This window comes from Ensifer sp. ENS02 (genome assembly GCF_014851885.1).
GTDB classification, from domain to species: Bacteria; Pseudomonadota; Alphaproteobacteria; order Rhizobiales; family Rhizobiaceae; genus Ensifer; species Ensifer adhaerens.
In genome coordinates, this window is record NZ_JACVAO010000024.1 from 1 (window position 1) to 55,092 (window position 55,092).

Annotated in this window: 60 protein-coding genes and 7 pseudogenes (1 of these 67 only partly in view); 45 read left to right on the top strand and 22 right to left on the bottom strand. The window is 60.1% G+C overall.

Features of this window, described 5'->3' with window-relative positions:
- Window positions 1–8: 8 nt before the first annotated feature.
- Window positions 9–1,354, top strand: a pseudogene (locus tag IB262_RS31945) (IS66 family transposase); the annotation flags it as partial.
- 8 nt (window positions 1,355–1,362) lie between these two features.
- Here the strand turns inward: IB262_RS31945 and IB262_RS31950 are convergent.
- Window positions 1,363–2,550 (bottom strand): IS110 family transposase, encoded by a 1,188-nt coding sequence (locus IB262_RS31950; RefSeq protein WP_192494331.1) that lies wholly within the window; start codon window positions 2,548–2,550, stop codon window positions 1,363–1,365.
- A 249-nt stretch (window positions 2,551–2,799) separates the two neighbouring features.
- Here IB262_RS31950 and IB262_RS31955 point away from each other — a divergent pair.
- From IB262_RS31955 to IB262_RS36155, 6 genes and pseudogenes are all read left to right on the top strand, one after another.
- Window positions 2,800–3,054, top strand: a pseudogene (locus IB262_RS31955) (transposase domain-containing protein); the annotation flags it as partial.
- Between the two features lie 8 nt (window positions 3,055–3,062).
- A complete protein-coding gene (locus tag IB262_RS31960; RefSeq protein ID WP_234798775.1) occupies window positions 3,063–3,344 on the top strand; it encodes a hypothetical protein in 282 nt (93 codons plus the stop codon).
- A gap of 546 nt (window positions 3,345–3,890) precedes the next feature.
- A complete protein-coding gene (locus tag IB262_RS31965) occupies window positions 3,891–4,199 on the top strand; it encodes a DUF1236 domain-containing protein (RefSeq protein WP_060608662.1) in 309 nt (102 codons plus the stop codon).
- Between the two features lie 777 nt (window positions 4,200–4,976).
- A complete protein-coding gene (locus IB262_RS31970; protein WP_110819549.1) occupies window positions 4,977–6,083 on the top strand; it encodes a serine kinase in 1,107 nt (368 codons plus the stop codon).
- Window positions 6,070–7,152: a nucleotidyltransferase family protein gene (locus IB262_RS31975; RefSeq protein WP_110819548.1), complete on the top strand. Its 1,083-nt coding sequence runs from the start codon at window positions 6,070–6,072 to the stop codon at window positions 7,150–7,152. Before IB262_RS31970 ends, IB262_RS31975 begins: the two co-directional genes overlap by 14 nt.
- Window positions 7,153–7,315: 163 nt before the next feature.
- Window positions 7,316–7,612, top strand: coding sequence for a hypothetical protein (locus IB262_RS36155; RefSeq protein WP_110819547.1), 297 nt, complete (start codon window positions 7,316–7,318; stop codon window positions 7,610–7,612).
- Between the two features lie 1,075 nt (window positions 7,613–8,687).
- Here the strand turns inward: IB262_RS36155 and IB262_RS36160 are convergent.
- From IB262_RS36160 to IB262_RS31995, 5 genes and pseudogenes are all read right to left on the bottom strand, one after another.
- On the bottom strand, window positions 8,688–9,128 hold the full coding sequence (locus IB262_RS36160; protein WP_348646946.1) for a methyl-accepting chemotaxis protein: 441 nt from the start codon (window positions 9,126–9,128) through the stop codon (window positions 8,688–8,690).
- A gap of 10 nt (window positions 9,129–9,138) precedes the next feature.
- Window positions 9,139–10,176, bottom strand: a pseudogene (locus IB262_RS31980) (protoglobin domain-containing protein); the annotation flags it as partial.
- A 303-nt stretch (window positions 10,177–10,479) separates the two neighbouring features.
- Window positions 10,480–10,824 (bottom strand): hypothetical protein, encoded by a 345-nt coding sequence (locus tag IB262_RS31985; protein WP_110819546.1) that lies wholly within the window; start codon window positions 10,822–10,824, stop codon window positions 10,480–10,482.
- A 764-nt stretch (window positions 10,825–11,588) separates the two neighbouring features.
- Window positions 11,589–11,858 carry a hypothetical protein gene (locus tag IB262_RS31990; RefSeq protein ID WP_192494323.1) on the bottom strand — a complete coding sequence of 90 codons (270 nt, stop codon included), beginning with the start codon at window positions 11,856–11,858 and terminating at the stop codon, window positions 11,589–11,591.
- A gap of 20 nt (window positions 11,859–11,878) precedes the next feature.
- Window positions 11,879–12,178 carry a DUF982 domain-containing protein gene (locus IB262_RS31995; protein ID WP_110819544.1) on the bottom strand — a complete coding sequence of 100 codons (300 nt, stop codon included), beginning with the start codon at window positions 12,176–12,178 and terminating at the stop codon, window positions 11,879–11,881.
- A 308-nt stretch (window positions 12,179–12,486) separates the two neighbouring features.
- Between IB262_RS31995 and IB262_RS32000 the strand changes: the two genes are divergently transcribed.
- On the top strand, window positions 12,487–12,735 hold the full coding sequence (locus IB262_RS32000) for a CopG family ribbon-helix-helix protein (RefSeq protein WP_110819543.1): 249 nt from the start codon (window positions 12,487–12,489) through the stop codon (window positions 12,733–12,735).
- Window positions 12,736–12,806: 71 nt separating this feature from the next.
- Here the strand turns inward: IB262_RS32000 and IB262_RS32005 are convergent.
- Window positions 12,807–13,097 (bottom strand): annotated as a pseudogene (locus tag IB262_RS32005) (aminoglycoside phosphotransferase family protein); the annotation flags it as partial.
- 90 nt (window positions 13,098–13,187) lie between these two features.
- Here IB262_RS32005 and IB262_RS32010 point away from each other — a divergent pair.
- A complete protein-coding gene (locus IB262_RS32010) occupies window positions 13,188–13,814 on the top strand; it encodes a TetR/AcrR family transcriptional regulator (RefSeq protein ID WP_110819542.1) in 627 nt (208 codons plus the stop codon).
- A gap of 108 nt (window positions 13,815–13,922) precedes the next feature.
- On the opposite strand, the gene IB262_RS32015 is transcribed toward IB262_RS32010, so the two are convergent.
- Entirely contained in the window at window positions 13,923–14,246 is a 324-nt protein-coding gene (locus IB262_RS32015; protein ID WP_110819541.1) for a DNA-binding transcriptional regulator, read from the bottom strand.
- Window positions 14,236–14,532, bottom strand: a pseudogene (locus tag IB262_RS32020) (type II toxin-antitoxin system RelE/ParE family toxin). Before IB262_RS32020 ends, IB262_RS32015 begins: the two are co-directional and overlap by 11 nt.
- Window positions 14,533–15,060: 528 nt before the next feature.
- On the opposite strand from IB262_RS32020, the gene IB262_RS32025 reads away from it, so the two are divergent.
- From IB262_RS32025 to IB262_RS32035, 3 genes are read left to right on the top strand one after another with little or no spacing between them, the layout of a single operon-like run.
- On the top strand, window positions 15,061–15,495 hold the full coding sequence (locus IB262_RS32025; protein ID WP_110819540.1) for an Hsp20/alpha crystallin family protein: 435 nt from the start codon (window positions 15,061–15,063) through the stop codon (window positions 15,493–15,495).
- 9 nt (window positions 15,496–15,504) lie between these two features.
- The gene (locus IB262_RS32030) at window positions 15,505–15,909 is read left to right on the top strand and encodes an Hsp20/alpha crystallin family protein (protein WP_110819539.1); all 405 of its coding nucleotides are present in this window, start codon (window positions 15,505–15,507) and stop codon (window positions 15,907–15,909) included.
- Window positions 15,910–15,934: 25 nt separating this feature from the next.
- Window positions 15,935–16,435, top strand: a complete 501-nt coding sequence (locus tag IB262_RS32035) for an Hsp20/alpha crystallin family protein (RefSeq protein WP_110819538.1) — start codon at window positions 15,935–15,937, stop codon at window positions 16,433–16,435.
- A gap of 55 nt (window positions 16,436–16,490) precedes the next feature.
- On the opposite strand, the gene IB262_RS32040 is transcribed toward IB262_RS32035, so the two are convergent.
- Window positions 16,491–16,754 carry a hypothetical protein gene (locus tag IB262_RS32040; RefSeq protein WP_034803523.1) on the bottom strand — a complete coding sequence of 88 codons (264 nt, stop codon included), beginning with the start codon at window positions 16,752–16,754 and terminating at the stop codon, window positions 16,491–16,493.
- Between the two features lie 512 nt (window positions 16,755–17,266).
- Here IB262_RS32040 and IB262_RS32045 point away from each other — a divergent pair.
- Entirely contained in the window at window positions 17,267–18,709 is a 1,443-nt protein-coding gene (locus tag IB262_RS32045) for a DUF1254 domain-containing protein (protein ID WP_112976259.1), read from the top strand.
- A 629-nt stretch (window positions 18,710–19,338) separates the two neighbouring features.
- On the opposite strand, the gene IB262_RS32050 is transcribed toward IB262_RS32045, so the two are convergent.
- Complete coding sequence (locus IB262_RS32050) at window positions 19,339–19,509, bottom strand: hypothetical protein (RefSeq protein WP_192439266.1); 171 nt, start codon at window positions 19,507–19,509, stop codon at window positions 19,339–19,341.
- Between the two features lie 325 nt (window positions 19,510–19,834).
- Here IB262_RS32050 and IB262_RS32055 point away from each other — a divergent pair, with 325 nt between their 5' ends.
- Window positions 19,835–20,572, top strand: coding sequence for a DUF4143 domain-containing protein (locus IB262_RS32055; protein WP_246802781.1), 738 nt, complete (start codon window positions 19,835–19,837; stop codon window positions 20,570–20,572).
- Between the two features lie 153 nt (window positions 20,573–20,725).
- Here IB262_RS32055 and IB262_RS32060 read toward each other — a convergent pair whose 3' ends face one another.
- A complete protein-coding gene (locus IB262_RS32060; protein ID WP_244496912.1) occupies window positions 20,726–21,124 on the bottom strand; it encodes a helix-turn-helix domain-containing protein in 399 nt (132 codons plus the stop codon).
- Between the two features lie 27 nt (window positions 21,125–21,151).
- Between IB262_RS32060 and IB262_RS32065 the strand changes: the two are divergent.
- Together IB262_RS32065 and IB262_RS32070 are read left to right on the top strand one after the other, a co-directional pair.
- Window positions 21,152–21,364 (top strand): annotated as a pseudogene (locus IB262_RS32065) (aldehyde-activating protein); the annotation flags it as partial.
- Between the two features lie 387 nt (window positions 21,365–21,751).
- Window positions 21,752–22,063 (top strand): hypothetical protein, encoded by a 312-nt coding sequence (locus IB262_RS32070; RefSeq protein WP_244496913.1) that lies wholly within the window; start codon window positions 21,752–21,754, stop codon window positions 22,061–22,063.
- A gap of 137 nt (window positions 22,064–22,200) precedes the next feature.
- Here the strand turns inward: IB262_RS32070 and IB262_RS32075 are convergent.
- Window positions 22,201–22,314: pseudogene (locus IB262_RS32075) on the bottom strand (SMP-30/gluconolactonase/LRE family protein); the annotation flags it as partial.
- Window positions 22,315–22,441: 127 nt separating this feature from the next.
- Between IB262_RS32075 and IB262_RS32080 the strand changes: the two are divergent.
- From IB262_RS32080 to IB262_RS32115, 9 genes are all read left to right on the top strand, one after another.
- Window positions 22,442–22,795: a metalloregulator ArsR/SmtB family transcription factor gene (locus tag IB262_RS32080; protein ID WP_192494324.1), complete on the top strand. Its 354-nt coding sequence runs from the start codon at window positions 22,442–22,444 to the stop codon at window positions 22,793–22,795.
- The gene (arsN2, locus tag IB262_RS32085; RefSeq protein ID WP_113188635.1) at window positions 22,792–23,232 is read left to right on the top strand and encodes an arsenic resistance N-acetyltransferase ArsN2; all 441 of its coding nucleotides are present in this window, start codon (window positions 22,792–22,794) and stop codon (window positions 23,230–23,232) included. The genes IB262_RS32080 and arsN2 overlap by 4 nt, the downstream gene beginning before the upstream one ends.
- A gap of 15 nt (window positions 23,233–23,247) precedes the next feature.
- A complete protein-coding gene (locus tag IB262_RS32090) occupies window positions 23,248–23,775 on the top strand; it encodes an arsenate reductase ArsC (protein WP_060520386.1) in 528 nt (175 codons plus the stop codon).
- Window position 23,776: 1 nt separating this feature from the next.
- Window positions 23,777–24,835: an ACR3 family arsenite efflux transporter gene (arsB, locus tag IB262_RS32095; protein WP_192494325.1), complete on the top strand. Its 1,059-nt coding sequence runs from the start codon at window positions 23,777–23,779 to the stop codon at window positions 24,833–24,835.
- A gap of 2 nt (window positions 24,836–24,837) precedes the next feature.
- Complete coding sequence (arsC, locus tag IB262_RS32100; RefSeq protein WP_192358601.1) at window positions 24,838–25,260, top strand: arsenate reductase (glutaredoxin); 423 nt, start codon at window positions 24,838–24,840, stop codon at window positions 25,258–25,260.
- Window positions 25,235–25,963: an arsenical resistance protein ArsH gene (gene arsH / locus IB262_RS32105; RefSeq protein WP_309142301.1), complete on the top strand. Its 729-nt coding sequence runs from the start codon at window positions 25,235–25,237 to the stop codon at window positions 25,961–25,963. Before arsC ends, arsH begins: the two co-directional genes overlap by 26 nt.
- Before the next feature lie 236 nt (window positions 25,964–26,199).
- Window positions 26,200–26,427, top strand: coding sequence for a GDCCVxC domain-containing (seleno)protein (locus tag IB262_RS36165; RefSeq protein ID WP_113188648.1), 228 nt, complete (start codon window positions 26,200–26,202; stop codon window positions 26,425–26,427).
- A gap of 106 nt (window positions 26,428–26,533) precedes the next feature.
- A complete protein-coding gene (locus IB262_RS32110; RefSeq protein WP_090297658.1) occupies window positions 26,534–26,725 on the top strand; it encodes a DUF6494 family protein in 192 nt (63 codons plus the stop codon).
- 260 nt (window positions 26,726–26,985) lie between these two features.
- Entirely contained in the window at window positions 26,986–27,756 is a 771-nt protein-coding gene (locus IB262_RS32115) for a glucose 1-dehydrogenase (RefSeq protein ID WP_034801598.1), read from the top strand.
- A 55-nt stretch (window positions 27,757–27,811) separates the two neighbouring features.
- Here IB262_RS32115 and IB262_RS32120 read toward each other — a convergent pair whose 3' ends face one another.
- The 3 genes from IB262_RS32120 to IB262_RS32130 are packed head-to-tail and all read right to left on the bottom strand — an operon-like array spanning window position 27,812 to window position 30,235.
- Window positions 27,812–28,618, bottom strand: coding sequence for a sulfite exporter TauE/SafE family protein (locus tag IB262_RS32120; RefSeq protein WP_348646947.1), 807 nt, complete (start codon window positions 28,616–28,618; stop codon window positions 27,812–27,814).
- 56 nt (window positions 28,619–28,674) lie between these two features.
- On the bottom strand, window positions 28,675–29,865 hold the full coding sequence (gene arsK, locus IB262_RS32125; RefSeq protein ID WP_192439338.1) for an arsenite efflux MFS transporter ArsK: 1,191 nt from the start codon (window positions 29,863–29,865) through the stop codon (window positions 28,675–28,677).
- Between the two features lie 28 nt (window positions 29,866–29,893).
- Window positions 29,894–30,235, bottom strand: a complete 342-nt coding sequence (locus IB262_RS32130; protein WP_060520391.1) for a metalloregulator ArsR/SmtB family transcription factor — start codon at window positions 30,233–30,235, stop codon at window positions 29,894–29,896.
- Window positions 30,236–30,278: 43 nt separating this feature from the next.
- Here IB262_RS32130 and IB262_RS32135 point away from each other — a divergent pair, with 43 nt between their 5' ends.
- The 3 genes from IB262_RS32135 to IB262_RS32145 all read left to right on the top strand — a co-directional run bounded on the left by IB262_RS32135 (window position 30,279) and on the right by IB262_RS32145 (window position 31,454).
- Window positions 30,279–30,797: a DUF6428 family protein gene (locus IB262_RS32135; protein WP_192439274.1), complete on the top strand. Its 519-nt coding sequence runs from the start codon at window positions 30,279–30,281 to the stop codon at window positions 30,795–30,797.
- A 90-nt stretch (window positions 30,798–30,887) separates the two neighbouring features.
- A complete protein-coding gene (locus IB262_RS32140; protein WP_192439275.1) occupies window positions 30,888–31,238 on the top strand; it encodes a hypothetical protein in 351 nt (116 codons plus the stop codon).
- Between the two features lie 30 nt (window positions 31,239–31,268).
- Complete coding sequence (locus IB262_RS32145; RefSeq protein WP_192439276.1) at window positions 31,269–31,454, top strand: hypothetical protein; 186 nt, start codon at window positions 31,269–31,271, stop codon at window positions 31,452–31,454.
- Window positions 31,455–31,889: 435 nt separating this feature from the next.
- Here IB262_RS32145 and IB262_RS32150 read toward each other — a convergent pair whose 3' ends face one another.
- Window positions 31,890–32,093 carry a hypothetical protein gene (locus tag IB262_RS32150; protein ID WP_176960320.1) on the bottom strand — a complete coding sequence of 68 codons (204 nt, stop codon included), beginning with the start codon at window positions 32,091–32,093 and terminating at the stop codon, window positions 31,890–31,892.
- A gap of 583 nt (window positions 32,094–32,676) precedes the next feature.
- Here IB262_RS32150 and IB262_RS32155 point away from each other — a divergent pair.
- A complete protein-coding gene (locus IB262_RS32155; protein WP_034798540.1) occupies window positions 32,677–33,141 on the top strand; it encodes a mobile mystery protein A in 465 nt (154 codons plus the stop codon).
- 5 nt (window positions 33,142–33,146) lie between these two features.
- Window positions 33,147–33,740 (top strand): mobile mystery protein B, encoded by a 594-nt coding sequence (locus tag IB262_RS32160; protein ID WP_090297719.1) that lies wholly within the window; start codon window positions 33,147–33,149, stop codon window positions 33,738–33,740.
- A 1,089-nt stretch (window positions 33,741–34,829) separates the two neighbouring features.
- Here the strand turns inward: IB262_RS32160 and IB262_RS32165 are convergent.
- Window positions 34,830–35,759 carry a LysR family transcriptional regulator gene (locus IB262_RS32165; RefSeq protein WP_192494326.1) on the bottom strand — a complete coding sequence of 310 codons (930 nt, stop codon included), beginning with the start codon at window positions 35,757–35,759 and terminating at the stop codon, window positions 34,830–34,832.
- A 92-nt stretch (window positions 35,760–35,851) separates the two neighbouring features.
- Between IB262_RS32165 and speB the strand changes: the two genes are divergently transcribed.
- From speB to betA, 7 genes are all read left to right on the top strand, one after another.
- Complete coding sequence (gene speB, locus IB262_RS32170; RefSeq protein ID WP_113188112.1) at window positions 35,852–36,823, top strand: agmatinase; 972 nt, start codon at window positions 35,852–35,854, stop codon at window positions 36,821–36,823.
- Between the two features lie 4 nt (window positions 36,824–36,827).
- Window positions 36,828–37,610, top strand: coding sequence for an SDR family NAD(P)-dependent oxidoreductase (locus IB262_RS32175; protein ID WP_192439277.1), 783 nt, complete (start codon window positions 36,828–36,830; stop codon window positions 37,608–37,610).
- Window positions 37,607–38,344: an SDR family oxidoreductase gene (locus IB262_RS32180; protein WP_112772678.1), complete on the top strand. Its 738-nt coding sequence runs from the start codon at window positions 37,607–37,609 to the stop codon at window positions 38,342–38,344. The genes IB262_RS32175 and IB262_RS32180 overlap by 4 nt, the downstream gene beginning before the upstream one ends.
- On the top strand, window positions 38,341–39,231 hold the full coding sequence (locus IB262_RS32185) for a polysaccharide deacetylase (protein ID WP_060520835.1): 891 nt from the start codon (window positions 38,341–38,343) through the stop codon (window positions 39,229–39,231). The genes IB262_RS32180 and IB262_RS32185 overlap by 4 nt, the downstream gene beginning before the upstream one ends.
- Window positions 39,232–39,333: 102 nt before the next feature.
- Window positions 39,334–39,504: a hypothetical protein gene (locus tag IB262_RS32190; RefSeq protein WP_089046047.1), complete on the top strand. Its 171-nt coding sequence runs from the start codon at window positions 39,334–39,336 to the stop codon at window positions 39,502–39,504.
- 1 nt (window position 39,505) lies between these two features.
- Window positions 39,506–40,969: a cytosine permease gene (locus IB262_RS32195; protein WP_060605019.1), complete on the top strand. Its 1,464-nt coding sequence runs from the start codon at window positions 39,506–39,508 to the stop codon at window positions 40,967–40,969.
- A gap of 18 nt (window positions 40,970–40,987) precedes the next feature.
- Window positions 40,988–42,673, top strand: coding sequence for a choline dehydrogenase (gene betA / locus IB262_RS32200; RefSeq protein WP_192494327.1), 1,686 nt, complete (start codon window positions 40,988–40,990; stop codon window positions 42,671–42,673).
- A 116-nt stretch (window positions 42,674–42,789) separates the two neighbouring features.
- Here the strand turns inward: betA and IB262_RS32205 are convergent, their stop codons facing one another.
- A complete protein-coding gene (locus IB262_RS32205; RefSeq protein ID WP_060520832.1) occupies window positions 42,790–44,301 on the bottom strand; it encodes a PLP-dependent aminotransferase family protein in 1,512 nt (503 codons plus the stop codon).
- 227 nt (window positions 44,302–44,528) lie between these two features.
- On the opposite strand from IB262_RS32205, the gene IB262_RS32210 reads away from it, so the two are divergent.
- The 6 genes from IB262_RS32210 to IB262_RS32235 all read left to right on the top strand — a co-directional run bounded on the left by IB262_RS32210 (window position 44,529) and on the right by IB262_RS32235 (window position 50,320).
- Window positions 44,529–45,647, top strand: coding sequence for an ABC transporter substrate-binding protein (locus IB262_RS32210; protein ID WP_060520831.1), 1,119 nt, complete (start codon window positions 44,529–44,531; stop codon window positions 45,645–45,647).
- A gap of 80 nt (window positions 45,648–45,727) precedes the next feature.
- A complete protein-coding gene (locus IB262_RS32215) occupies window positions 45,728–46,612 on the top strand; it encodes an ABC transporter permease subunit (RefSeq protein WP_060520830.1) in 885 nt (294 codons plus the stop codon).
- A complete protein-coding gene (locus tag IB262_RS32220) occupies window positions 46,609–47,397 on the top strand; it encodes an ABC transporter permease (protein ID WP_060520829.1) in 789 nt (262 codons plus the stop codon). The genes IB262_RS32215 and IB262_RS32220 overlap by 4 nt, the downstream gene beginning before the upstream one ends.
- 2 nt (window positions 47,398–47,399) lie before the next feature.
- Entirely contained in the window at window positions 47,400–48,458 is a 1,059-nt protein-coding gene (locus IB262_RS32225) for an ABC transporter ATP-binding protein (protein WP_192494328.1), read from the top strand.
- Between the two features lie 42 nt (window positions 48,459–48,500).
- On the top strand, window positions 48,501–49,532 hold the full coding sequence (locus IB262_RS32230; protein WP_060520827.1) for a TIM barrel protein: 1,032 nt from the start codon (window positions 48,501–48,503) through the stop codon (window positions 49,530–49,532).
- Complete coding sequence (locus IB262_RS32235; RefSeq protein WP_060520826.1) at window positions 49,529–50,320, top strand: inositol monophosphatase family protein; 792 nt, start codon at window positions 49,529–49,531, stop codon at window positions 50,318–50,320. Before IB262_RS32230 ends, IB262_RS32235 begins: the two co-directional genes overlap by 4 nt.
- 326 nt (window positions 50,321–50,646) lie before the next feature.
- Here the strand turns inward: IB262_RS32235 and IB262_RS32240 are convergent, their stop codons facing one another.
- Genes IB262_RS32240 through IB262_RS32250 form a run of 3 tightly spaced genes read right to left on the bottom strand, consistent with a single transcriptional unit; the run spans window position 50,647 to window position 52,850 of the window.
- The gene (locus IB262_RS32240; RefSeq protein ID WP_244496935.1) at window positions 50,647–51,702 is read right to left on the bottom strand and encodes a LacI family DNA-binding transcriptional regulator; all 1,056 of its coding nucleotides are present in this window, start codon (window positions 51,700–51,702) and stop codon (window positions 50,647–50,649) included.
- Complete coding sequence (locus IB262_RS32245) at window positions 51,699–51,923, bottom strand: tautomerase family protein (protein WP_060520825.1); 225 nt, start codon at window positions 51,921–51,923, stop codon at window positions 51,699–51,701. The genes IB262_RS32240 and IB262_RS32245 overlap by 4 nt, the downstream gene beginning before the upstream one ends.
- Before the next feature lie 15 nt (window positions 51,924–51,938).
- Window positions 51,939–52,850: an SMP-30/gluconolactonase/LRE family protein gene (locus tag IB262_RS32250; protein ID WP_060520824.1), complete on the bottom strand. Its 912-nt coding sequence runs from the start codon at window positions 52,848–52,850 to the stop codon at window positions 51,939–51,941.
- A 348-nt stretch (window positions 52,851–53,198) separates the two neighbouring features.
- Here IB262_RS32250 and IB262_RS32255 point away from each other — a divergent pair, with 348 nt between their 5' ends.
- Together IB262_RS32255 and IB262_RS32260 are read left to right on the top strand one after the other, a co-directional pair.
- Window positions 53,199–54,323 (top strand): sugar ABC transporter substrate-binding protein, encoded by a 1,125-nt coding sequence (locus IB262_RS32255; RefSeq protein ID WP_034798635.1) that lies wholly within the window; start codon window positions 53,199–53,201, stop codon window positions 54,321–54,323.
- Between the two features lie 71 nt (window positions 54,324–54,394).
- Window positions 54,395–55,092 carry the start of a sugar ABC transporter ATP-binding protein gene (locus tag IB262_RS32260; RefSeq protein ID WP_192494329.1) on the top strand. It continues 844 nt past the right edge of the window, so the window shows 698 of its 1,542 coding nt (coding positions 1–698); its start codon is at window positions 54,395–54,397; its stop codon lies off the right edge, out of view.

Sequence of the window (55,092 nt, forward strand, 5' to 3'; positions counted from 1 at the left end):
CGCATGCGATGATCCTCGCCGAGCGTGCGGCCCGCCGTGAAGCCGAGGCGCTCGCTGCTCGCGCCCAGGCCGTGAACTCGCATTCGGATGCACTGATCGCCCGGCTCAGGCTGGAGATTGAGAAGCTCAAGCGCGACATCCATGGCAGCCGCTCGGAGCGTAAAGCCCGGCTTCTCGAACAGATGGAGCTGCAGCTCGAGGAACTGGAAGCGGACGCCGGCGAAGACGAACTGGCGGCGGAGATGGCGGCACGCTCCTCGGCGGTCAGGGCCTTCGAGCGCAAGCGTCCATCTCGCAAGCCTTTTCCAGAGCATCTGCCGCGCGAGCGCGTCGTCATTGCCGCACCCGCGAACTGCCCGTGCTGCGGCTCGGCCAAACTGGCGAAGCTGGGTGAGGATATCACCGAGACGCTGGAGGTAATCCCGCGTCAGTGGAAGGTGATCCAGACCGTGCGGGAGAAGTTTACCTGCCGCGCATGCGAGAAGATCACCCAGCCGCCGGCACCCTTCCATGTGACGCCGCGCGGCTTTGCCGGGCCGAACCTCTTGGCAATGATCCTGTTTGAGAAGTTCGGTCAACATCAGCCGCTGAACCGGCAGAGTGAGCGCTATGCCCGCGAGGGCATCGACCTCAGCCTCTCGACGCTCGCCGACCAGGTCGGGGCCTGCGCCGCGGCGCTGAAGCCGCTGCATGGGCTGATCGAGGCGCATGTACTGACCGCCGAGCGTCTGCATGGCGATGACACCACCGTGCCGATCCTCGCCAAAGGCAAGACCGACACGGGACGCATCTGGACCTATGTCAGGGATGACCGGCCGTTCGGTGGGCAGTCGCCGCCGGCGGCGCTCTACTATGCCTCGCGCGATCGGCGACAGGAGCACCCCGAGCGTCATCTCAAGAGCTTCACCGGCATTCTGCAGGCCGACGCCTATGGCGGCTACAATCCGCTGTTTAAGGTGGATCGTGATCCTGGTCCGTTGACCCAGGCACTGTGTTGGGCGCATTCGCGGCGCAAGTTCTTCGTGCTTGCCGACATCGCCACCAACGCCAAACGCGGAAAGCATGCTGCCGCGATCTCGCCGGTTGCCCTCGAGGCGGTCAAGCGCATCGACGCGCTGTTCGACATCGAGCGCGACATCAACGGACTTTTGGCCAACGACCGGCTGCAACGACGTCAGCAGGACAGCCGTCGCTCGTTGATGAGCTTGAGGTCTGGCTTCGATCTGAGCGAACAAAGCTGTCGCGCAGTTCACCGGTCGCCGAGCCGATCGATTACATGCTGAAGCGCTGGGACGGCTTCACATCCTTCCTCGGCGATGGCCGGATCTGCCTCACCACGGATGGTGTTGAGAAGAGGGAAACTCACTCTCTTGCCACTCGTTGCGGATTTTGCTTCCAAACCCCGACCATCCGCTCGTAGGCCCTTTCCGCGCGTTCGACATATTCGGCCTCGCGATCACGGACCTCCTTGATCCAGTAGTCGTGGCCACGACCTGCTTTTCCATATGCTTTGGCAGCGCCAGCCTTCAGTTCAACCCTTCTTAGCTTCATCGCCGTGAACGACGGTCTCGCATAAGCGTAGTCCTGTCCGCTCGAGAGAATGTGCCAGATCATCACCGTCAGCTTTCTCGCAGTGGCTACCGCTGCAGCCGGTGCACCACGCTTCTTGTGGACGCGAGCAAAGAAGGCGCGCAACGGTCCTGGCGCCAGCTTTGCCGACCACGCAGCCTCAACGAGCATGCGGCGCGCATCGCTATTCCCCTGCTTGGTGATACGTCCGTGGCGGGCCGGATGGTCTCCTGATTGGCGGATCCGGGGCGTGAGGCCGAAGTAGCTGCTGAGCTTTTCCGGGGTCGGAAACCGCTGGATGTCCCCGATTGAGGCCAGGATGGTCGATGCAACGACGGAGCTCACGCCGGGAATTGTCATCAATCGGAGGGCGCGCGGATCGTCGAGCGATTGTTGGGCGAGCGTTTTGTCGAGTTCAGCGAGCTGAGCCGTCACGCGCTCCAGCTCGGCAACGTATCTGCCGATCATCGCGCGCTCTTCGGATGCCAAGGGCAATTGGGCTAGCCATTTCCGGCCTGCGGAGCCGAACAAATGACCGTCGTATTTGGGGATAAGATTGGCGTGCAGAATGGCCTGAATCCGTCCCTTCGTTCGGACAAGCTGCGCCAACACACCCATGCGCTCGGCAATTTGTCGCCGCCGCACCGTCGTACTATCGTCGGCCACCCATACCTCCGGCAGCAGGCCACCGGCATGGAGCCTGGCTAAGGTGGCGGCATCAACTTTGTCCGACTTGACCCGGGCCCAGGCGATGGCCTTCACGAGACGGGAGTTCGCCACAATGACGCGTTTCACATACGGCCGTAAAAGCCGTTCGACCGCCGTGCTGTTGCCGGTTGCCTCGATCACGACCTCGTCGTCCCTTCGCAGTGAAGCCGCAAATCGAAGAAATCGATCTCGGACGAGTTCGACGCGCCGCTCGCTGACGATGCTGCCATCGTCCAGAATCGCGACTTGGGCGAACGAACGATGAATGTCCATTCCAACCACACGCATGTTTCATCTCCTTCCGGTAATGGGAGCCGGTGGAGATACACGACATCTACGGATTCGCGCTCGCAGCGCAGCCGGGCAAGTCGTAGGGGCGGCCAAGTAACAACTCGAGTTCGCAACTCATGGTCAGGACGGCCTGCCACCGTTTCATGCTCCCAGCGCCCCTATCCCGGTACCCGATCGTACCTCATTTACTTCTTCGGATCACGGAGGGGCGCCGCAAACACCATACCCTTTAACAACGCCGCCGAACGGGCGTTGCGCGGCTTCGCTCTGGGGAGGAAGGCATGGCTCTTTGCCGGCTCCGACCGTGGTGCTGATCGCGCCGCCTTCATGGCAACGCTGATCATGAGCGCCAAGCTCAATGACATCGATCCACAAGCGTGGCTCGCCGATGTGCTCGCTCGCATCGCCGACACCTCGATCACCAGGCTCGAGCAATTGCTCCCGTGGAATTGGACGGCATTGTCAGCAAAAGCCGCTGCTGCGTAGGAGTACCGATGACTTACGATATCGACAAAATCCGCGCTCTTGTTCGCGATGTGTTGCTCCGCGACTGGGATCCGATCGGCATATCTGACATTCCCGAAGTGAAGGACGAATACGACGCCTACGCCGACGTCGTGCTCGGTATGCTCATCAACGAGAACGCAACGGCAGAAGACATCGCCAACTACCTCTTCAAGATAGCCACAGAGCACATGGCGCTGCCCAATCGCGAGATGGCGAAGCTGTCCGAGACAGCCGCAGCAGCAATCGTGGCCCTACGATCAAACCGCTAGGCGGAAGTCACCTTCGAGCTACCTGTGGTGCTCACCGGACGGATACGCATCATCCCGAGATAGATGCGGAACAACGAAGGCAAAGAAGATGATTTCGGCGGCATCGTGCAGGCTCGGATGCCTGCCAACCGCTGCGCTGAAGCAGGCCGAAGTCGGACCCTGGTCGTCGAGAACAACCGCCTCGCCACATGGCCGTACTCGCGAGGCTCGGCGACCCGAACTTCTCGTCGTCGTGACCGCCACGGGGGATTGCCCTCACGTTGCCCGCTTCAGCATGGTGAGGCGATAGCCGTGCCACCTCGAAGGCCATTCAGGACCTCGCGGCGGCCGGTTGCACCGCGGCGTTGCAGGGTCAAAGGAGGCGGAGGAGGGAACTGCCTGGACCTCGTTTAGCCGATCCGAGCCAGACTATGGTCTGGGCGGCCGGCAAGACCTAAGTCGAAGTACGTGCGACTGAAGTCTGACCCTGGAACGGTAATTCCTCAAGAGCGTTTGCAAAGTGTTCCCGCTTTGAGAGCAGGGAATCCAAAACAGATGGAGACGTACATGAAGAAGGTTTTTGTCAGTTCTGCCCTTGCAGGTTTGTTTCTGCTCGGGGCTTCCGGCTTTGGTTTTGCTCAAACGGTCCTAGTCACGCCAGAGCAGGAAACGGTCGTTCGCGAATACGTGAAGAAGAAACCCCTCGCTTCCATCAATCTTCCGGGCGTTGAGCTGAATGTGGGCTCCGCACTCCCCGAGACGGTGGAATTGCACACCATTGATGCGCCGGACATCAAATACCGCTATGTGGTCATCGATAATCGCACCGTGCTGGTAGATCCAGGCACTCGCAAGATCGTTCGCGTTATCGAATGACTGAAGACACGTCCCTTCCTTTCGGGGAAGGGACGTCTTCGCGAGCTACGCGAGGAAGAACGGCGATTGGACTTTAGTCCCATAATCTGGCCGCAAAGGTCCTAATCCGTAGCGGTCCCATATCGTCGCGTTATTTTAGCTTTAGCCTGTGGACAATCCATCCAGTGCTCCATAGTCCGACAACGACGCCGGGGCAGCCTACCCGCCCTTCGGTTCCTTCTGGTGTCGTTGCCGACAGGAGGATCGAATGTACGAACCATACTGCTACGGCGAGCCACCGCGCAAATTGTCTAGAGGGTTACCCATCGGCATCACGCTCTTGGCGATAGTTGTCATCGGAGCCTATCTCTTCGTGGGCAGCGCGCTCTCGAACGATCCTCACCAAACCAGTGCCATTGTCCTTCCCCCACCCGCCCCAACGTCAAAATAGCCTTGAGCTTTAGCGAGGGAGCAACCATGAGATTGATGCATTTAGGTCGAGCCCGTCCGGTATCGCCCTCAGCTGCGCCAAGCCAGAGAACCTTGCCTCCTAGATCTTTTCGAGGCGTACGCGCTCGCCGCGACGACTCTCGACGACCTGATGCAGGAGTACCCGGCGCGCGTAGAGCTGATCAGCGAATACAGACAGGTGTGCTCGGACTTGCAGGCAGAGGTCGTCGTCCTCCTCACGCTCACAGATGAGCGACTATTTTCATGAAATCGAGGGCGCTCGGCTCTTGCAACCCTATTGTCGACTAGAATGTGGATTCAATTGTCTTTAGCGAACGAGAAGCGCCGATGAAGTTCCGCCTCTCCGCCGGTGCAAGTTTCTTCTTGCTTGGGGAACGGAAGACTATCTTTGACGAAGCGTCCCAGCAGATTTTCCAACTGGATGAGTTGAGCGCCTTTCTTACCTGCCTCCTCGCCGAGGCCGCGCCGGCGCATCAGTTGGAAGGCGTCCTGGTGGCCCGGGGCGTAAGCCGAGCGCGTGCGCACGCGTCGGTGCAAGACTATCTGGCCCATTTGTCACGATGGAATCTGCTGGAGATCATGTTTGATGAGAACGAGGGCACTGCGTTAGACACCCAGACATTTGATTTCGAAGGTACCGCCGTATCGCTCGCCTTTTATGATCGAGAGCTTCGCGACCTCGTTGTCCCGATTTTCGCCCACAATGGGGCTGCTGCCGCTACGTCACACACGGCTGCGTACGACGTGGCGCGTTTTGGCGAGCGCGTATGCATCAGCCGACATCGTTCCGCGGGTATGATTGTCGCTGACTTGGAGGTTGCCCCAGCGATCAAGGCGCTTGTGACAGACGACATTCTTGCCAACCTTGGCCTGAATGTCGCACTTCACGCGGCATTGCTCGTCAAGAACGGAAAAGGCCTCCTGATCTGTGGCGCGGCGGGGGCCGGCAAGACGACACTCGCCGTGGCATTGCTCGGGGCAGGCTTCACCTACGGCGGAGATGATATCGCGCTGATGGATGAGGATGGACTGCTTGTGGGAGTGCCCTTCTCGCCCGCATTGAAGCAGGGGTCTTGGGGGCTGCTCGGCCACATGTCAGATGCAATTCTGGCAGCGCCAATCCATAGGCGGCTCGACAATAAGCGTGTGCGCTATCCGACAGGGCTGCCCTATGCTGCACGCGTGCGGGTTCAGCCTGCAGCTGTCGTGCTGATCCGCCGTCGTCGCACCGGGCCAGTCGAGGTTTGCGACGTTGAGCCCATGCGTGCCCTTTCGGAACTACTGGCCGGTGCGCACACGCCAGAGCGTCGCCTCGCCTTGCCGCAGTTTCAGCGGCTCCTCGATATGGTTTCACAGGCGCGCACCGTCGAGCTGACCTACTCTTCCCTCGACAGAGCCGTAGAGACATTGAGGCGACTTTATGACAGGCAATAGTTGGCGCGATCTGGTTACGCTCGCCTCCTGCCTCAACGGGCACATACCGAAAGAGGCGAACTGGGACGGGATCGTAGCCCTTGCGAACAGAAGCCTGACGATCACCTCACTTGCAGGCGCGGTGAAGGAAGCCAACCCGCACTTGCCGGAGGATCTCTCCAACTATCTGTCGATGATATATCGGCGGAACACTGACCGAAATTGCAGACTGAAAGCTCAGCTGGGGGAGGCGGCCGCATCTCTGAACGAGATCGGTATAGAGCCCGTCGTGCTGAAGGGAACAGCCATCCTTGCGAGTGCGGCCCCTGAAGCGCTTGGTGCACGGCTCCTGACCGATTTGGACATTCTTGTCTGCCCCCAGGATATGCGAGAGGCATCAAAAGCACTATGCCGTCAGGGATATGAGGTTGCGCTATCTTCCGGTGAAGGTTCCTGGCCAGGGAATGCGGAATATCATCTCCCAGTCGTCCTGATCCGTCCAACGGATGTCGGAAGCATTGATCTTCAGTGTCGAGCGAAAGGGCCGGCCTCCTTCGGCGACGCGGAGTGGCTTTATGGCGATAGTTGCGTGGTCGATATTGGCGGAGGCCGTGTACGCGTTCCAACGGCGTTTGCGCAGATCATTCTTTTCATTCTTCACGATCAGTTTCAAGATGGTGACTATTGGCGCGGGCTACTCGACCTGCGCCATCTGCTGGACATAGCAACGCTCGCCCGCGCGTCATCGGTCGACTGGAACGGACTCAGAGCGCTTTTCGCGAACGGCTATGAGAGGAACGCAGTCGAGACCCAAATCGTAACAGCCGCCGCGCTTCTCGGCCTAGACCGAACGGCGATTAGGGGAGTGGGATCGACGGCCAGGATCCAGTTTGCCCGGCGGCGACTTCAGCTCGGCTGTGACTACCTGCGGACTCCGCTCACGCTCCTGACTCTCATCTCGGAAGTTGCCCACTATCGCTCCTGGGATCGTTTCGGGGGCGAGCCTTATCCTTCTAAGCGCCGGGAGCTTGTGCGAAAGGCTCGCGAATTGCGGCGTAATTTCCGCGCCAAGCCTCCCGGAAAACTGTAGCCGATTGGGGAAGCCTGTGGAGTTTGCAACCGAGCATTGACAGTGGGTGGATGTGCGGAGGGCACCCAGCTACATCTAAAGATATATGGATAACTCGTAGCTTTTAATGTAAAAGTAGTTGGTCCTAATATATCTGGCATCCGTTGGACGGGTGGGAGGGTAGATGGCCGAAGAACTCAACCAATCTCGAAGTGACCACGATCGGCGCGAGTTTCTGAAAAGCTGCGGTCGATTTGCGGCCGTAACCCCACCAGTCGTCACAATGCTTCTGTCAACCAGCCTGACGTCGCAAGCGATTGCCTCTTCGGGTGGTGGCGGTGGCGGCAGCAAAGGAAACAATGGGTGGGGTAACGGGCCGAGTTCGACAAATAGAGGAAGCAGCCACGGGCGTGGTGTTTCGCGAGGGGGCCCGGGTGCGGGTCAATCGCAGAACAGCAGCAAAATGAACGGACGCCCTTAGACCACATTTGGCTCGTCGCCCAGTGGCTCACCACATGAGAAGCAGCCGAAACTCAATGGAAGCTCCGGGAGCTCACCTTGAACGGATCTATGTCCAAGTCTTGTTTGTAGATAGCCGCACGGCGGCCTTGCGATTGTCGCGCCGCTGACGAGAATCAAGCTGCTGCCCCCCGACAGTCGCGTTCACCCTTGGCCTCCGCGCGCGAAACGGTCCGCTTCGCGTTAGGTCTTGACGGAGGAGCGACAGCGGAGCGCCCTAAGCGTCAGCCGGTACGGGAATAGGTCCTCGACGACCCGACCTCGCCTGCGGCATGGATTCCAGCGCGACCTCGGGCTCTTGCATTTCGCAGACTCAGCGAGCTGTCAAACGAAGTGAGGATCTGACCCCGCCTATTGCCTCACCCAGGAATGTTACTGACGTTGAGGGCAATGAGACGGCCCGTATCTCCTCCCGCCGTTAGCGTGAGGAGATACGGGCGCGCGCTTCATCCAGTACAGAGCCACCAGTCCTTCCCGAATCTAGGGACCATACCGGACAGCATATTGCCGAGTGCAAGGCGGCGTCAGAGCCTGTCACAGCCTTAAGCGTGGACGTCGCCTTAGGGGGCGGACAGACCGGGCTCCCACGAGCCGGCTACGGCTTGTTGCTGTAAATTTACGTTTTGGGTTTCCAAATTGCATGATGTATCGACTGGAAGCGGATCTTCTCACTGCTGGAGAGTCGAAACCCGATCGACGCAACTTGTGAGCCGGCGGCGACGGATGGGGGGCAAACGAACGCTCAGTTCGCCGCTGAGCAGTCGCCGTCTTCTGGAACAGGATTCCGGCGACCTCAAACGCCAGCCTGATCTGTTTCGAATTGCTTTCTTTTCTCGCATCTCGCCCCTTGTAGAACGCACGAATCGAGACTGCGGTGGTTCGCACTCAGCCGGGTGCACCGCTTGACCGCGTGAACCCGCAAGAAAGGTGGCGGCAAGCCACCACCTTTCCGTTTCAGAGCGGACGAACTTGCAGGGACGGTCGCTCAGAAAACCATCGTTGGACTGGAGGGAGATCAACGGCCGTCGGGCAAGCCGCTAAGCAGCCGGTAGATGCCTTGCTCTTTCCTCTTGGCCGTGCTCAGCACCGTTCGTTCGGAAACGGCCGACCAAAACCGCTAGCCGGTCGCTGATCTGTGAAAGCGTTTGGGCAGATGCGTTTGTCTCCTCCATCATTGTGGCGTTTTGTTGCGTGATCTGATCCATACTCCGGACCGCAGAATTAATCTCCTCAATCCCGGACGCCTGTTCCTGGGCCGACCGAGCCATCGAGCTGATGCTGCTGTTGATCGAAGCCACACGATCTCCAATGTGTGATAACGAATGACCCGTCTCGTTGACCAGCTGGACGCCGCGAAGCACGTCTGACGACGAGCGGTTGATCAACTCTTTGATCTCTTTTGCGGCCCCAGCCGAACGTTGCGCGAGTTCCCGCACCTCCTGCGCGACAACAGCGAACCCCTTGCCTTGCTTCCACACCAGCGTTTAATGCCAGTAGATTTGTCTGAAACGCAATTTCATCGATGACTCCGATGATCTGGGTCATTTTCTGCGAAGAGCTTTCGATATCTCCCATGGCCGCGACGGCTTGTTTCACCACCTCTCCGGACCGATTCGTCTCGACCGTTGATTCCCGAACCACAGTCTGGACTTCCTGGGCTCTCTGAGTTGACTGTCCGGCAATGGTCGTGATTTGTTCGAGCGCCGCCGCGCTCTCCTCGAGCGCTGAGGCCTGGTGCTCGGTCCGCTTGGCAATCTCATTTGCGGCAGAAGCGATTCCGGCAGCTTCACAGCGAACCTGGTCAACTGACGAAGCGATCTCCTGCATAGCGCGATCGAGCGCGGCGACCGATGAGTTGAAATTGTCTTTTAGTCCCCTGAAGCTCGGCGCAAGCGCCTCATTGAGCTCGGATGTCAGATCGCCACCCGCCAGTCTTGCCAGAACGGTTTCCAGTGCGGAAAGCGCTTGATCCTGCTCCTCTTTTTCTCTCGCTCGTTGCTCCTCCAGACGGGCGCGTTCATCGGCAAGTGCATCGAGATAGACCGAAATGGCATAGTCCATGTCGACCAGGGCCGCTTTCACTACTGCCGTTAGGTCATCTCCGACCTTTTGAGCTTTGCGGCCATGCAGGATACCTTTAAGCTCTTGATTAACAACGGCGCGAATGATGCCGTCCAGGATCATGGCGTATCCGCCGATGTACCAGCGGGGTTCGAGCCCGATACGGGCGTGAACGCGTCCGACTGTTGTCACCCCCTCGACGTAATCAGACTGGTATGTGCCGGAGGCGATAATCTCTCAATGCTTGACTTGGCGATCTTTGGCGTGAGCAATATGAGCATCGTTCGAGAAGAATCTTGCCGTTTTCGGATGTTTCGACACTTTCGTGTAAAACGCGTCGAGCGCATGACCGATAGCCGTGCCTATGACGGGCTGCACGTTTGCCAAGCTGCGGCGTTGGCGTTCATCAAGACCCACAAAATCGAGGCGGTCTTGCAGGTCAGAATTTCTTGCCTGAATAGTCATCGTAAACTCCGCTTTGCGCTCGAAGCGATTGAGTATGAGAATATTCGGCCATGCTTAATTTCTGGTTAGCAGCACAACGTGGGCGCGACGAATTGCCTCTGGCATCGGTTCAGGTTGCAAGCCTCCTCGAAGGCGCGCGCTACTGCACGCGCAGTCTCTACCCATTCCGCTCTCTCCGCCCGCCACTGGATATTCCCCCGGACAACACCGACGCAAAGACGTCGGGAGCGTGTGCGTATCGAGCGGCTGTAAGGCGTTTCGCTTTCCGGCGACCACGTTTCGAAGTTCATTGCCCGGTAGCCTTCAGGCGGATTGTTTTGTTCTCACCGACGCCGCCTTGAAAGCCTTCCTAATTTCTCTCATCCGACGGTCAAGGGTATTATGACCGGCTTGCATAACGTCGATATCCAAGAGGTGGCCAATGACTGCCAGTTCTTTCATCAAGTCGCCAATAATAAGGTCTGGAGATCGAGTGGTGTTTCCGCCAACGGGCAGGTTCTTGCCACCAAGAGCCGGGGCTTCTAATGCCTGAGTAAGCTCGAGTGCGGCTCCCAAGAATCTTTTCCGACGTTCCACGATATCGCCGGCGGCAGCCGTGCCATCGCAAGCTGCCGTCAAACGAACGGCTTTGTTTTGAAATTCGCTCATGTGTCGCCCCGATTCACATTCGTGTCTCTTAGCTAATATAGCTGAACGCCATCTTAAATCTTCGGAGGTCACGAGACTCTCGAACCGCCACCGAGATCGGGTGCTGTGCGTCACTAACGCCTTCGCTCAGCGAAGGCATAGCTGAATGGCACTGAGAAGCGCGGATGAATCCGCCGGCACGTGGGTCGTGGAATAAAGACAATATCGCCTGCTGCTTCCCTTTCACGCAACATGAACACGAATGGGAGGTCGGCCTGCACCCGTTCTTCCAGCACCTTGGCCCGGAAGGATGTTTACGCGAAGAACAGGGACGGTCGGCACAAGTTGTTGAAGAAGACCTTGCTGCTCCTTCCTTACGGCGCAGATGGTATCGGGGTCGTCAGCATCCGACCGCCGGACGATGCCGCACGGCTCCCGGAAATCAACGAAGTCACGGTCAGCCCCTGACGCGCGGTTTCAGGTGTGCAGAACGTCCGGGATTGACGCTAGGAGGCTTGGCGCGCTGGTTTCGGTTATCGCTTTCAGCCGTATCGTTGACAGCTCTCCCATCTCCGCCAAGCTTGCGCACCTCACCATGGGGGTGAGCTTGGAAAATCTCGGAGTAAAACGAGCCGCGTAAATGTCGGCCGCACGCTAGCGCGGGGATCGGAAATGATTGTCACGGCAGTGTATCGCCGGCGATCGCGCCCCATCGTCAACTGGAGCATCATCGACGGCGAATGGTTCAGACGATAGGCGCTCCATGAGCACGGCGCGCCAAATGTCTAGTTGATTGTTGTGTCGTCGAGCCCTTTGTCATGCTCATGCATGAGGCCGGACTTTGAACGGCGCGCCTCGCGCCACATTGCTGCTTCGAAAAGAGCTGTCTCGTCGCGAATACCAGCCCGATATTCATGCAACAGGTAAGTCGCGAGGTGGTCGGCACGCTTGCTGGGCCGATCAATCTGGCACCACATGCAAACCCGGTCGAAGATCCTTTGCAGGAAGTTCAACTCGGTCGGGCTTATCCAGGCCCTTTCAACGGGGTCAAACATCGGAGCATTCCCATCCTGACCTATGCGGCGGAGCGCCTGTCATCGCGTCTCGAGCTGGTGCGGTGGGCTACCGGCTTCGCTGGGAGACCGGCCTCCATACACGCAGCGACGAAAGCTTCACGCGCGATCGCAACCGGCATCTTTCGGTTAAGGGTGCGCCGACAGACTTCGACGGCTTGCTCGTAGCGTCGTCCGCGACGTCGCGGCCACTCGTTCTCCAGAAAAACGAGCGCGTCGAAGACCGATGAAAAGGTGCGATTGCTGCCGTTCTGGAACGTTACCTGCAACGGTACAGACCATGGCATCTCCGGAAGATACATGTTTCCCTCCTTCCTATCTAACCGGATGAAAGAAGATGGAAAATCATCTGGGAATGCTGAGATTGGTTTTCAAGACCTCCGACACCAGGCGTTTGGCGATCAGGATGTGGTGGGCGCGGCAGGACGCGATCCTGCAACCACTCGGACAAGCGCCAACGGCACTGACCATTGAGCTACAGCCCCCACCAGGGCTAAGCACAGGTTAACCGAGGATCAGTCGCGTATGGGATGCTTTGAAGAAGTGTCTAGACCTTGATGCACCAGTGCGGTTCATCGATATCAAAGCGAACCAAGAAAGGTGAGATCCCATGACCGCCGCGTTTACCGTGCGTGTAAAAGATGAAACCGCGAGCAAACTGGATCAGCTCGCTGAGAAGCTGGATCGGTCGCCGTCCTATAGGGCTGCAGAGGCCATCGAAGCTTTAATTGAGCAGCAAGAATGGCAACTTGCTGAGATTGAAGCCGGGTTGACCGAGGCCGACCGGGGTGAGTTCGCCAGCGATGAAGATGTGGCGAAAGTCGTCAGGAAGTACGTCAAGTCTGCCCGCCAATCATGAGTGGGAGGCGTATTTGTTGGACGCTACAGGCGTTGCGGCGACTTGATGAGATCGGTGCGTATCGACGTCCGTGGTTCCTGCGACGCGCCATACAAATCCGCCATGAGTTCGGCTATAGCCCAGGTCTCGCCTTCGAGGAGCATCAGGTGGTTTTCTCGGCCAAGCAGACGAACTGCACCCTACCTTTGCGCCACGCCAGATCGTCTGCCCCCGGCAGTTCATCAGCAATATCCTCTATTGGCTTTAATGCCTTGACGATTGCGGGAGTCCCACTTGGCAATCGGACTTTCCAAGAAAAGATTCCTGCATGAGAACTGGTTGAGCGACATTCCAATCACAGGAAATTCAGGTGGCACATGCATCTCACGGCTATGTGACTCATCACGTCATCCTTAACTAAGATGCTACATTTTGTAACCTACGGATTGTAGGATCCTGCGCAAGAGGGAAATATGAAGCTCAAGAGAGATATGCGTCGCGAACAGATGCTCGATGTCGCGATGGAAATCGTCCGCAATCAGGGGGCGGATGAACTGACGCTCGGGACCTTGGCCGGAAAAGCAGGGGTCAGTCGCCCAATTGCTTACGAACACTTTTCTACCCGGGCCGGCCTCTTGGTGGCGTTGTTCAAGCGGCTGGAGGACAACTATGTCCACTGGCTCCGCTCTGCTCTCCGTGAAGCGCCAACTGACCTCACCGACGTAGCTGACGTCATCAGCGATGCGTATTTCAAGTGCCTTGCCCAGTTTGGTCCAGAAGCTCTCGCAATCTCCGCCGCACTAAAAGGGACAGAGGAGATGGCCGCACAGCAACGGCTCATGCTCAACGTATACGTCGAGCTGATGTGTGACGCGCTTCGGCCGTTCTCCGGCCTAGAAGATGAGCGCTTGCGCCCCGTGTGCGTCGGTCTTCTGGGCGCAGCGGAGGCCCTTGCCTCCGAGGCACAAGCCGGGGCGATATCCCAGCAAATCGCCACGTCCGTATTAACGTCACTCATCGTAAAGGCTGTGGCTGATGGCCCCCAACAAAGCTGGGTAACGTTCCAGTCGCAAGGCCCGGGAAAGGACGATGAACTTTGACAAGGTTCTCAGGAGGGCACGCAGGGTCCGCCCGATCCCTGGCGCGGCCGGGCAGGTGAGACGTAGGCGCTGCATGAAGGTCGCACGACCAGTCCGCAGCGCCGTCTCCTAAGACAGCATTTCGAGACCGTGTTTCCGGACGATCGAGAGCAGCTTCAATGCGGGGCCGCTCGGCCGCTTGGCGCCGGTTTCCCACTTTTGTACGGTGGACCCGCTGGTGTTGAGATAGCGCGCGAAGACTGGCTGGCTGACATGGTTGTTCTCGCGCAGCGCCTTGATCTCACCCGGCGACAGCTGCTGCGGGATGGACAAGCAAGTCTCATCAAAGGTCTTCATGGTTTCCTTGTCGATGGTGCCTGCCGCATACATGTCTTCGACGGCGCTATGGATCGCCTCAAAGGCATCGCTCTTGAACTTGCGCTTAGTCGTCATTGCAAATCTCCAATAGGCGCCGGTCCCATTTCGGCATCAAGCTCCGCCTGCGTCTTGCGCCGCTAGAGTTCGGCGAGCTTCCGAAAAGCCAGGAGCTTGTCGTCATCGATGTTTGCGCGGTCCTTCTTCGCGAACAGATAGGCGAACAACCCTCACCGGCTTTCGCCAGAACGATCGAACGGTGCAGGTTTATCGTTGAGCGCTTCTTGAACACGCCGCCACCGAGATCGTCAGCCTGTGCGCGCGCGGCCTGCTCAATCGCCTTGCGGAGGGCCTTGTCTGAGATCCGCGCTTTCTTCGCTGCCTTGAAAAATCATGCTGTTCTGAAAGTCCGTCTGCATCGCTTCATATAGCACTAGGTGCTACACCTATCAAGTTGTCGGGAAAAATCGCGGAGACTTGCCGCCTCCCACCCTTGGTTCAAGATCCTGGCAGCAAGCGCCGCGTCGTCCTGCGGCAAGGAACGGCCTTAGTGGTTCGCAACCATCTCCAGTGTGTCCTACTCTCAAGCAAACGTCGGCCCTTGAAACGCGCGCTTTTCTCACCTACCTCATTTTTGCCGGATGCCCTCTCGGATCCTGGCACGGGAACGATGGTCCATTTATGCGTTGGACTGGTTCGGTTCATATCTCTTCGCAAGGAGGATATGGTCCGGCGTCTGCCCGACCCCCTTGCGTAGCTGTTGTGCGATCGACCGTCTCGATCTTCTGATCGTCAGTTCCGTCCGTCTCCGATCCTGCGGCCTCCGGCATGCACGTACTTGGCGCGTTGTAAGCAACAACAAAGGCTGATTATGAAACGAAGGAGGATGCACATGCTGATATCGGATTTTGGCCGCATGGGATTCGACCCATTTCTGGAAATGCGGCGAATGCAGCAGGAAATGAATCAGCGTTTGTCCGACATGACTGCCAACGCCGCCCACGAGTTTCCACCCGTCAACCTCTGGATGGGTGAGGGCAGCGTAGCGGTGACTGCTGAATTGCCTGGGATCGCGCCTGACGAGGTCGATCTGACGGTTCGCGAGAACACGTTGACATTGAGGGGCGAACGCGGATCCCCAACGGAGGATGAGAGATCCGTCTGGCACCGGCGCGAACGAGTGTACGGAAAATTCTCTCGAACGGTGCAATTGCCTTTCCGCGTCGATCCGGAACAGGTCGAGGCGCGTTTCGCAAACGGGCTTCTTGAAGTCGAACTACACCGGCCCGAGACGGATCGACCGAAGAAGATCCAGATCAAAGGATAGGAGGCCAAAATGGCTCAGGAACTGAAAACGACTGAACGCCGGGCTCCAAGCAAGCTTGACGGTGGCGAACCGACCCGTTCGCGCCCGGTGTTTGTCCCGCGCACCGATATCTATGAGACAGAGGACAATGTCGTTGTTCTCGTGGACATGCCGGGCGTCGCTTCAGAGGGTGTCGACATCACGCTCGAGAAGCGGACGCTGGCGATTCGGGGCTACGCGACGGACGAACAGCACGACAACTATCGCCAAATCTATGCCGAATACGGCGCGGGCAATTATGAGCGCGTCTTCACCCTCTCCGAAGATATCGATCGGGACAGTATCGAGGCATCGCAGAAGAACGGCGTCCTGCGGTTGGTCCTGCCGAAGGTCGCGCCGGCAAAGGCGAGAAAGATCAAGCTGAAGATGGCGTAATTCGTGCGGAGAAAGGAGGTTGACCATGCAGATTAGAGATCTGATCCCCTGGGGCAGTAACAAGGGAAGCGAAATTGCGAAGTCAGACGAGGGAAACCCCGTCTTTTCCTTGCAGCGCGACGTGAACCGTATTTTCGAAGATTTCTGGAAGCGGCTCGATCAACCGTTCGGAGCCTTCGGGCGCTGGGATACCGGCGGGCCGCGAATGGACGTCACCGAAACCGAGAGTGCGATTGAGGTTTCGGTGGAGCTTCCTGGAATCGACCAGAAGGACGTCGATGTCTCCCTGACGAACAGCGCGCTCACGATCAAGGGAGAAAAGAAGAGTGAGCAGGAAGAGAGCAAGAAGGGGTATCACTTGTTGGAACGCTCCTACGGGTCGTTCTACCGCTCGATCCCGTTACCGTCGGGCGTCGACGAGGACAAAGTCGCCGCCCAGTTCAAAAACGGCGTCCTGACCGTGACGCTTCCAAAAACGGAGGAAGCGTTGTCGCGTGTTAGGAAGATCGAGGTGAAGGCGAGCTGACATCGACTTCACGGTCGTGACATGCGGCGGGCGAAACCGCCGCATTTCTTAGCGATTACTGCAGAGGTCTCGTCCGTGGATAGGCCATCAGCGAAGCGCGGGCGCGGGCGAGATCTGCTCGGGCGACGGTCAGCATCTCGTCTGCTCTATCCAGAGCGCCGAAAGCAGCGGCAGTCGGATTGGGCCGTTCCGCAGTGATGCGAACCCAAGCGCGATCGATTTCAACAAGAGCCGCGCGAACATTCGCGATCGCTCGTTCGATGGCATCGTAGAGAGCGATCTCCTCTTCGGAGACGATTGGCGAATTGTCACCGCTCATCGATCTCTTCCGGTCACACGGGTCCCTGGTGCAGGCTCGAATTGCAAAATACCACGAAGAGTACCCTTCTTAAACAGTCAGCGTGGCGCCGTTGGGATGGCAATCGCCAGAACCCGTGGGCACCGATGTGCTAAAGGCATCAAGGGGTGAAGTCGCGACCATTGAAACGCCTGATGAACGCGAGTTCAACTGCCAATTCTTCCCTCTGTCTCCAACATCCGCTTTCCTGAACGGGCACACCATTCTGATGAAACCAAAATGCAGCGTCGGCCGGCTTCGTTTCCTCCCGATAGATGTATGCGCCGATGATTACGGCGGCCGCCGCCGATGATCAGGTCAGGGTGTTGAGTCGGGATGGTCGCAGCATCGTCAAATCAGCAGTCGCTGTGTATGGCACGCTTGCGGATCTCTGGCCCAGCCAGGTCATTTTCCACGCTAAGTTTCGGATTCGATTTCCCTCCCGTTATGAGTTAGCATCTCGCCGCTAATACACATCCTGTTCGGAGGGGAACATGAATATTTCGCGTCGGGCATTTGCGACATCGACCTGTGCGGGACTAGCCATGGGGATGATTGCGGGACCCGCTGTTGCGCAGGACGGATCGATTGGCGACGAGTTGCTAGGACGGACAGACTTCTGGACAGCACTTGAAGCTTACATTTATGCCTATCCGTTAGTCACCATGGAGTACACGCGGCGCGTGATCACGAACGTCGCCGAACCCCAAGGCACGAAGGCGCCGATGGGCCAGATTGGTCGACTGCGCGCCTACCCCGACGCATCGTTTCGCGACGTGACCGCTCCTAATGCCGATACTCTCTACACCTATGCTTTCTTTGATGTCGCCAAGGAACCCTATGTCTTGAGCCTTCCAGATCTTGGCGATCGTTATGCGCTTTTCCCGATGCTCGATGGTTGGACCAACGTCTTTGAAGTACCCGGAAAGAGAACTACGGGACCGGGTGCGCAGACATATGCGATCACCGGCCCGGGCTGGACGGGAGCGCTGCCTGAAGGCGTGACTGAATACAAATCACCCACCAGCATGGTGTGGCTGCTCGGGCGTATCTATTGCACCGGAACGCCTGAGGACTATGCCGAAGTCCACAGGCTTCAGGATGAGGTGAAGCTCGTTCCCTTGAGTGGCTACGGGACGGACTACACCCCACCTGCCGGCAAGACCGATCCAGCTATCGACATGAAGACTGCAGTTCGTGAGCAGGTCAACGCGCTGGATGCGGTCGCCTACTTCAAACTGTTCTGCGACCTGCTGCAGACTAATCCCCCCGCCGCGGCCGATGCTCCATTGTTGGAGCAGTTGGCCACCATAGGGATTGTTCCTGGCAAGGATTTCGACGAGAGCAAACTCGATGTCGTCCTCCAGAAGCGGCTTCCACAGATTGCGTACGCGCGAATTATGTTGCACTTCAAGGATAGCGGGGGCGACGTCGAGGACATCAACGGGTGGGCATACACGACAAAAACCGGTCTCTATGGTACGGATTATCTGCAACGCGCTCTGATCACCGCCATCGGACTTGGCGCCAATCGCCCTCAGGATGCGATTTATCCAACGAGTACGAAGTCGGGCAGTGGCCTTTTTACTCGCGACTATAACGGCTCGGAAAACTATGTAATCAACTTTGCCAAGGGACATCTGCCTCCGGTAAACGGGTTCTGGTCGATAACGATGTATGACGCGGGATACTTCTTCGTGGACAACCCGCTGAACCGCTATTCAATTAGCGCCCGTCAGGAGCTCAAAGCCAATGCTGACGGGACGACCGATATCTACATCCAGTACGAATCTCCTGGCGCAGACAAGGAGTCAAACTGGCTGCCTTCCCCGAAGGGTAAGTTTATCCTGATGATGCGGCTGTACTGGCCGAAGGAAGGAAACCCGTCGATCCTCGACGGATCGTGGGTTCTGCCGGCGGCGACGAAGACGGGTTGACGTCCAAGGCCATAGTGAATCGGCCGTAACCGGGGATCTGGCAGTTGCAGCCTCAACGGGCGCAGCTTTGAAAAAGCACGGTGTTTATCTCGGCCGCGAATCGTTCACCACCGACAGCGATTTCCACAAAGCGGTCCACTCGCCCGTTGGTGTTGGAATCGTTGCTGTCCATGGCCTTCCTAAGTCGATTGTTGCGCTGAAGTTAAATCGCACCGTCTCTTAATAAACGAAACGGAAGTTTTGTTTATTACCGTACTCGCTTAATAAACGGTGGGCACAAAAGTTCGCTCGATTCTCATCAAGGCGAAGAGTCCGCAGCCGACTTACCGCCGTGCGGCTGTGCGGCTTGGGCAAGCGGTAAATGTGAAGAGCGGGCATTAATTACAACCGTGCCAAACGACGGCACTGCGACAAAACAGGACAAGGGAAAGTCCAGCGCCTGCTTGCCCAGTCGGGTCCGATCGCGATGGTCTTGACCTGCTCCTCGGCCATGACAGCAGCGTGGCATCCGATAGAGTTGCTGAGCGCAGATCGAAACTCTTGCTACGCAGACGACGGATCTCGTCGCTCGGATTGAAGCCCTCGAGGCTCTCATAGCGCCGGGCGGCGTGGGCCAACCCGCATAACGGTTACAGCGATCGGGTCACCACCTCGGTCGCGACGAACACCAGCAGGGCCGCTAGCGCGACGGCCGTTCCAATACGCGCGATCTTCATGCGGCGCCCGCGAGCGATGAGCGCCATCGCCGCTAGCGGGTTCGCGATGCCTCGTCGGGCAACCGGAATGTCGTGAAACCCCATTCGTGCTCGCGCGTTATCCCCCCGACCAAGCGGTGAGGAATCAAATGTCTATTCATATGCGAGATCTCGGCGAGGCCGTTCTTGATTTGCTCTATTGGCGTCCGACAGAGCAGGCGCCTGAATTGAACGACGATCGGCATTTGCTCATTCAGGCATACCGAACGAACCAGGCCCCTGAGGCCGCTCGGCAAGAGCATCTAATGATTGACCCTGAGCTTGCAGTCCGCTTGCGCAAAGCGAGATCAGAACCGCCGGCAGCAGCTTCCTGCGCGACGCCTTCCAAAACGAAGCCAAGGCCGGAGAGCCATTCTTCGGAGACGACCTCATGGCTGCGGTTCTGGCCGGTGGATATCCCGAGGCGCTGGCCCGCAAAACCTTGAACCGCAGACAGGACTGGTATGCGGATTATATCCAGGCGATCGTTCAACGCGACGTTCGCGATGTCGCGCAAATCGAGCAGATTGCTCAAATGCCGCGCCTCCTACGCATCCTGGCAGAGCATTCGGGACAGCTCGTCAACTATTCTGGAATTGGCGCGGCCATTGGGATGAACCACATTACAACGCAAAAATATGTCGGCATCTTCGAGAGCCTGTTCCTCGCTCGAACCGTACAACCCTGGTTTTCGAACAAACTAAAACGCCTCACGAAAACACCGAAAATACATTTCCTCGATTCTGGTCTTCTCGCATCCCTTCGTGACCTCTCTCTCGACCGTCTCCACGACGACAGGGGTCGGTTCGGGGCATTGCTGGAGACTTTCGTTTTTGCCGAGATCCTTAAACTCGCCAGCGGCGGGCAAACCCGCTTTCAGTTTTCGCATTTTCGAGACAAGCAGCAGAACAAAGTCGATATCGTCATCGAAGATACAAGGGGGCGGATCGTCGGTATCGAAATAAAGGCGGCAGCATCCGTCTCGAATTCCGATTTTTCCGGATTGCGAATTTTGGCCGAAGCATCCGGAGAACGGTTTGTTTCGGGCATGGTCTTGTATGACCACCACAAAGTGGTCCCTTTCGGAGAACGTTTGTCCGCTGTGCCAATATCCGCGTTGTGGCGGTAGCGCGTGAGAATTTCGCTCAGTATTCAGACCCGAGCATTTTTGAGACTTCCAAGGTCTCGATAACCAATAGGCCTCAGGTTCGATTCCCTTCAAGGCGAGGGAATCGTCTCGCAGACGCTGAGAAACGTGCCAAGCAGCAAATCGGTCAACCTCCTATGACGGAAGTTGCCTTATCCAATCGTCGAATCCAGCGTGTGGGGCCTGTACCGCCAGACCCGTATTCGGTCGTCCGTCTGATTTCACCGATTGCCTAAGCTCCCGTGCGCTTTGCCTGTACTGCTGTTTGAAGGCGCGGGCGAAATGATCGCCTCTCAAAAATCCGAAGTCGGCCGCAATGTCGGAGATGCGGCGCATATCCCTGGGATTGGCCAAAATAGACCTAATCCGCTCGAGCCGACGGGTCTGGATGTAATGGACAACGCCACCTTCCGTTTCGAACAAGCGATAAAGCGTCCGGCGGGATACGGCGACAATGTTGCAGATCGCATCGATGTTCAGCGTGCTGGCGTCGAGGCGAGCCTCGATATAACGTTTCGCGTGACGCAGTAGCACGAGCTCGAGGCCGGGGCGCGCAGCCCTCCTGAGCGCTTCCAGGAAAGCGGCTGGGCGAAGCCCGGGTTTGCCGCCTTCGTCTCCTCGATCATCGAAAGCGGCTACGATCCAGCGAAGATGGGAGGTGTGCGCGCGCGGCTGCGCGAGCTAAGACTTGAACCCTATGATTGCCTCAACCCGGTCCTGATGGATGTGATCGCCACATGGGCAGCCAAGAAGAGCGGCGCGCTCCCCAATTGATCGAAGAGACGCTCTTCAAACTCGATCCGTGTTCGGCTCGTTTGGAGCGCGCCAGCTTCCGTAGCATTGTGTGCTCGGCGAAGTTCGCCGAGCACTTCTAAAGCTTGCCGCGTTTATGGACGACGCGGCCGGTGTAGATTGTGTTCCGAGGCGCTGACGGTGCGGGGTGCCAAGAGAGGTCATCAGGCGCAGGATGTCGTCACAGTGCCCACGAAAAAGATCGGCGTCGATGCGGTCACCCGTCACGTTCTGAAGGATGCCATACTGCTTTGCGGGACCGCAGCCATAGAGACATCGCCCATCCCGGTCGACTAGGAAACGACTGACAAGCTCAGGGGTCATTGCCGAAAAAATTGGAACCAATCCGGCCACCCGAAGGTTTGATTTGTGGGTGTCAACACTTCACCCGCTTTCAGAAGCAGCGGGAATCCGATCGGCGCCTTTAGATCCGTCCTTCACGCACTTTCAGCAGTGACCGTTTTGGTCTCGGCGGCGGTCTTTACCCAGCCGGCGAACGCTGAGGACAAGGATCGTTGCCGCGTTGCTTCGGGCGACGACACGAACCAGAAGAATCTCTCAGAAAAACTGGACGATTGCGATGGGGTGTTGAAGCCCCCTCGCGTCGGCGACACTGAAATCAAAACACCGGCGCCTGATGTCGGGAAAACGCGGGTGATCCGCCCCGGCGAATTGCAATAGAGCGTCGCCGATGGCGGGTAAGCCTGGCTCAAAATGCTAAGAGTTCTGTGGCCGCTATATCCGACTAAAGTCGGCTTACGGCGGGCGGCGTGAAACGGCGTTGAGCACCGGGATCCAGCCACAGGCTCTCCAGCGGAGCCGTCGGCGGGTGCAAATCGGACCACACATCCGCCGCCGGCGACGCGGCAATTCCAGATGAAGCCTTCAGCATCCACACAGGAGCCGTCCGGCAGACCTCGCTCAAAACCAGCCGATGCCGGTTCTGAGCCAGCGTGAAATCGAGAGGGGGCCTTGGCGGATTTCGATCCGCCAAGTTTTCTGGCACTCAACAAAGCCGACGGAGGTTGACACGAAAAACATATCCGTTATTCTGGATATATGGATATCAATACAGCAATCGCGGCGCTTGCCGCACTCGCCCAGTCTACCAGGCTCGAGACGTTTCGACTTCTCGTCCGACACGAACCCGATGGCATTCCTGCCGGCGAACTCGCCCGGCTTCTCGATGTACCGCAAAACACCATGTCGGCGCACCTTGCGACGCTGTCGCGTGCGGGCCTGGTTTCAAGCGAGCGGCAGAGCCGTTCGATCATCTATCGGGCGGACCTTCAGGGGCTGCGCAACCTGACCCTCTTCCTGCTTAAAGACTGCTGCGGCGGCTCGGCGGAACTCTGCGCGCCGCTCATCGCAGAACTCACACCCTGCTGTGCTCCCGAGGTGAAGCTGTCATGAGCAACATCAGGCTGGAGCCAGTCACGGGGAGCGATCCCGAATTGAAACTGGCGCTGTCGGCTTCCGGTCTTCCAACCGAAGACCTCGAAGACACTGGGCGCTCGTTTTTCAGGGCGGTTTCCTCAGGTCGCGGCACGGTTGGCTATGCTGGCATCGAGGTGTGCGGCGACGACGTGCTTCTCAGGTCGATAGTCATCTTGCCCGAGCATCGTGGCAAGGCGCTTGGAAAATCGCTGACCAGGGAAACCCTGAAGACCGTCAATGTGAGCTCGGCAGTCTTCCTGGCGACAACCTCCGCCGCACCGTTCTTTGAAAGCCTTGGTTTCGTTGTGGTCGAGCGGGCCGATGTGCCGCCCGCCGTTCTGGCAACCCGTCAACTATCAGGCATCTGCCCGGCATCGGCAACGATCATGAAACTCGACAGAGCTCCGACCTAACCACGGAACACAACCATGACCGACAAGACTTACAACGTGCTCTTCTTGTGCACGGGCAATTCCGCACGTTCTATTCTCGCAGAATCCATCCTCAACAAGGAAGGCGGCGGGCGCTTCCGGGCGTTTTCCGCAGGCAGCCAGCCCAAGGGCGAAGTCAATCCACATGCCCTGAAGGAACTGGACGTCCTCGGCTATCCGGCGACCGGCTTCTCGTCGAAGAGCTGGGACGTTTTCGCCCAGCCAGGCGCGCCCGAAATGGACTTCATCTTTACCGTCTGTGACAGCGCACACGGCGAGGCCTGCCCGGTATGGATCGGGCATCCGATGACGGCGCATTGGGGTGTCGAAGACCCGGCTGCGGTTGTCGGCTCCGAGGTCGAAATCCAGCGCGCCTTTGCACAGGCCGCTCGCTTCCTCAAGAACCGCATCATGGCCTTCATCAATCTGCCTCTGGCCTCCATCGACCGCCTGGCGCTCGAGCAGCACGTCCGTCAGATCGGTTCGCTCGAAGGCGCTTCCGTCAAGTCCGCAAAGGTCGAGTGAAATGTCTACCTTCGAACGCTACCTCACCATCTGGGTCTTCCTTTGTATCGTCGTCGGCGTCGCCCTCGGTCATTTGATGCCCGGCGTTTTCCAGGTCATCGGCGCGGCGGAGGTCGCGAAGGTGAACCTGCCCGTCGCCATCCTGATCTGGCTGATGATCATCCCGATGCTCATCAAGATCGACTTCCGCTCGTTGGCGCAGGTCAGCACGTATTGGCGTGGCATCGGCGTGACCCTGTTCATCAACTGGGCCATCAAACCGTTCTCCATGGCGCTGCTCGGCTGGCTGTTCGTGGGCTGGCTGTTCCGTCCTTATCTGCCGGCCGACCAGATCGACTCCTATATCGCCGGCCTCATCATCCTCGCGGCCGCCCCCTGTACCGCGATGGTGTTCGTCTGGAGCAACCTGACGCGCGGCGCGCCGCTGTTCACGCTGTCTCAGGTGGCCCTCAACGATGCGATCATGGTCGTCGCCTTCGCGCCGATCGTCGGGCTGTTGCTTGGGCTGTCAGCCATCACCGTACCGTGGGACACGCTCCTTCTGTCGGTGGTCCTCTATATCGTCGTCCCGGTCATCATCGCCCAGGTCCTGAGAGCGCGACTGACCGCCGATGGCACGGCGAACGCGCTGGACACCATGCTGACGAAACTGCGGCCGCTTTCGCTCCTCGCCCTGCTCGCGACGCTCGTTCTCCTCTTTGGCTTCCAGGGCGAGCAGATCATCGCACAGCCGACGATCATCGCGCTGCTGGCCGTGCCCATCCTGATCCAGGTCTACTTCAACTCAGGCCTGGCCTATCTCCTGAACCGGATGTCGGGCGAGCGCCATTGCGTCGCCGGGCCTTCAGCACTGATCGGAGCCAGCAACTTCTTCGAACTTGCGGTTGCCGCGGCCATCAGCCTGTTCGGCTTCCAGTCAGGTGCTGCGCTGGCAACCGTCGTCGGCGTGCTCATCGAAGTTCCCGTGATGCTCACGGTCGTCTGGGCCGTGAACCGCACCAAGGGCTGGTACGAGGCAGCTCCCGCTGTCTCCCGGAACACCATCACTGAAAGGACATGACAATGGACGCCACCATCTATCACAACCCCGCCTGCGGCACGTCCCGCAACACGCTGGAGATGATCCGCGCAGCCGGGATCGAACCTGATATCATCGAGTATCTCAAGTCACCGCCGTCGCGCGATGAGTTGGCAAGGATGATCTCCGATGCCGGATTGACCGTCCGACAGGCGATCCGCGAGAAGGGCACGCCTTACGCGGTACTGGGTCTCGACGACCCGAAGCTGACGGACGACCAGCTTCTCGACGCGATGCTGAAGGACCCGATCCTCATCAATCGTCCGTTCGTCGTCACGCCACTCGGCACCAGGCTTGCGCGACCCTCCGAGGCGGTGCTCGACATCCTGCCGGATGCCTTCAAGGGTGCCTTCTTCAAGGAAGACGGCGAGCAGGTCCTCGATCAGGAGGGCAAGCGCGTTGTCTGAGACTTTTCCCGCCTTGCAGGAGCGGCATCTTCGCCAACCTGACATCGACGCGTTGCGTCCGGCGTTCTCGACGCACAAGCCGCGCATCCTGATCCTCTACGGCTCGCTCCGGGAGGTTTCCTACAGTCGGCTGCTCGCGCACGAAGCCAGACGCCTTCTCGAGCGGTTGGGGTGCGAGGTGCGGATGTTCGATCCGAGGGGGCTGCCGCTTCCCGACGAGGCGCCGGTCAGCCATCCGAAAGTGCAGGAGCTGCGCGACCTGTCGCAATGGTCGGAAGGCCAAGTCTGGGTTAGCCCCGAGCGCCACGGCGCGATGACGGGCATCATGAAGGCCCAGATCGACTGGATTCCCCTGTCGCTGGGATCGATCCGGCCGACGCAAGGCAAGACGCTGGCGATCATGGAAGTCTCCGGCGGCAGCCAGTCCTTCAACGCCCTGAACCAGATGCGCGTGCTCGGCCGCTGGATGCGGATGATCACGATCCCGAACCAGTCGTCGGTCGCCAAGGCCTACCAGGAGTTCGACGCCGACGGCCGCATGAAGCCGTCGTCCTACTACGACCGCGTCGTGGATGTCTGCGAGGAACTGGTGAAGTTCACGCTGCTGACACGGGACGCCTCGGCCCACCTTACAGACCGCTACAGCGAGCGGAAGGAGCACGCGGCCGTGTTGGAGAAGCGGGTGTCACTGAGATCGATTTAGTCAAAGGCCATCGGCAATGTTCCGATAGCGGCCATCTTGCAATCGCAATGGCCGCTGTTTGGCCAAAGCGAACCAACGCCTTGTTTGCTTATGGTGGCCCATTGCAGCCTTTCGAAAGACTGACCTAGCGATCATGACGCAAAACTATGCACGAGGCGATATTTCCAATAGGCTATTCAGCAATGGATGACGGGCGTCATCTGAAAGCATTCGTTGCCGAGGCACAAAGTGTGACCATACAGCTTCGATCAACCCTCACCTGTCCCAATTGCGGCCAGCGGGCTACGGAAACGATGCCCACCGGCGCCTGACAGTTTTTCTATGATTGCAATGGATGCGGTATGATGCTCCGGCCAAAATCCGGGGACTGCTGTGTGTTCTGTTCCTTTGGCGACGTGCCTTGCCCGCCAATCCAGGAGGCCAAACATAACAACGGAGCCGCAAGTTGTTGCGTCGGTTCCTAACGTGGGATGAGAGGCAAGGCTGACATCCCATCGGGCTATGCCGGCGCATTCCGGGCGATAGACAAGCGCCCACGCTGCTCCCTCACGGACGCCGAGGAGTTCCACGATGAGCGAAGACGCCTTCAACATGTCGATCCGCAAGTTCCTGAAAGAAGTCGGTGTCACCTCGCAGCGTAAGATCGAAGAGGCCGTGCGCGAGGGGCAGTTCGGCGGCGAGAAGCTGAAGGTGCGCATGACGCTGACGGCGGAGGGCACTGGTCTCAACCACGTGGTGAACGGTGAGATCGACCTTCCATAGGTCTGGCGAAAGCATGGATCGAAACGCCCAGGCCGATACTCATCAATGAGACCAAGATCGGTCAGGCATCGCGCCCGCACTGAGCCGGAAGCTTCTATCTCCCCACCGAGCCAAGCCTAGAGCCCGCGCACCACTGCCCCAAGGTCGTTCTCGACGAGCATGACGTTCGTCGGACGGACTTCACGTGCGCGACATGAGCAGAACAACTGGCATCCGCACGCCGACGCTGCAATAATTGAGCTTCATCGAGGGAGGCAATGATGCGGAAGAGTGCGCCGGATTTCAGCCTTGAGGGCAAGGTGACTTTGGTGACGGGCGCGAGCCGTGGCATTGGACGTGCTTGCGCACTTGCCTGTGCTGCAGCAGGCTCAGATATTGTCTTGGGGGTCCGCGATGTCGCAGCGTCAGCGGGCCTGATCGCCGAAATCGAGGGCGCGGGACGAAAGGTTCTCCCTGTTGAACTGGACATTCCCAACAAGGCCCATATCGCACAAGCCGTCGACGCGGCGGTTTCTGCATTCGGTCGGATCGACGTCCTCGTCAACAATGTAGGCGTGGCCCCGGGCAATCTTGCGGAACTCGTTGAGGAGAAGGACCTTGACGAGATACTCGATGTCAACATCAAGGGCACCTTCCTGATGACACAGGCAGTGGGCCTTCACATGATCGCGCGAAATGGTGGCCGGATCATCAGCATTAGCTCACAGGCCGGTACGGTCGCACTGCGCGGTGAGGCAATCTATTGCATGAGCAAGGCGGCAATTAATCACCTCACGCGCTGCCTTGCAGCCGAATGGGCACGCTATAATGTCACCGTAAACACCGTATCGCCGACATTCATCCACACGGATGGTACAGCACCGTTTTTATCCGATGCCGAAAATCGCAAAGCGACGGTCGATCACATTCCACTCGGCCGGATCGGGGAAACCGATGATGTGGTGGGTGCCGTAGTCTTCCTTGCATCGCCGGCTGCGAGCCTGATCACCGGCGCGAACCTGCTGGTGGACGGCGGATGGTCCGTCGCCTGAGGCCACGGGGCCGAACTCGAAAAGCGCGTCAAATTGATCTGGGGAAGAAATCCTGTCAGCCGTGCCGCCAGACCTTCACGGCTGACAGCAACAAGATCACGGCGAGTGCGGGAAGGAGGACCGAATTCGGGACAATGCCGAGGAGTAGACCGCCGACAAACGTCCCCACCACCGATCCCGCGGCCATGATGAGGACGAACACCCTGTTGCGACCCAGAACCGAAAAGCTCTGGTCGCGGCTGTAGCGGGTAAAGCCCACCAGCATTGTGGGAAGGCTCACCGCCAGTGAGAGGCTACCGGCGAGCTTGATGTCCGCGCCGAAGAGCAGAACCAACGTCGGAATGAGCAACTCGCCCCCGGCGACGCCCAGCAGCGACGCAACGATGCCGATCACGAAGCCGGCGGATATTCCGGCGACAATCTGCCAGTTTCCGGTCAGAAGCGGTTGACCCGCCGAGGTGCTGTGGCCAAGCACCAGCACGACGGCGATTGCGACAAGAAGAACGGATATCACCCTGTAGAGGGTCTCAGATTTCAACCGTGCGGCCCATCCTGCGCCGAACCAGGCACCGATCAGGCTTCCTGCAAGAAGGTTCAGTACGATCGGCCAATTCGATGCGATCTGACTGAAAGGGATCGTGCCGGCTCGAAACGGCAGGGCGCAAGACACGACGACAAGGCTCATTGCCTTGTTCAGGATCACCGCCTCGAGGGCCGCGAAATTGAATGCGCCGATGAGCAGCGGCAGACGGAATTCTGCCCCTCCAAGCCCTATCAACCCGCCGAGTGCGCCGATGATGGCGCCGCCGCCGAAAGCGGCCGGATGACTGCGTGACGTCGTCGATTTGATCGGAGTGTTCACGGAGGCTCGGCTTTCATGGCAATGATCCGCGGACTCTTATGTACGCTCTTCCATTATCAGGCAACGCGGTCGCGACGCACCGATGAGGCGACAGCGACGAACGCCAGGATCCCAAGCGTACCCAGCGCGGCGATCACGAAAAGCGAGAGGGTTGTCCCGAAGTGGTTCATAGCGGCCGCGAACGCAAACGGGGCGGCCGCGCCAGTCGCCAACCTTGCCGCAGCCATCTTGCCCGTGATCGCGCCGTAGCCAGCGGACCCGAAGAGATAGAGGGGCAAGCTCCCCTGAGCGATGCTGTTGATCCCTGACCCAAGGCCAAGACAGATGGCGAAAGCCACCGCACCTGGCAGCCAATCACCTGACACCCCGAGTATTACCGCGCCAGTGACCATGAGAGCGGCAGAGACAATCGCAAGCGCGGGCGGCGACAGGCTCTTTCCGAAGACCATGTTGATCAGGCGGCTCATGACCTGGGCCGGACCAAACAAGGAACCGATCACGACCGCCGCACTGCCAAGTCCGATCGCGCCGAGCATCGGCACCATGTGGGCAAGGATCGCGGCGAGGGTGAAGCCCGAAAGAGAGAAGGCAAAGGAGACCAGCAGCATGCCACGGCGACGCGCCTGGGGTTCGAGAGCGCCGACAACGACCTCGCGGATTCTTGTCTCGTCCGTTTTGGAACTCAGCCTTCCGGCACGCATGATCCAGTAGTGTAGGGGCATGCAGACGATAAGGTTCAGGACGGCGAACACCAGATAGATTTCCCGCCAGGTGAGATATCCGGTCAGTGCCGCGGCGATCGGCCAGAAGATGGTGGAGGCAAAGCCGCCGATGAGTGTCAGATAGGTGATGCTGCGGGACGCCATGCGAGGTTCGCTTTCGACCAGTGTTGCGAAGGCCGCCTGATACTGGACCATCCCGGAGGACACTTCGAGCAGGACAATCGCAAGGACAAAGAGCGACACAGACGGCGACCATGCACAAAGCACCAGCGTTAACGCCGCAAGGGCCGACCCCAGCGTCATCACCGTTGCCGCACCGATCTTGTCCATGTGCCTGCCGATGAACGGAGCAGACAGGCCGCCGATGAACAGCGAGACCGAGAAGACGGCGAAGACCCGCTCCAGGCTGATGCCAAGGTCTTTGGCCATTCCGGGTGCGAGGATGCTGAAGGAATAGTAGAGAGTGCCGTAGCCGATGATCTGCGTGACACCGAGAGCGGAGACGATGCCCGCCGGAACCTTGATCGTATGCAATGACGTGTTCCTTGACGGGCTATGCTTCGCTTGAACAGCAACTGGCGGATCGCTCGACGGACCCGCGGATGCCGGGATGCCCCGCGCAGCAGTCTTCCATCAGGAAAGTCACCAGATCGGCCAGCGTGTCGTAACTTGCGTTATAGACGATCGAGCGCGACTCCCGGCGTTGGGAGATGAGGCCTGATCGTTCGAGTTCCTTGAGGTGGAACGAGACGTTTGATGGAGAGACGCCCATGCGTTCGGCAATCGCGCCGGCGGCCAGACCTTCAGGGCCGGCGATGACCAGGGTCCTCACGATGGAAAGTCGGGTTTCCTGTGAAAGCGCGGCGAAGGAGGAGAGGGCTTGACGATCATCCATATTTCAATAATCCTTGAATCATTGAAATTTAGGATAACCGCAAATGAGCGCGATCGACAATAGCCAATCCCACAAAACCGATATCTCGCTTGGGGAGTTGCTCGGCAGAGCCGCAGAGACACCGGACCTGCCCTTGGTCTTCCTGTATGACGGAAAGCCCGTGAAGCCCGGCTATCACGTGACCGAGGTCAAGGCTGGCCAGTTCTCCGCGCTTGATTGCGGGGCAAATCCGGAAGCCTGGTCGGAGATTTTCGTGCAGCTATGGGACATCGAGGAGGGCGAGCGGACCCATATGACGGCCGGGAAGTTCTCGGCCATCGTCCGCAAGGTTTCCGAACACGTCCGTCTCGACGGGTCCGCCAAGCTGACCTTCGAGGTGAGCGATGGCGTCGGGCCGATGCAGTTGTTCTGCGCGAATACTCCTGTCGCGGAAGACGGCACTCTCCAGGTCGCGTTGACGCCACGGCCTGCGAGCTGCAAGCCTCGGGACCGCTGGTTGGCCGAACAAGCTGCTAAAATCTCTTGCTGTAGTTCCTCCGCCAGCTCTAAGTGCTGCGCATAAGGCGGCGCAAACGACCCGCACCAGCGTTCCGGCCGCCCCGACTCCTCGAAAGCCCGTCCATCTACCGACTTTATGTAGCGCAGGATAACAGTGACGCTGTCGAAGATGGAACGCGCTTCGCTTGAAATGCAGCTTCCCGGTGACCGACGCAAGGAATTCGTCATCAGCATCGACACGGCTCATGTCCGAAGTGCTGATCCTAATTCAGGGCGAAACTTCGAGCTCGTTGTGGCCCGATGCGGCCACGGCGGTCGGGGTGATGTCAGCGGCCGCTATTTCGCGACGAGCAGCACCGACCAAACCGCAATCCGGGATCGAACTTTGCATGCCCTTCGGCAGGAAGGGTATCGCGGTTTCGGCGACGTCACCGTGATCTCGGACGGCGCCGAAATCCTCAAGCGCCTGCCCCGGGCGATGCCGAAGCCGACAGCTCACATCTGACTGTTCCACATCGCCATGAAGATCCAGCCGATGCAGCAGATCGCCAATCACCTCTGCCGCTCCAACTCTGACCGTGCCGATGTACTGCTTACCATTGACAGGGACGTCACGGCCGTGAAGTGGCGTCTGTGGCACGGTCGCGTCGATTGGGCGATCCGCGACCTAGAGCAACTCCTGGTCAGTCTCAAGCAGTCGCAGCGGGAAGGTGAATTCTAGTTTGCACGGCTTCACAGCCTTGGCTCGCAGCTCCCGACCTACATCCGTTCCAACCGCGGTGCGATCATCAACTATGGAAAGCGCTACCCGGCTGGGCTTCGCGTCCCTACGACACTTGCCGAGTCGGCGGTAATTCGCTTGTTGGAAAGCGGATGGTCAAGAAGCAGCAGACGCGATGGTCGCTCCACGGCGCTCACATGCTCACGCAGGTCCGGACGACCGCGTTGAACGGCGGACTTCGCGATCGCTTCAGGGCACCATTCCGACAGCCAGACCCGAACGTGCCTTCGATATTCAAACCCAAGCCACCCCCCTTTGCGCCGCCGGACCCTCGAGAAGTTACCGGTCTCCAAAGGGGCAATCTCAATTAACTGCCAACTCTTAAATTTAGTGCCAGGCTATCTTGTTGAAACTATTGCTGTCGGAGTCTTGCGGTTAAATGCAAAACGACATGGGCGCTTTGTAGCCGCTATAGGCATTGATCCCTTCGGTCGCACCAAGGTCGCCGGAGCGGATCTGCGGCATCTTCGGCAGTAGATCGGTGATTATCTTGGCCACGCTGCTCTTACCCATCCTTGCAAGCGGTCTGGCGATCCGTTCCTCGGCGACGTAGTGAGCGGGCAGGGCTTTTGCTGTCATTTGGACGGCGCAACATCGGCCCCGTGCGCAGTCATGACCCGGAGGTAGTCTTTTCCAAGAGCCCCGTCGTTGTAGTCGCACCAGTCTTGATATTGGACCATACTGACCATCCCTGCGCGAAGAGTTCGCGACGCGTTCTAAGAAGGTGGCGGTTCCAGCGGCTCGAAACTGGTGGTCGAGCATCTGAACCAAACGGTTCCGCACAATCAAGCAGCTCTCAAAAGTTTGCTGCCGTCAGCAGGCGGAAATGTCGCTTCATCGGAAACGCAACAGGCCCGTTATCAGAAAAACGCGCATGACGTGTAGACCCTCCAATCCCATTGCAAGGTCGAGATGCGGTCCGCGAGCCGGCGGTGGAGCTCGTAGCGTAGAAATAATCAGCGGTAAAAGGCGCCATGCAGCTGTTGATGTCGGGTTGGAAAGCCGGCAAGCGTTCACTGCGACCAGAGAGTCACGTTGAAATTGCGGCCACTGCTCATGGATATATGATCAAGAATGGGAATATTGATTATCTTTATATGTTCTATTAAGCTGACCATGATCATTTATTTGTGATAATTTTCTTCTTTATGGACATAAATATATGAACAGAAAGCAAGCCGCGCTCGCGCGAAAACAGTTGGAAAGACGTCTCGCGCCCGTGCGAGAACTCAAAATCATCTCGCCGCCTCGCGGTTGGATGAAGGCCATCCGGGAAGCTCTTGGTATGACCACCCGACAACTTGCCCACCGCATGGGAGCGGCTCCGTCTCGCATACCGGCCATCGAGAAGGCCGAGGTTTCCGGAGCGACAACAATCAAGACCCTTCGTGAGGCCGCTGCGGCAATGAACTGCACGTTCGTCTACGCTTTCGTGCCGATAAAACCGCTCGACGATATCCTTTACGAGCGTGCCGCCGAAAAGGTGGGCGAGGATATGACGAGGCTCGACCACACCATGCGGCTGGAGAATCAGGCGCTGCTTAAGTCGGACCTGGAGGCAGAACGTCGGCGGCTCGTGGAATCCCTGCTTACCGACGCTGCACGGCGCCTTTGGGATGAGGATTGAGATCCATGGCTGAAGATCCTCTATTCGAGCACGACGACGAGGCAAACACCCCTCTACCCCCTGAGGAGCGGGAGCGGCTCATCCCTTCCTACATCACCTTGCGGCACGAGTTGAATGAGGCCGAGCAAGTCAATATCGGCGAGGGCCTGCGGTGGGCAACGTCGCGAAAAAGGGACGTGCTCGACCAGGCTTTTCTTTGTGAGCTGCATCGCCGCATGTTTGGGGACGTTTGGGACTGGGCTGGGGACTACAGAACCACGCCTCGCAATATCGGTATCGATGCCTATCGCATCTCAGTGGCAGTCAGGCAGGTGGTCGACGACGTACGCTACTGGGTCGAACAGGAAACTTTTCCACCCGACGAGATCGCCGTGCGGTTCAGTCATATGCTCGTGGCCATTCATCCCTTTCCAAACGGGAACGGCAGATTTTCCCGGCTGGCTGGTGATCTGCTGGCACGTCGGCTTGGCCGGCCGCCCTTTACCTGGGGCAGAGCTGATCTGGTGGATGCGGGCGAGACCCGCGCTCGTTATGTTGCGGCCCTTCGGGCGGCTGATAACCACGACATAGGACCGTTGCTGGCGTTCGCCCGCTCTTGAGGTTCGAACGGGGAGTTAGCCAGCCGAACTGAACCGAGGAAGACGATATGAAGACATTCACGCAGTCGCAGTGTCGGGCGAAATGAAAAACTGATCCCCTGGAGGTGCGGACGAATTCTTGGACTAACAGGAGATAGTTCATGTATTCGTACGAAGACCGCATGAGAGCCGTGCAGCTCTACATCAAGCTTGGCAGACGCGTGAAGTCCATCGCGGACGCGCTGGGGATACACAAGACGGGCTGACAGATCAGAGATCGCGCACCTTGCCCGGCACGGAAGCGCCTGCCGTGGACAACATCGTGTCCAATACCAAACAACGAGGAAAGCCCTCTTCGGCTTTCGAGCCATCGATCAGAAATTTGCCTGAGGCGGGCGGGAGAACGCATCCCGTCCTACCCGCTTATGCGGCGTGAGCCGTCTGTGATTGCCCTGCCAGATGGAATCGAAACCCCGGAGCGTCAGCTTCGAGTGCTGCTCAAGCATGTTGTGCCGCATGGCTCGGGCAATAGCGCGCGAAAGCGTTCTGTCATACGTTCGCTCGCCCGGTCCGGCCGGCACGCCGAGCCTCGAACTGTAGAGCGCGTCGTCAGCTTATGGGCAATGCGCCCGCCTTCATCGAATGCAGCAAGCTGGCATGCCGTCGAGTTTGCGTGCGGGGTTATACTGATGGATGCCGCCATTGCTCTTGGCACCGCCATGGCGACCGTTGCGCTGTCCGACAGAATGGCGACACCTTCGCCGATTACCTGCATGACTGCATTATGTCCGACATTCCGGCCACGAGGCGCTGATCATCGAGGACGATCTGGGCAGCGAGTTTGGCTATCGGGGCGGTCCGATTCCACCGCTGAAAGCGCTCGATCAGGCCAGCCAGGTCATCTATATCGGCGCCTTCAGCATGACGCTGCTGCAATCCCTGCGCGTCGGGTACATGATCATGCCGAGGGCGCTAGCGGAAAGGTGCCGCCGGCTGATTCAGGTTCGCTATGGGCGTTGCCGCAGTTCACCGAACAGATCGTTACCACGATTGAGTCGTCCGACACATCCAATCCGCGTGTCGAGGATCACCCCGAAATCGCCATCGAGTCTAGCCGGGGCGCGCGCTTGCGAGGATCGCCTGGGCAAGCGTCTCGGCGGCACGCGAGGGCTTGCTGCGGGGATGGGCGATGTGGAACATGTCCTCGAACGTCATGCGCTCGGGGGCGAGCAGCCGCAGGCGACCGTTGCGTACCCATTCGTCGGCGTAGTGGTCGGGCAAGAAGCCGATATAGGCGCCGGAGAGGAGCAATAGCAGCGTGCCCTCCATGTGCGGCGTGGCCGCCGCCCAGTGGAAGTTTACCCCACAGATCGTCTCGGTAAGCATGTAGGTGCGACCAGCAAAAGACTGCGCTTCCAGAACTGCGTCGGTGAGCGCATCGTCGGGCAGGTCGAATAGCGGGTGACCCTGCGCGCAATAGAGTTTCTGCACCTCGGAAAAAACGGTCTGCGTGCGCAAATGCGGCGTCGCGCTGCCGACCGTCGGCATCAGCACGATCTGATAACCACCATTTAGAAGGCCCTGATGCAGCACCTGCGGCGCGGCGACGTCGATCTCCAGATGCACACGCGGCGCCTGTCGGTGGAAGGCAGCGAGCGCCCCCTGGAGATCGAGATCCCGGTTGGTAATCATCGCGTCGACAGTGCCGAAGGTCAGGCTGCCGGTCAGTTCCCCTTGCGCTTCGCCGACACGGCTCTGGAACTTTTCCAGCGCGCCGAAAAGATCCAGCGTCGCCTCATAAACGAGGCGTCCTTCGTCGGTCAGAAGGAAACCGCTGCGCCCGCGGCTGCAGAGGCGTAAGCCCAGCCGCTCCTCAAGGTGGCGCATATGGGTGGAGATGGTCGCCTGCGTCATCCCGAGTGATGATTGCGCGGCGGAAAACCCCCCATGCTGCACGACGGAGGCAAAGACACGCAACAATCTCAACTCTGCATCGCCGAGCGACAGATTGAGGATGCGATGGCGAACCTTGTTGATCATTCATTGATTAAGTCATAACTAAACATCCAATCATAGATATTTTTAAGCGTATCGACCTTCCACACACTCCCTTCATCCTGAGGAGGAGAGACATGGCGGGTAATTCCTATGAAACCGGGCGGCTGAACCTGCCGTTCGTCGGCATCTGCACCTTCGGCAAATATCCCTACCAGCCGGACTGGGATGCGATCGATGCGGATGTGGCGATCCTCGGCGCGCCGTTTGACTGCGGTACGCAATGGCGCGCCGGCACCCGCTTCGGGCCGCGAGCCATCCGCGAGGCATCGACGCTGTTTTCCTTCGGCCATGGGGGCGCCTACGATCACGAGGACGACGTCACCTACCTGCCGAGCGACAAGGTTTCGATCGTCGATATCGGTGACGCCGACATCGTCCACACCGACACGATGAAGAGCCATGCCAACATCGAATTCGGCGTGCGCAAGATCCTGGCCGCCGGCGCGCTTCCGGTGGTGCTCGGCGGTGACCATTCGGTCAACATCCCCTGCATCAACGCGTTTGAAGACGACTGTGCTGAACACGGCCCGATCCATATCGTCCAGATCGACGCGCATCTCGACTTCGTCGACGAGCGGCACGGGGTTCGCTACGGCCACGGCAATCCCATGCGCCGGGCCGCCGAGAAGCCCTATGTCTCCGGGCTCTCGCAGTTCGGCATCCGCAACGTTTCCTCGACGGCCAAGGAAGGCTACGAGAATGCGCGGTCAATGGGCTCGGATATCCTGTCCGTGCGCCAGATCCGCGCGCTCGGCACGGAGAAGGTTGCTTCGCGCGTGCCGGCCGGAGCCCGCTACTACGTCACGATCGATATCGACGGCTTCGATCCCTCGATTGCGCCGGGCACCGGCACGCCGTCCCATGGCGGCTTCATCTATTACGAGGTGCTGGAGATCCTCTCGATACTCGCCAGGCGCGGCACCATCGTCGGCATCGACCTGGTCGAGGTTGCGCCGGATTACGACCACTCAGGCTCGACCTCGATCCTCGCCGCCCAGGTGCTGATGAACCTCATCGGCCGCGTCATGCACGCCAAGAGAGGCTGAGACCATGGGTCGTATCGCTTACGATTTTTCCGGCGAACACGTGCTGGTGACGGGCGCCAGCCGCGGCATCGGCCGCGCGGTCGCGGAAGGTTTTGCCGCCGCCGGGGCAGAGGTCACCATTCTTTCCTCCGGCCGTGGAATTCACGAGGCCGCCCGCGAGATGTCTGAACGCTTCGGTCGCAGGATCGAGGCCCTCGAATGCGATATCACCGACAGTGCTGCCGTTAAGGCGACACTCGCGCCGCTGGGTCCCATCGATGTGCTCGTCAACAATGCCGGGCTCGAGCGCATTACGCCGGTGACCGACGAAGACGACGGTGTCGAAGACACGTTCCGACGCATCACCGACATCAACACCAACGGCACCTTTTATGTGACCCGCCACGCGCTGCCTCACATGCGCGAGGGGGGCCGCATCGTCGTCACCGCGTCGATCTGGAGCCGTGTCGCGGTGCCGGAGTTCTCCGCCTATATCGCCTCCAAGCATGCCAATCTCGGCTTCACCCGGGTGATGGCCAAGGAACTTGGGGGACGATGCATTCGTGTCAATGCCGTCTGCCCCGGCTGGGTGCGCACCGAGGCGGCGATGCTGTCGCTGAAGAACATGTCGCTGCGCACCGGGCGCAGCGAGGAGGACCTGCTGGACGAGATCGTGGGAGCCCAGGTTCTGCCGGGCCTCCTGGAACCGGAAGACCTCGCTGCACCCTATCTCTTCCTCGCTTCCGATGGCGCAAGGGACATGACGGGCCAGGCGCTGATGCTCGACCGCGGCGAGGTGATGGCATGAGTGCGCGCGTTCTTGTCACCGGCGCCTATCGCGGTATTGGGGCTGCTTGCGCCCTGGCATTCGCAGCGACAGGAGCTCGGGTTGCGCTTGCCGATATTCGCAAACCGGACGAGACGGCGATTTCGGCCGTACAGGCAGGGGCTACGGAAACCCTGACGCTTGCCTGCGATGTCTCAGACGAAGGTTCGGTCGCCGCCATCGGCGAGGTGGTGCAACGGACGTTCGGCGGACTGGATATCGTCGTCCACTGCGCCGGCGTCATTCATGAAGCGCCCTTGCTTGAAACACCCGTTGCGGATTTCGACCGGGTCATCGCCATCAACCTGCGTGGCAGCTTCCTCGTCGGCAAGATGGCATTGGGGCTGATGGGGGGAACGGCTGAGGAGCCCGCGCGGCTGATCATGATTGCCTCCGACATGGCCTATTACGGCCGCGAGACCTTTTCGCCCTATGTCGCGTCCAAGCACGGCGTGCTCGGTCTGGTGCGTTCCTGGGCAAAGGAATTTGCGCCGCGCGTGCTGGTCAATGCGATCTGCCCCGGTCCGATCGATACCGAGATGCTTGGGGCGGCGAACATGAGCGCCGAATGGCGTGCCAGGGAACTGGCGATACCGCTTGCGCGCTTCGGCAAGCCCGAGGAGATCGCCGAACTCGCACGGTTTCTCGCCGGCTCCGGCGGGCGCTACTTCACCGGCCAGGGGATCGGCAGCAACGGCGGGAGCATCATGCCATGATAGCCAATCCCATTCCCTGGCCGAACGGCGCCAAATGCGCCGCCTCCATCACCTTCGACATGGATGCCGACAGCCTCGTCCATATCGCCCATCCAAAGGATGGCCACAGCCGCGTATCGGCGATCTCGATGCTGCAATACGGGCCGAAGGTCGCGATCCCGCGCATTGTCGAGAGCTATCGGCAACTGGGCATCAAGCAGACCTTCTTCGTGCCGGCTTGGTGCATCGAGCAATATCCGCAGGCGATCGAGGCCATTCTGGAAGGCGGCCACGAGCTGGCGCATCACGGTTTCCTGCACGAGCACCCCCGCGAACTTTCGGACGAGCAAGAGGCGCACTGGCTCGACCGCGGCATCGAGGTGATCGTGAAGGCGAGCGGCAAGCGACCGCGTGGCTGGCGGGCGCCGCTTTACAATTTTTCCCACCGGTCCGCTGACCTCCTGGTGTCGCGGGGCTTTGCCTACGACGCTTCGTTGATGGGTGACGACATTCCCTATCTGCTTGAATGCGACGCCGGCGCCCTCGTCGAGCTGCCGTCGCACTGGGGCCTCGACGATTGGCCGCAATATGTCCAGTCGATGGACCTCGACTACATGATGCCAATCCGCGCGCCGGAGCAGGGCTTTGCCGCCTTTTCGCAGGAGTTCGAGGCGGCCTATCGCCACGGCGCGCTGTGGGTGCCGGTCGTGCATCCCTTTGCCACCGGCCGGCTTGCCCGCTGGGAGGTGGTGCATCGCTTCCTCGAACAGGTTCTCACGCGCGGTGACGTCTGGTTCGCGCCGATGGAGGAGATTGCCGCCCATGTGCGGCGTGTTGTCGAAAACGGCAGCTGGTCGCCGAGGATTGACCGACTGCCCTTCTATTCCGAGCCCGTCACGGTTCGGTAGCCGGCAGCGGGTTTATCCGCTTCCGAAGATCGGCGGCTGATGGAGCCGCAATGGACTTCGCGGAAAGACGCCAGAAGGCGCGACGCGAAAAGGGGAACGACGATGGAAAACAACGATATCGCCTGGCAGAGCGAACTGGCGCGGCGCGCCCGCATCTATGAAGATATCGAGGCGGGCGACCGCTTCGAGGGCACGATGACTGCGCTCGACTACACCGGCATGACGGTATTGACGCTCGTGCTGGTCGTCGGCTTCTGGCTCTGGGGGGCTTGAGATGACCGATCATGTCGCACTCGAACATCTCTCCACTTTGAAGACGGAACAGGAAGAGGCCGCCCGTAATCGTGCTGCCGCCGAGCGCGGCGATGCGCCCCTCTTGCCGTCTGAACGGCTCTGGGGCTTCTGGGAGTTCACCTATGCCAATTCGGCACTGGCGATTGCCACCTGGGCCTTTCTGATCGGCGGCTCTGTCGGCCTCTTCGTCGGGCCGAAGGAGGGTATCGCCGCCATTATCATCGGCAACATCGTCGGCGTCGTGCTGACGGCGCTCGCCACCACCACCATGACCGGCCGCTACGGCGTTGAGCAGTTCGTGGCGCTGCGCAGCCAGTTTGGCTACAACGGCAGCCGCGTCGTCTATGTGCTCGCCGTCGTCATTCTCACCATGGGGTGGCTTGCGGTTCTCGCGATGATGTTCGGTCGCTCGATCGACGGGCTGATGGCGCTGAGCGCCGGTGAGGCCGCCAATCCGACGGGCGCGAAGATGATCATCGCCGCGATCGGCGCAATCCTGCTCACCTGGTTCATCGTCGCCAAGGGGCCGACCTCGATCAAGTTCTTCAACATGGTCGTGTCGCCGGCGCTGGTCCTCTTGATGGTGGCGATGCTCTACCTCATTCTCAGCCATCATTCGATCGGCGAGCTTCTGGCCTTGCCGGCCCTTGCGCCGCCTTTCGAGGACAAGACGCTGAACTTCATCGTCGCGGTCGAGGTCAATCTGGCAGCCGGCTTCTCCTGGTGGCCTTATATCGGCAATCTGGCGCGGCTGACGAAGAACGAGCGCACCGCCTTCTGGCCCAATGTTCTCGGTATCTTCGGGGCGGCAGCACTCGGCGAAATTGTCGGCCTGCTTGCAGCAGTCGCACTCGGCGAAAGCGATCCGACGATCTGGATGACGAAGATCGCCGGTCCGATGATCGGCATCGTCGCGCTGCTTTTCGTCGCCTTCGCCAACATGACCTCGATGGCAAACATCCTCTACACGTCGATCGTCGGCCTCAGGCAGGTCGGAACCGCATCGGTTCGCGCCATTTCCTGGGGCGCAATCCTGTTCCTCTTCTGCCTCATCCCGTTCGGGCTCGTGGTCTTCTACCCGCAGATGTATGACGGCTTCTTCATCTTCCTCGTCTGGACTTCGGCGCTGAATTCCGCGCTCGCCGGTATCGGGATCGCCGACTACTTCTTCCTGCGTGGCCAGAAGCTCGACATGCGCAGCCTGCACGGACCGCAGGAAAACGGACCCTATCGGTTCTGGGCGGGCTTCAACCCCATCGGGCTCTTTGCCCTTGCGGTCGGCTTCATCGTCTATGTCGCCGTCTTCAATCCGCAGACGCTGGCAAGCCTGCCGGCCTTCAAATACCTGACCGCCTCCGTGCCGTCCTGCCTTGCCGCAGGCGCCACCCACTACGTGCTCACGCGGCTTTTTGCCCGTGGCCGTGGTTGGGGCCAATACCCGTAACGCCTGGAGAAGACCGCCATGAGCGACACCTACGACTACATCATCATCGGCGCAGGATCGGCCGGCTGCGTGCTCGCCAACCGCCTTTCGGAGGACCCGTCGACCAGGTTGCTGGTTCTTGAATTCGGCGGCAGCGACAAGTCGATCTTCATCCAGATGCCGACGGCGCTTTCGATCCCGATGAACGGAACGAAGTACAATTGGAAATACATGACCCTGCCGGAGCCCGGTCTCGACGGCCGGCGCGTGCATTGCCCGCGCGGCAAGGTCATCGGCGGCTCGTCCTCGATCAACGGGCTCGTCTACATGCGCGGCCACGCCAGCGATTTCGACGAGTGGGAGGAACTTGGCGCGCGCGGCTGGCGCTACGCCAACTGCCTGCCCTATTTCCAGCGCGCCGAAAGCTGGCAGGACGGAGGCGACAGCTATCGCGGCGCCTCAGGTCCGCTTGCGACCAATGCCGGCAACGGGATGAAGAACCCGCTCTATGGCGCCTTCGTCGATGCCGGCCGCGAGGCGGGTTACATCACCACAGACGACCCGAACGGGCACATGCAGGAGGGCTTCGGCCCGATGCACATGACCGTCAAGGACGGGGTGCGTTGGTCGACGGCCAACGCCTATCTTAAGCCGGCGATGGAGAGGCCAAACCTCACGGTCATCACCCATGCGATGACGCGGCGCGTGCTTGTCGAAGGCAAGCGCGCCGTTGGCGTCGAGTACGAGCTCGGCGGCGAGCGCCATGTCGTGCGCGCCAACCGCGAGGTGCTGATTTCCTCCGGACCGATCGGATCGCCGCACCTGTTGCAGCGCTCCGGTATCGGGCCAGCCGCCGTGCTCCAGAAGGCCGGTGTTCCCGTGCTGCACGATCTGCCAGGGGTCGGCGAGAACCTGCAGGATCATTCCGAGGTCTACATCCAGTATGCCTGCAAGGAGCCGATCACGCTCAACGGCAAGATGGGGCTTTTCAGCAAGGCTTTGATTGGGGCCGAATGGCTCTTGCTCAAGAAGGGGCTTTCGGTCTCCAACCACTTCGAAAGCGGCGGCTTCATTCGCTCCGACGCGTCGCTGCAATGGCCGGATATCCAGTTCCACTTTCTGCCGGCCGCCATGCGCTACGACGGTAAGAAGCCGCTCGACGGCCACGGTTTCATGGTGCTGACCGGTCCGAACAAGCCGAAGAGCCGCGGCTATGTCCGGCTACGCTCTCCGGAAGCCCATGAGCAACCGGATATCCTTTTCAATTATCTCGACCGCGAGGAGGACCGCGAGGGCTTCCGCCGCTGCCTGCGGCTGACGCGCGAAATCATCGCCCAGCCGGCCTTCGACCGCTTCCGCGGCGAGGAAATGGCGCCGGGCAAGGATGTTCGAAGCAACGACGAGATCGACGCCTGGGTGCGCGAGACAATGGAAAGCACTTACCATCCTTGCGGCTCCTGCCGTATGGGTGAGGACGGAATGGCAGTCGTCGACAGCGAGCTCAAGGTCCGCGGCATCAACGGGCTGAGGGTGATCGACAGTTCCGTCTTTCCGTCAGAGCCGAACGCCAACCTCAATGCGCCGACGATCATGCTGGCGGAACGCGCCTCCGACATGGTGCGCGGCAAGCCACTGCTTGCGGCTTCCAACGCCGCAGTCGGCGTCGCCCCCGGCGTTGGCGTCACCCAGCGCAGTGGAAAGCCGCTTCGCGCCGTCCGGCAATAATGATCCTTGGAAAGGGCGGTGCGTCATGTTGCGCGGTATCGGCTACGTGGTCGCCCGGCGGCTTCGCGGCGATGACGAGGATCCGGAGGATTGGGCCATGGCGGTCGAAAGGCTCCTCAATCGCCTGATCGCCCGATGCGGCCTTGCGATCGGGCGATCGCATCGGCCAGCCGGAAAAGAAGAGGCCTCATTCGATCCGCCGGAACGCCGGCATAGCCCAGAATGAGCGCAGCCGGCTGAGGTGTCGCGATCGTGTAGTCGGACAGGGGATAGCATTGCAGTCCGGCATCGAGCACGGCGCGGTGGGAGGCCTGGTCTTCCCGGCCGCCCTCCAGCCAGGCGAGTGCATTGAGCCCGCTTTCGGAGCAGTCGATGCGGGCAAGTCCGGCAAGCGCATCTCGTCCGGCTGACATGAAAGCCTCGCGGCGCTCGGCGTAAAGGCCCCGCATCCGGCGCAGATGGCTGGCAAAGTGACCGCCGCCGATAAACTCGGCGAGTGCGAGCTGGGTTTCCACCGGGACGCTGCGGTGGATCAGCCCCGAGAGCGTGCGAAATGTCCCGACGAGTTGGGGTGGCAGGACGAGAAAGCCAACGCGGATGCCCGGATAGAGCGCCTTGCTAAAACTGCCCGCGTAGATCACCCGGTCGTCGCTGTCGATGGAGCGCATCGAAGGCAAAGGCGCGCCGTCGTAGCGGAATTCGCTGTCGTAGTCGTCCTCGATGATCCAGGCGTCGCTCGCGCGCGCCCATTCGAGCAGGGCAAGCCGGCGTGGAAGCGATAGGGTGATGCCGAGCGGGTGGTGGCGCGACGGCATGACGAAGGCGAGGCGCGCGTCGGGATAGCGAGCCATCGCAGCCTCGACATCCATGCCGTCTGCATCGACATCGGCCGGACACAGCTGCAGCCCGAGCGTGCGAAACAGGTTGCTGGTGGTCACCGGCCCCGGATCTTCGAACCAGATCCCGTCGCCAGGATCGGCAAGCGCCAAAGCCGAAAGCGTGAAGGCGGCGTGCCCCCCGGGCGTGATGACGATCTGTTCGGGATCGCAAGGGTCGCGCCGGTGCAGGGCCAGATATTCGGCGATCCTCTGGCGAAGCACCAGTTCGCCTGCGACGTCGCCATAGCCCATGGCCACGGCCTTGCCGCCGCGCGTCACGGCGTTCCAGCATTTCCTCCACACAGCGAAGGGAAACCGGTCGAGCGCCGGACGGTTGGGGAGGAAAGGCCTGTCTTCCATTTGGCCGATATCGGCCGACATCCGGCATGACAGGTCGCCAATTCGCGATAGCCGCGGCGGCGCGCGGTCGGCGACATCGTGGCGGGTCGGCCTCGACAGCGGCTTTGCCGGTTGGCGCGGCAAGGCGGCCGAGACGAAAGTACCGGCACCCTGTCGTGCCTCCAGATAGCCCTCCGCCTTCAAGTTATCGAGCACCCGCACCAGCGTCTGGCGCGACAGTCCCAACTCCTCGGCAAGGATTCGGCTTGCAGGGAGCCGTGTTCCGGCGCGCAGGTGCCCTTTCAGGATCGCCATGCGCAATTGGTCCTGCACCTGGCGGAATTTCGGCAGGGCGACTGCCGCGTCGAGGCGAAGGAAAGGCAGGATTGGCCCTTCAAGCTGTTTGACCACCGGTGCGCCTCCAAAAATTGGTACAGTAGAATGCACCATAATGGACGTTTCTTCGTCGTCCAATTGTTACATCCTGTCCCTACACGAAAACGCACCGATGCAGCCCTTCGCAGGACGCAGACAAGGTGCGGGGGAACCGGGAAAGGCGGCGGTGCCGACGACCGGATGCAAGGACAAAAAGCAGCCATCGCCCACGATCCGTCGTCGACGGTCAACAGGAGGAATTCATGAACAAGCTTCTATCGCGTGCAACCAGTCGCGCCTTCGTCTCCACACTCGCCCTGGCGGCGGCCCTGCCGGGTCTTGCCCAGGCTGAGGCATCGCAAGAGCTGGTCGCTGCCGCAACGGAGGAAGGCATGTTGACCGTCATTGCGCTTCCGCACGACTGGTGCAACTACGGAGACGTCATTGCCGGCTTCAAGGCGAAGTATCCGGGCATCGAAGTCAACGAACTGAACCCCGACGCCGGTACCGCCGACGAGCTCGAAGCCATCCGCGCGAACAAGGGCAACACGGGTTCGCAGGCGCCTGACGTCGTCGATCTGGGCCTGGCTTTTGCGCCGGCTGCCGCCAAGGAGGGCCTCCTTCAACCCTACAAGGTGGCGACCTGGGACGAAATTCCTCAAAACATCAAGGACGAGCAAGGCTATTGGTACGGCGACTACTACGGCGTCATGGCCTTCGGTGTGAACAAGGACCTGCTTGATACTGTACCGGCCGACTGGTCGGATCTGTCGAAGTCGGAGTACTCCGGGGCTGTCGCACTCACCGGCGATCCACGGTCTTCGGCACAGGCCATCCTGGCGCTGATGTCGGCAGGCATCTCGCGGGGCGCCAAGCCTGGAACGGAATCGGGCGGCAAGGGCCTGGAGCTCTTTGCGGAACTGAACAAATCCGGCAATTTCGTGCCTGTGCTCGGCAAGGCCGGCACGATCGCGCAGGGGCAGACCCCGATCGTCGCCGCCTGGGACTACAATCTGTTGGCCTGGCGTGACGCGTTGAAGGGCAACCCGCCGATGGACGTCGTCGTACCGGCAAGCGGTGTGGTCGCCGGGGTCTATGTTCAGGCAATCTCGGCCTACGCGCCACACCCGAACGCCGCCAAGCTCTGGATGGAATATCTCTATTCCGACGAAGGCCAGACCGGTTGGCTGAAGGGCTACTGCCACCCGGCGCGCTTCAATGCCATGTTGAAGGCTGGCAAGTTCCCGCAGGAGCTGCTCGACAAGCTGCCGCCTGCCGAAGCCTATGAAAAGGCGATCTTCCCGACGGTCGACGAGCTTTCCGCCAACAAGACGGCGATCGTCGAGGGTTGGGACAAGGTGGTCGGCGCCAACGTGAAGTAATCCTCCGCTTGAGAGAGAGGTTTCACCGGTCGTGAAGCCTCTCGCCCCCCTTTGGCGCAATTTTCCCAGGGACAAATCCGATGACGACAAGCGTCGCATCCCTGCCGGCCGTCTTCCGGCCACGACAGGTTCTCAGCTGGTTCGGGGTCGCCCCCTTCTTCGTCTTCGCCACGCTGTTCCTCATCCTGCCCACGCTCAACATCGTGCTCGGCGCGTTCCGCAACGCTGAGGGACAGATGACGCTGGAGAACCTCGGTAAGCTTCTTGCGCCATCCATACGATCGGCCTTCTGGATCTCGATCGAGCTCAGCCTGCTGACAGCGGCGCTCGGGTGTCTGTTCGGCTTCCTCATTGCCGCTGCCATCACGCTCGGCGGCCTTCCGCGACCCCTTCGCAATGCCATCCTGACCTTCTCAGGCGTCGCTTCGAATTTCGCCGGCGTGCCGCTCGCCTTCGCCTTCATCGCAACCCTCGGCCGCCTTGGTTTCGTGACGATGCTGCTGCGCCACTGGTTCGGCATCAATCTTTATGGCGCCGGCTTCAACATCGTCTCCTTCCTCGGACTGGCCCTTACCTACCTCTATTTTCAGATCCCGCTGATGGTGCTGATCATCACGCCGGCACTGGAGGGGCTGCGCCGCGAATGGCGAGAGGCGGCCGAAAGTCTCGGCGCCAACGGTTTTCAGTACTGGCGCCTGGTGGCGTTGCCAGTGCTCTGGCCCTCGCTTCTCGGCACGCTGGCTTTGCTTTTCGCCAATGCCTTTGGAGCAGTTGCGACCGCCATTGCGCTGACCGGCTCATCGCTCTCGATCGCGCCGATCGTCCTGTTCGCCCAGATCCGCGGTGACGTGCTCAATGATCCGCATCTGGGTTATGCGATCGCCTTTGCCATGATCCTTCTCACCGCCATTGCCAACGCAATCTATATCCTCCTGCGCATGCGCGCGGAAAGGTGGGTCAAATGAGGGAAAGGCGCGTCTGGTCCTGGCTCGCCGTCGCTTTGGGTGGGCTCTATTTCCTCCTTCCGCTCGTCGGCATGTTTGACTTCTCCATGCGCATGCAGCGCGATGGCTACAGCTTCGAAGCTTACCGCGTCGTGCTGGCCGATCCGCAGTTCCAGCAAACCTTCGGCTACTCCGTCGTTCTGGCCTTGCTCACGATCGTTCTTGGAATCCTGCTCATCGTGCCGACGGCCTATTTTGTCCGGCTGCGGTTTCCCGGGTTGCGCCCGGTCGTCGAGTTCCTGACGCTGCTGCCACTGGTCATTCCGCCGATCGTCATCGTCTTCGGCTACATCCGCATCTACAATACATCCTCCGTCCTGCCGCTCACAGGAAGCTGGTGGGGTACCAATCTCCTCCTTCTGTTCGGCTATGCGACACTGTCGCTGCCCTACATGTATCGCTCCGTCGACACGGGCCTGCGCACCATCGATGTCGGCAGCCTGACGGAGGCGGCCCAGAGCCTGGGGTCCGGCTGGACGCGGATCCTTGCCGTCGTCATCCTGCCAAACGTCTTTGTCTCGGTGCTATCCGGCGCCTTCCTGACCTTCGCGATCGTCATCGGCGAATATGTCTTTGCCGCCTTGCTCAACGTCGGCTCGTTCGGCCCTTACATGGTCTGGATGGGTGGCAACCGCGCCTACGAACCCTCGGCGCTCGCCGTTGTCGCTTTCGCCATCACCTGGGCCTGTATGGCCCTGATCCAGCTTGTCACCCATTTCTCCAAATTCTCCACCGTGAGGCGTTGACCATGGCTTTTCTAGATATCCATCACCTGGAAAAATCCTTTGGCCCGACCCGTGTCGTCAAGGATTTCAACCTCGACATCGAAAAAGGGGAGTTCGTCTCCTTCCTCGGCCCGTCTGGCTGCGGCAAGACCACGGTATTGCGCATGGTCGCCGGCTTCGAGACGCCGACATCAGGCGCGATCAGCATCGACGGACGGGAGGTGACAGGGCTTGCCGCCAACCGGCGCAATATCGGCATGGTGTTCCAGTCCTATGCACTTTTCCCAAATTTGACGGTGGCGGAAAACATAGGCTTCGGCCTCAAGGTCGCGGGTGAGGGCAAGGCGGCCATTGCACGGCGCGTCGGTGAAATGCTGGATCTGATTGGCCTGCCTCAACTCGGGGGGCGCTATCCGTTCCAGCTCTCCGGCGGCCAGCAGCAGCGTGTGGCGCTTGCGCGCGCACTGGCGCCGCGCCCGCAAGTGCTGCTGCTCGATGAGCCGCTATCGGCTCTGGACGCGAAGGTTCGCATTAGCCTGCGTGACGAGATCCGTCGAATCCAGCGCGATCTCGGCATCACCGCCATTTTCGTGACGCATGACCAGGAGGAGGCGCTGTCCATTTCGGATCGCGTCGTGGTCATGCACCAGGGCGTCGCCGACCAGCTCGGCACGCCGTTCGAGATCTACAACCGGCCGGCGACGCGCTTCGTTGCGCAATTCGTCGGTACGCTCAATCTTCTCGACGCCGACGTGTTGGATGCGACCACCGGCAAGGTGCGGCTTGGTGGTGTCCCGGTGGCGCTGGACCAGCCGCTTAATGGTCGGCCCGGCGAGCGCATCAGCCTGGCGATGCGTCCAGAATCGGTCGAACTGGGGCGCAGCGACTGCGATCGCGTCGTCCTTTCCGGCGAAATTGCAGCAGTGCATTTTCTCGGTTCAGTGATCCGCATCAAAGTGGCGGTCGGGGGCCAGTTCGTTTCGCTCGATACGTTCAACCAGCCCGACAGGCCGCCGCCCTCGGTTGGCACCACCGTAGAGGTCAGCCTGCCGCATCGCGATCTTCTGGTGCTTGCCGCCTGATGTTCCCTCAGCTTTGAAGTCGCCTGTGAAGGAGCCGGCTCTTTGACCGAAACGACGTTTGACGATCTGGCGTCGCCGGACTGGCGCGCAAAAATTGCCACCCTTTCCGGCCCGGCCCGCGCCCGGCTGGCGGAGCGGGCGCGCAACGCGCCGCTGTTTGCGCACGCCTATGCCTTTCATCTCAACATGCGTTTTGGCGGAGTGACACCGCTGCAGCTTGCCGAATTCGCCTATGAGCAGCGGCTCGTCGGCCTCAAGGTCCATGTCGAGGACGGCGAGGCAGCCAGTCTCGCCGGTATGTCAGACGCAGCGCTTTCTGAATATGGTGCCGCAGTCGAGCAGTTCGGACTGGAGCTCCATATCGAGACCAGCACGACGCAGGAGACAGGTCTCTTTGATGCGGTACGTATCGCGCTTGCCACTGGCGCGACGTCGCTGCGTTGCTATCCGCGCTACGAGGGACGCGTCTCGGAAATTGTCTCACAAACGATTGCTGATCTGCGACGATTGGAGACCTTCGATCCCGAGGGGCGGCTTCGCTACACGCTCGAACAGCACGAGGACCTGAAGTCGGAGGAGCTGATCGGCATCGTAAAGGCTGTCGCCAATCCGCGCCTTGGCCTGCTGTTCGACTTCGGCAACATGATCAATGCCTATGAGCTGCCGTTGCCGGCGCTTGCCGCACAGGCACCCTATGTGACCGAAGTGCATGTCAAAGACTGCCTCGTCCAGCAAGATCGCGACGGCTGGGCGCACCTCGCCTGCCAAACTGGCACCGGCCATCTGCCGCTGCATGCGATGTTCGTGGACCTGCTTCTGCTTGGCCAGGACCGTGCGCAGGTCTTAAGCTTCGGGCTCGAGGAAGAGGAGGGCTATTTCGCGCCCGCCCTGCGCTTCCCCTCGGAGGAAAGCGACCCGTTCATCGCGGCTCGCTCCGCGAGTTTCACGGACATCGGGACCACCGACCTTGGCGCGCGGCTGCGCCAAGAGGCCATCGCCGCTCATCGGCAGCTCGAAACCGTAAGAACCATGCTCAATCAGATTGCTGCCGAAGCTTTGAGGATAGAACGATGACCCATGAGCCTGACTGCCCACCGCCCTACATGGCACTTGCGCACGCCATGGCCGATGCCGCTGCCAGCGTCATCCGTCCGCACTTCCGCAAGCGTGTTGTCGTCGACGCCAAGGCAGACTCCAGCCCCGTCACCATTGCCGACCGCGACGCCGAGGCCACGATGCGGCGCATGATCGAGGCGCAGTTTCCCAACCACGGGATCAGGGGCGAAGAATTCGGCGCATGCCGAACGGATGCCGAATGGGTGTGGGTGCTCGACCCGATCGACGGCACGAAGTCCTTCATCTCCGGCTCGCTCGCCTTCGGCACACAGATCGCATTGCTCCATCGCGGCAAACCTGTCCTCGGCATGATCAATCAGCCGATCACCGGCGAACGATGGTTCGGCATAGGCTCCTCCGCGACCCTTAATGAGGAGCCGATCCGCACCAGCGAAAAGACCGCGCTCGGCGAGGCGATCCTCTACACCTCGGCCCTTGAGCAGTTCGACCGCGCGCGCCACGAGCGCTTCGATGCCTTGACTGCCAAGGTACGCTTCACCCGCATATCTCACGATTGCTACGCGGCCGGGCTGCTGGCGCTGGGCGGCATCGACCTACTCGTCGAAAGCAATGTTTTCGACTACGACATCCTGCCACAGATGCCCATTATTCTGGCTGCAGGCGGCATCGTGACCGACTGGGATGGGCAGCCTCTTGCGGATGCGACACGGTACGACACCGTGTTGATGGCTGCAAACGCCGACCTCCATCGAGCCGCGGTGAAGATCCTTAGCCGGCTAGGATGAAATCCAGACGAACGGGCCGCTTAATCAATTGCCTGATCGTCGCGCTCGGCTTCAGCACCACCCATCCTCGACAATCATTGTCGCGAACAAAGCGCAGTTAGGCCGAACTCGACGTTGCCGTAGCCGTGCTCGGTGAACATTCCGCACATCGGCACTAAAGCTCAGTTCATGGTGGCAATTTGCGGACGCTTCAGTGGGCGGTAGCTAGCCGCCCGACGATACCACCAAGGCCTCAGCCTTCGAAGCAGAGGTATTGACGAGGCGATGAGGTGTCTGCGGCAAGTTTCCGGATGTTCCGATCCGCTCGGTTCCAGCGCGGTGCGTTGTCATTGCATCGTACTTTCACGTACCTTGAGCTCGAAGCCCAGGTCAACGATTGGCGATGCGATTGGCAGGCCAGCCAGTCGATCAAGCACCATCTGTACAGCCTGTCGGCCGATTTGATAGCGCGGCGTGCGGATGCTGGTGAGCGACGGATAGGCGACGTGCATCATGTCGAGGTCGTTGAAGCCGCAAATTGCCATGCGGTGCGGCACGGCGATGCCTGCCCTTTGGCATTCAAACAGCACGCCCATGGCCAAGTCATCATTGTTGCAGAAGACGGCGTCGAGATCGGCGACCTTTGCCAATGCGTCGGCCAGGAGCTGCCCGCCGAGCGAGACGCGAGACGGCGTCAACGTGGTTGTCACCAGCTTGGGATCAAAGGACTGTGCGGCCTCGAGCGCCGAGCGGTAGCCGGCGAGGCGGCGCTGCGAGCGTGGATCCATTCGGGCGCCGATGAAGCCGATGCGGCGATATCCCGCCTCGATCAGATGATTGGTGGCCACCTTGCCGCCATCGAAGTGGGAGAAGCCGACCAGCATATCGACCGGATCCTCGCCATATTCCATGATCTGCACGATGGGGCAATCCGCGCTCTCGAGCAGTTTGCGGGTCGTTTCGGTCTGGTCGATACCGGACACGATCAACGCCGATGGCCGCTGGCCCAAAAACATCCGGATCAGCCGTTCCTCTTCCCGTGGAGAGTAGTGGGTGTTGCCCATCTGGATCTGCAGCGGGCCGTCGCCGAGCCCGTCATAGATGCCTCGAAGGGTGTCGGCGAAGACGATGTTCGTCAGCGACGGCACGAGAACGCCGATCACATCGGCTCGCGCGGACGCGAGCGCGCGAGCATTGGGATCGGGCGCATAGCCAAGCTGGATCACCGCCGTATCGATCTCGGCGCGCAGTTCGGCCGAAACGAGCGATGGGTCGCGCAGCGCGCGCGAGACGGTGATCGCCGCGACGCCGGCCAGTTTGGCGACGTCGGCGATCGTCGGCCTGCCACTGCCGCGCCGGCTTGCCTTGCGCCCCTGGTCTCTGGAGACGATGTCGTCCGTCACGTCGATCCCTGCCGGTTGCGCGCGCGCAAGGTCTCCACATCGGTGTTGCCGACATACCAGTTCCTTGCGTCGACCTCATCGAAGACGACGGAAATTTCACGCTCGGCAAGCCCGGTCGCTTCGGCAATCGCCGTTACGACCTTGCTTGCGATCGCAGCTTTCTTGACCGAAGGATCGTCGCCGAGGACCTCTCGTACGATGGTGATCCGCCCGAACGGCATGATTGACCTCCTGCCTCAGTAGAGACGTGCGCCGTTGACCATCAGCCGAACGGCATAAAGCGAACTGGTTGCGCAGATGTAGAGGATGTTTCGCTTCGGCCCGCCGAACACGCAGTTGGCGGTGTTTTCAGGCACTCTGACCTTGCCGAGCAGAGTGCCGTCCGGGTGATAGCAGTGGATGCCGTCGCGGGCACTTGTCCAGATCCGGCCCTCGTCATCCAGACGGAAGCCGTCAAACAGCCCGGCGGTGCAATCGGCAAAGACCTCGCCGCCCGACACGGAGCCCGCTTCATCAACATTAAAGACACGCATATGCGCCGGAAGGTCAGGGCCGTGCGTCCGGCCGGTGTCGACGACGTAGAGCCGTCTTTCGTCAAGGGTGAAGGCAAGGCCGTTCGGCCGCACCATGTCTTTAATGACGGCAGTGACCGCGCCCGTCGCCGGGTCGACGCGATAGACATGGCAGGCGCCGATTTCGCTTTCCGCCTTGTGGCCTTCGTAATCGCTCTCGATGCCGTAGGCAGGATCGGTAAACCAGATCGACCCGTCGGAGCGCACGACGACATCGTTCGGTGAGTTGAGCCGCTTGCCGTTCCAGCGATCGGCGATGGTTGTGATGCTGCCGTCATGGTTCGTGCGGGTCACGCGGCGGCCGCCGTGCTCGCAGGTTACCAGGCGGCCCTGTCGGTCGGTGGTGTTGCCGTTTGAAAAGTTCGACGGCTGCCGGAAGACGCTCACATGCCCATCGGTTTCGTCATAGCGCAGCATCCGGTCGTTGGGGATGTCCGACCAGACGAGATAGCGCCCGGCGGCGAAATAGGCCGGCCCCTCGGTCCAGCGACACCCCGTATAAAGTTGCTCCACGCGGGCGCTGTGGTTGACCAGCCGGGCAAAGCGCGGGTCTACGATCTCGAAATCCTCGGCCATGGGGTCTCTCATGCGGCAAAGAACGCATTCTTAAGCGTCGCGATATGATAGCGCTATCATTGCGGAAGGGAATAGGCTTCCTTCGAAGACGCCGAAATCACGCTGATTTTGATCTTAAACCGGTGATATTCGGTTCTCAATAATCCGCAAATGTTACTTTACAATCGCATGTGGTAGCGCTACCTAATTAAGAGACAGCGGTGTTTTCGGGAGGAGACCAGAGCGCCTCGTCAATGGTGAACGCAGGCATCCAGCGTGCCGGTGCCGCAGGAGTTCGTGCCGCTCGAGGGTGAGTTCATCCCCGGGCTGGAGAACAAACAAGTGGCGCGCCAATGGGAGGAAATGTCGATGGTGAAGTCACTCGCTGGCGGCATCGTTGCCGCCACTGCCTTTTTCATGCTGGGATCTGCTGCCTATGCAGATCCGGAAATCGTTTCAGGGCCTGCAGCCGAGCCGGAATGTTTCGCGCCGTGGTCGGCGGACACGAAATTCTTCAAGTTCCCGAAAAAGGACGGCCCGTATCGCATCGCACTTGCCAACGGCTACATCGCCAACACCTGGCGTATCCAGATGGTGCAGACCGCCAAGGCCTATGCCGCTCAACCCGACGTCGCAGCCAAACTGAAGGAGTTCAAGGTCGTTTCGACGGGCGAGGATGTGCCGGCCCAGATCTCGGCGATCAACAACTTCATCGACTCCGGCTATGACGCGATCGTCGTCAATGCCCAGAATCCGACGGCGTTTGCGCCGGTCATCAAGCGGGCGAAGGAAGCTGGCGTGGTGTTGGTCGCCTTCGACAACATCCTCGACACCGAGGACGCCATCAACGTCAACGTCGACCAGAAGGGGCTCGGGCAATTGTGGGGCGACTGGCTCGTCAAACATCTGCCTGATGGCGGCAAGGTGCTTGAGGTGCGCGGTGTCGCCGGCACGTCTGTCGATACCGACAGGCACGACGGCATCCATGAGAAGCTCCAGGCGTCGGGCAAGAAGTTCGAGGTCGTCGAGGTCATGGGCAAATGGGACGACGGCGTCGCCCAGAAGGTGACTGCGGACGCAATCGCAACCAGCGGCCCCTTCGACGGCATTACCGGGCAGGGCGGCGACACCGGCATCGTTCAGGCGATGATCGACGCAAAGCACCCCTTCGTGCCTTTCGGCGGCGAAACCGAAAACGGATTTCGCAAGTTCTGTGCGGCACATGCCGCCGACGGCCTGAAATGCTCGTCGGCTGGAACCGGACCCGCGCAAGTGGCCGTCGCCATCAAGACGGCGATTGCCGCGCTCGAGGGCCAGGTGGTGCCGCAGTCGGTCAAATTGCCCTTGGCCATCGTCGAAGATCCGAACTTCAAGGAAGGCCAGGACTATTTCCAGGCGGAGTCCGACAATTTCTTCGTCGGCAATTCGTTCCCCACCTGCGGGATCAATTTCTCCGCCCAGGAGATCATGAAGCAGAGCAAGGATAACCAGTAGTTCGATCAGGATCAGGGCACCGCACAGCTGTGCAGTGCCCTGTCGTCAACAACGGTTTTCCGGAGAGCGCAATGGAAAGCGGCGCACCGCTCTTTCGCATGGAAGGCATATCGAAACGCTACGGCGGGGTGCGGGCGCTTGAAAATGCCGAACTGTCCGTCAGGACCGGCGCCATTCAAGCCGTTCTCGGCGAGAACGGTGCCGGAAAGTCGACGCTCATCAAGATCATGGCGGGCGTTGTGGCCGCCGACGAGGGGCAGATGACGCTCGATGGACAGCCCGTGACGTTTGCGTCACCGGCCGCCGCCAACGCCGCCGGCATTGCCTGCGTCTTCCAGGAACTGTCGCTGATCCCGGAACTCAGCGTTGCCGACAACATCGTCATTTTCAATCCGCCGACCCGGTTCGGCATGATCGACCGCAAGGCCCAGCGGCGTCTGGCAGAAGAGGCGCTGGCGCGCGCCGGTGCGGCAGACATCCACCCTCTGGCGCTGGTCAAGGACCTGCCGCTGTCGCGCCAGCAGATCGTCGAGATCGCCAAGGCGCTCGCGCGCAAGCCACGCATCCTCATTCTCGACGAGGCGACGTCGGCGCTCACGGCGGCCGATGTTTCCAAGGTCTTTGCCGTGTTGAAGCGGCTGCGCTCTGAAGGGCTGGCGCTTGTCTACATCTCGCACCGGATGAACGAGATTGCGGAACTGGCAGACGATTGCACCGTGTTTCGAAACGGCAGCAAGGTTGCAAGCTACGCGGCAGGGACGAGGAGCGA

Bases quoted from the DNA above. Each gene is read 5' to 3' on its own strand.
- IB262_RS32245 (WP_060520825.1), bottom strand. From the start codon at position 51,923: ATGCCGTTCGGGCGGATCACCATCGTACGAGAGGTCCTCGGCGACGAT.
- IB262_RS32050 (WP_192439266.1), bottom strand. From the start codon at position 19,509: ATGGGGTTTCACGACATTCCGGTTGCCCGACGAGGCATCGCGAACCCG.
- IB262_RS36155 (WP_110819547.1), top strand. From the start codon at position 7,316: ATGGCCGAAGAACTCAACCAATCTCGAAGTGACCACGATCGGCGCGAG.
- speB (WP_113188112.1), top strand. From the start codon at position 35,852: ATGGCGGGTAATTCCTATGAAACCGGGCGGCTGAACCTGCCGTTCGTC.
- IB262_RS32135 (WP_192439274.1), top strand. From the start codon at position 30,279: ATGAGCGCGATCGACAATAGCCAATCCCACAAAACCGATATCTCGCTT.
- IB262_RS32015 (WP_110819541.1), bottom strand. From the start codon at position 14,246: ATGACGACTAAGCGCAAGTTCAAGAGCGATGCCTTTGAGGCGATCCAT.
- IB262_RS32235 (WP_060520826.1), top strand. From the start codon at position 49,529: ATGACCCATGAGCCTGACTGCCCACCGCCCTACATGGCACTTGCGCAC.
- IB262_RS32110 (WP_090297658.1), top strand. From the start codon at position 26,534: ATGAGCGAAGACGCCTTCAACATGTCGATCCGCAAGTTCCTGAAAGAA.
- arsN2 (WP_113188635.1), top strand. From the start codon at position 22,792: ATGAGCAACATCAGGCTGGAGCCAGTCACGGGGAGCGATCCCGAATTG.
- IB262_RS32185 (WP_060520835.1), top strand. From the start codon at position 38,341: ATGATAGCCAATCCCATTCCCTGGCCGAACGGCGCCAAATGCGCCGCC.
- IB262_RS32010 (WP_110819542.1), top strand. From the start codon at position 13,188: ATGAAGCTCAAGAGAGATATGCGTCGCGAACAGATGCTCGATGTCGCG.
- IB262_RS32000 (WP_110819543.1), top strand. From the start codon at position 12,487: ATGACCGCCGCGTTTACCGTGCGTGTAAAAGATGAAACCGCGAGCAAA.
- IB262_RS31995 (WP_110819544.1), bottom strand. From the start codon at position 12,178: ATGTATCTTCCGGAGATGCCATGGTCTGTACCGTTGCAGGTAACGTTC.
- IB262_RS32160 (WP_090297719.1), top strand. From the start codon at position 33,147: ATGGCTGAAGATCCTCTATTCGAGCACGACGACGAGGCAAACACCCCT.
- IB262_RS32180 (WP_112772678.1), top strand. From the start codon at position 37,607: ATGAGTGCGCGCGTTCTTGTCACCGGCGCCTATCGCGGTATTGGGGCT.
- IB262_RS32210 (WP_060520831.1), top strand. From the start codon at position 44,529: ATGAACAAGCTTCTATCGCGTGCAACCAGTCGCGCCTTCGTCTCCACA.
- IB262_RS31965 (WP_060608662.1), top strand. From the start codon at position 3,891: ATGAAGAAGGTTTTTGTCAGTTCTGCCCTTGCAGGTTTGTTTCTGCTC.
- betA (WP_192494327.1), top strand. From the start codon at position 40,988: ATGAGCGACACCTACGACTACATCATCATCGGCGCAGGATCGGCCGGC.
- IB262_RS32175 (WP_192439277.1), top strand. From the start codon at position 36,828: ATGGGTCGTATCGCTTACGATTTTTCCGGCGAACACGTGCTGGTGACG.
- IB262_RS32165 (WP_192494326.1), bottom strand. From the start codon at position 35,759: ATGATCAACAAGGTTCGCCATCGCATCCTCAATCTGTCGCTCGGCGAT.
- IB262_RS31970 (WP_110819549.1), top strand. From the start codon at position 4,977: ATGAAGTTCCGCCTCTCCGCCGGTGCAAGTTTCTTCTTGCTTGGGGAA.
- IB262_RS32145 (WP_192439276.1), top strand. From the start codon at position 31,269: ATGCAGCAGATCGCCAATCACCTCTGCCGCTCCAACTCTGACCGTGCC.
- arsC (WP_192358601.1), top strand. From the start codon at position 24,838: ATGGACGCCACCATCTATCACAACCCCGCCTGCGGCACGTCCCGCAAC.
- IB262_RS31990 (WP_192494323.1), bottom strand. From the start codon at position 11,858: ATGTTTGACCCCGTTGAAAGGGCCTGGATAAGCCCGACCGAGTTGAAC.
- IB262_RS31985 (WP_110819546.1), bottom strand. From the start codon at position 10,824: ATGAGCGAATTTCAAAACAAAGCCGTTCGTTTGACGGCAGCTTGCGAT.
- IB262_RS32130 (WP_060520391.1), bottom strand. From the start codon at position 30,235: ATGGATGATCGTCAAGCCCTCTCCTCCTTCGCCGCGCTTTCACAGGAA.
- IB262_RS32040 (WP_034803523.1), bottom strand. From the start codon at position 16,754: ATGAGCGGTGACAATTCGCCAATCGTCTCCGAAGAGGAGATCGCTCTC.
- IB262_RS32055 (WP_246802781.1), top strand. From the start codon at position 19,835: ATGGCTGCGGTTCTGGCCGGTGGATATCCCGAGGCGCTGGCCCGCAAA.
- IB262_RS31950 (WP_192494331.1), bottom strand. From the start codon at position 2,550: ATGGACATTCATCGTTCGTTCGCCCAAGTCGCGATTCTGGACGATGGC.
- IB262_RS32255 (WP_034798635.1), top strand. From the start codon at position 53,199: ATGGTGAAGTCACTCGCTGGCGGCATCGTTGCCGCCACTGCCTTTTTC.
- IB262_RS32220 (WP_060520829.1), top strand. From the start codon at position 46,609: ATGAGGGAAAGGCGCGTCTGGTCCTGGCTCGCCGTCGCTTTGGGTGGG.
- IB262_RS32090 (WP_060520386.1), top strand. From the start codon at position 23,248: ATGACCGACAAGACTTACAACGTGCTCTTCTTGTGCACGGGCAATTCC.
- IB262_RS32035 (WP_110819538.1), top strand. From the start codon at position 15,935: ATGCAGATTAGAGATCTGATCCCCTGGGGCAGTAACAAGGGAAGCGAA.
- IB262_RS32250 (WP_060520824.1), bottom strand. From the start codon at position 52,850: ATGGCCGAGGATTTCGAGATCGTAGACCCGCGCTTTGCCCGGCTGGTC.
- IB262_RS32155 (WP_034798540.1), top strand. From the start codon at position 32,677: ATGAACAGAAAGCAAGCCGCGCTCGCGCGAAAACAGTTGGAAAGACGT.
- arsB (WP_192494325.1), top strand. From the start codon at position 23,777: ATGTCTACCTTCGAACGCTACCTCACCATCTGGGTCTTCCTTTGTATC.
- IB262_RS32045 (WP_112976259.1), top strand. From the start codon at position 17,267: ATGAATATTTCGCGTCGGGCATTTGCGACATCGACCTGTGCGGGACTA.
- IB262_RS32195 (WP_060605019.1), top strand. From the start codon at position 39,506: ATGACCGATCATGTCGCACTCGAACATCTCTCCACTTTGAAGACGGAA.
- IB262_RS32150 (WP_176960320.1), bottom strand. From the start codon at position 32,093: ATGACAGCAAAAGCCCTGCCCGCTCACTACGTCGCCGAGGAACGGATC.
- IB262_RS32115 (WP_034801598.1), top strand. From the start codon at position 26,986: ATGCGGAAGAGTGCGCCGGATTTCAGCCTTGAGGGCAAGGTGACTTTG.
- IB262_RS32190 (WP_089046047.1), top strand. From the start codon at position 39,334: ATGGAAAACAACGATATCGCCTGGCAGAGCGAACTGGCGCGGCGCGCC.
- IB262_RS32215 (WP_060520830.1), top strand. From the start codon at position 45,728: ATGACGACAAGCGTCGCATCCCTGCCGGCCGTCTTCCGGCCACGACAG.
- IB262_RS32225 (WP_192494328.1), top strand. From the start codon at position 47,400: ATGGCTTTTCTAGATATCCATCACCTGGAAAAATCCTTTGGCCCGACC.
- IB262_RS32080 (WP_192494324.1), top strand. From the start codon at position 22,442: ATGGATATCAATACAGCAATCGCGGCGCTTGCCGCACTCGCCCAGTCT.
- IB262_RS31975 (WP_110819548.1), top strand. From the start codon at position 6,070: ATGACAGGCAATAGTTGGCGCGATCTGGTTACGCTCGCCTCCTGCCTC.
- IB262_RS32025 (WP_110819540.1), top strand. From the start codon at position 15,061: ATGCTGATATCGGATTTTGGCCGCATGGGATTCGACCCATTTCTGGAA.
- IB262_RS32030 (WP_110819539.1), top strand. From the start codon at position 15,505: ATGGCTCAGGAACTGAAAACGACTGAACGCCGGGCTCCAAGCAAGCTT.
- IB262_RS31960 (WP_234798775.1), top strand. From the start codon at position 3,063: ATGACTTACGATATCGACAAAATCCGCGCTCTTGTTCGCGATGTGTTG.